The organism is Ruegeria aquimaris (assembly GCF_025751555.1).
Taxonomy (GTDB): Bacteria; Pseudomonadota; Alphaproteobacteria; order Rhodobacterales; family Rhodobacteraceae; genus Ruegeria_B; species Ruegeria_B aquimaris.
In genome coordinates, this window is sequence record NZ_JAOWLB010000008.1 from 55,945 (window position 1) to 110,144 (window position 54,200).

Annotated in this window: 58 protein-coding genes and 1 tRNA gene (2 of these 59 only partly in view); 30 read left to right on the forward strand and 29 right to left on the reverse strand. The window is 64.6% G+C overall.

All coding sequences use genetic code 11. The annotated features are described in order from the left end of the window. The 7 genes from OE747_RS12760 to OE747_RS12790 all read left to right on the forward strand — a co-directional run. Positions 1 to 632 carry the 3' portion of a deoxyguanosinetriphosphate triphosphohydrolase gene (locus OE747_RS12760; RefSeq protein ID WP_263828975.1) on the forward strand. The gene continues 526 nt to the left of window position 1, outside the view, so only the last 632 of its 1,158 coding nucleotides appear in the window; the start codon falls outside the window, past its left edge; it ends in the stop codon at positions 630 to 632. A gap of 72 nt (positions 633 to 704) precedes the next feature. Beyond that, on the forward strand, positions 705 to 2,456 hold the full coding sequence (gene argS, locus OE747_RS12765) for an arginine--tRNA ligase (RefSeq protein ID WP_263828976.1): 1,752 nt from the start codon (positions 705 to 707) through the stop codon (positions 2,454 to 2,456). A 94-nt stretch (positions 2,457 to 2,550) separates the two neighbouring features. Further along, positions 2,551 to 3,639 (forward strand): SPOR domain-containing protein, encoded by a 1,089-nt coding sequence (locus OE747_RS12770; protein ID WP_263828977.1) that lies wholly within the window; start codon positions 2,551 to 2,553, stop codon positions 3,637 to 3,639. Continuing rightward, the gene (nagZ, locus tag OE747_RS12775) at positions 3,636 to 4,652 is read left to right on the forward strand and encodes a beta-N-acetylhexosaminidase (RefSeq protein WP_263829066.1); all 1,017 of its coding nucleotides are present in this window, start codon (positions 3,636 to 3,638) and stop codon (positions 4,650 to 4,652) included. The genes OE747_RS12770 and nagZ overlap by 4 nt, the downstream gene beginning before the upstream one ends. Further along, on the forward strand, positions 4,633 to 5,424 hold the full coding sequence (locus OE747_RS12780) for a segregation and condensation protein A (protein ID WP_263828978.1): 792 nt from the start codon (positions 4,633 to 4,635) through the stop codon (positions 5,422 to 5,424). Before nagZ ends, OE747_RS12780 begins: the two co-directional genes overlap by 20 nt. Beyond that, positions 5,421 to 6,080, forward strand: a complete 660-nt coding sequence (gene scpB / locus OE747_RS12785; RefSeq protein ID WP_263828979.1) for an SMC-Scp complex subunit ScpB — start codon at positions 5,421 to 5,423, stop codon at positions 6,078 to 6,080. Before OE747_RS12780 ends, scpB begins: the two co-directional genes overlap by 4 nt. Before the next feature lie 70 nt (positions 6,081 to 6,150). Beyond that, on the forward strand, positions 6,151 to 6,366 hold the full coding sequence (locus OE747_RS12790) for a hypothetical protein (RefSeq protein WP_263828980.1): 216 nt from the start codon (positions 6,151 to 6,153) through the stop codon (positions 6,364 to 6,366). A gap of 9 nt (positions 6,367 to 6,375) precedes the next feature. On the opposite strand, the gene OE747_RS12795 is transcribed toward OE747_RS12790, so the two are convergent. The 8 genes from OE747_RS12795 to OE747_RS12830 form a co-directional block, all read right to left on the reverse strand. Beyond that, positions 6,376 to 7,455 (reverse strand): 2'-deoxycytidine 5'-triphosphate deaminase, encoded by a 1,080-nt coding sequence (locus OE747_RS12795; RefSeq protein ID WP_263828981.1) that lies wholly within the window; start codon positions 7,453 to 7,455, stop codon positions 6,376 to 6,378. 61 nt (positions 7,456 to 7,516) lie between these two features. Beyond that, positions 7,517 to 7,593: transfer RNA gene (locus OE747_RS12800), tRNA-Pro, on the reverse strand. A gap of 61 nt (positions 7,594 to 7,654) precedes the next feature. After that, positions 7,655 to 8,377: a MerR family transcriptional regulator gene (locus tag OE747_RS12805; protein WP_263828982.1), complete on the reverse strand. Its 723-nt coding sequence runs from the start codon at positions 8,375 to 8,377 to the stop codon at positions 7,655 to 7,657. A gap of 16 nt (positions 8,378 to 8,393) precedes the next feature. Next, positions 8,394 to 8,696, reverse strand: a complete 303-nt coding sequence (ihfA, locus tag OE747_RS12810; protein ID WP_164127686.1) for an integration host factor subunit alpha — start codon at positions 8,694 to 8,696, stop codon at positions 8,394 to 8,396. Between the two features lie 86 nt (positions 8,697 to 8,782). Then, the gene (locus OE747_RS12815) at positions 8,783 to 9,754 is read right to left on the reverse strand and encodes a beta-ketoacyl-ACP synthase III (protein ID WP_263828983.1); all 972 of its coding nucleotides are present in this window, start codon (positions 9,752 to 9,754) and stop codon (positions 8,783 to 8,785) included. Positions 9,755 to 9,758: 4 nt separating this feature from the next. After that, complete coding sequence (plsX, locus tag OE747_RS12820) at positions 9,759 to 10,877, reverse strand: phosphate acyltransferase PlsX (protein ID WP_263828984.1); 1,119 nt, start codon at positions 10,875 to 10,877, stop codon at positions 9,759 to 9,761. Positions 10,878 to 10,901: 24 nt separating this feature from the next. Further along, positions 10,902 to 11,108 (reverse strand): 50S ribosomal protein L32, encoded by a 207-nt coding sequence (gene rpmF / locus OE747_RS12825; protein WP_263828985.1) that lies wholly within the window; start codon positions 11,106 to 11,108, stop codon positions 10,902 to 10,904. A gap of 208 nt (positions 11,109 to 11,316) precedes the next feature. Next, positions 11,317 to 11,853, reverse strand: coding sequence for a YceD family protein (locus OE747_RS12830; protein ID WP_263828986.1), 537 nt, complete (start codon positions 11,851 to 11,853; stop codon positions 11,317 to 11,319). Between the two features lie 84 nt (positions 11,854 to 11,937). On the opposite strand from OE747_RS12830, the gene OE747_RS12835 reads away from it, so the two are divergent. The 3 genes from OE747_RS12835 to OE747_RS12845 all read left to right on the forward strand — a co-directional run bounded on the left by OE747_RS12835 (position 11,938) and on the right by OE747_RS12845 (position 15,112). Beyond that, on the forward strand, positions 11,938 to 12,405 hold the full coding sequence (locus OE747_RS12835) for an outer membrane protein assembly factor BamE (protein WP_263828987.1): 468 nt from the start codon (positions 11,938 to 11,940) through the stop codon (positions 12,403 to 12,405). 99 nt (positions 12,406 to 12,504) lie between these two features. Further along, positions 12,505 to 13,245: a GNAT family N-acetyltransferase gene (locus tag OE747_RS12840; RefSeq protein ID WP_263828988.1), complete on the forward strand. Its 741-nt coding sequence runs from the start codon at positions 12,505 to 12,507 to the stop codon at positions 13,243 to 13,245. 52 nt (positions 13,246 to 13,297) lie between these two features. Then, positions 13,298 to 15,112 (forward strand): ABC-F family ATP-binding cassette domain-containing protein, encoded by a 1,815-nt coding sequence (locus OE747_RS12845; protein ID WP_263828989.1) that lies wholly within the window; start codon positions 13,298 to 13,300, stop codon positions 15,110 to 15,112. A gap of 66 nt (positions 15,113 to 15,178) precedes the next feature. Here OE747_RS12845 and OE747_RS12850 read toward each other — a convergent pair whose 3' ends face one another. From OE747_RS12850 to tyrS, 3 genes are all read right to left on the reverse strand, one after another. Further along, a complete protein-coding gene (locus OE747_RS12850; RefSeq protein ID WP_263828990.1) occupies positions 15,179 to 15,934 on the reverse strand; it encodes an SDR family NAD(P)-dependent oxidoreductase in 756 nt (251 codons plus the stop codon). A 29-nt stretch (positions 15,935 to 15,963) separates the two neighbouring features. Next, positions 15,964 to 16,866: a GNAT family N-acetyltransferase gene (locus OE747_RS12855; RefSeq protein ID WP_263828991.1), complete on the reverse strand. Its 903-nt coding sequence runs from the start codon at positions 16,864 to 16,866 to the stop codon at positions 15,964 to 15,966. Between the two features lie 250 nt (positions 16,867 to 17,116). After that, positions 17,117 to 18,364 (reverse strand): tyrosine--tRNA ligase, encoded by a 1,248-nt coding sequence (tyrS, locus tag OE747_RS12860; protein WP_263828992.1) that lies wholly within the window; start codon positions 18,362 to 18,364, stop codon positions 17,117 to 17,119. A 62-nt stretch (positions 18,365 to 18,426) separates the two neighbouring features. Between tyrS and OE747_RS12865 the strand changes: the two genes are divergently transcribed. Then, the gene (locus OE747_RS12865; RefSeq protein WP_263828993.1) at positions 18,427 to 19,539 is read left to right on the forward strand and encodes an anhydro-N-acetylmuramic acid kinase; all 1,113 of its coding nucleotides are present in this window, start codon (positions 18,427 to 18,429) and stop codon (positions 19,537 to 19,539) included. 66 nt (positions 19,540 to 19,605) lie between these two features. Here the strand turns inward: OE747_RS12865 and OE747_RS12870 are convergent, their stop codons facing one another. Continuing rightward, on the reverse strand, positions 19,606 to 20,496 hold the full coding sequence (locus tag OE747_RS12870; protein WP_263828994.1) for a fatty acid desaturase: 891 nt from the start codon (positions 20,494 to 20,496) through the stop codon (positions 19,606 to 19,608). A 31-nt stretch (positions 20,497 to 20,527) separates the two neighbouring features. After that, on the reverse strand, positions 20,528 to 20,959 hold the full coding sequence (locus OE747_RS12875) for a cupin domain-containing protein (RefSeq protein WP_404818316.1): 432 nt from the start codon (positions 20,957 to 20,959) through the stop codon (positions 20,528 to 20,530). Positions 20,960 to 21,012: 53 nt separating this feature from the next. Here OE747_RS12875 and OE747_RS12880 point away from each other — a divergent pair, with 53 nt between their 5' ends. Beyond that, complete coding sequence (locus OE747_RS12880) at positions 21,013 to 22,431, forward strand: protein adenylyltransferase SelO (RefSeq protein ID WP_263828995.1); 1,419 nt, start codon at positions 21,013 to 21,015, stop codon at positions 22,429 to 22,431. Between the two features lie 94 nt (positions 22,432 to 22,525). On the opposite strand, the gene OE747_RS12885 is transcribed toward OE747_RS12880, so the two are convergent. Continuing rightward, positions 22,526 to 23,401 carry a DMT family transporter gene (locus tag OE747_RS12885; RefSeq protein ID WP_263828996.1) on the reverse strand — a complete coding sequence of 292 codons (876 nt, stop codon included), beginning with the start codon at positions 23,399 to 23,401 and terminating at the stop codon, positions 22,526 to 22,528. A gap of 105 nt (positions 23,402 to 23,506) precedes the next feature. Between OE747_RS12885 and OE747_RS12890 the strand changes: the two genes are divergently transcribed. After that, positions 23,507 to 24,211: an endonuclease/exonuclease/phosphatase family protein gene (locus OE747_RS12890; protein WP_263828997.1), complete on the forward strand. Its 705-nt coding sequence runs from the start codon at positions 23,507 to 23,509 to the stop codon at positions 24,209 to 24,211. Between the two features lie 88 nt (positions 24,212 to 24,299). Here OE747_RS12890 and OE747_RS12895 read toward each other — a convergent pair whose 3' ends face one another. Then, complete coding sequence (locus OE747_RS12895) at positions 24,300 to 25,559, reverse strand: DEAD/DEAH box helicase (RefSeq protein ID WP_263828998.1); 1,260 nt, start codon at positions 25,557 to 25,559, stop codon at positions 24,300 to 24,302. A 338-nt stretch (positions 25,560 to 25,897) separates the two neighbouring features. Between OE747_RS12895 and OE747_RS12900 the strand changes: the two genes are divergently transcribed. After that, the gene (locus OE747_RS12900) at positions 25,898 to 26,311 is read left to right on the forward strand and encodes a Fur family transcriptional regulator (protein WP_263828999.1); all 414 of its coding nucleotides are present in this window, start codon (positions 25,898 to 25,900) and stop codon (positions 26,309 to 26,311) included. A gap of 100 nt (positions 26,312 to 26,411) precedes the next feature. On the opposite strand, the gene OE747_RS12905 is transcribed toward OE747_RS12900, so the two are convergent. Continuing rightward, positions 26,412 to 26,738: a hypothetical protein gene (locus OE747_RS12905; protein ID WP_263829000.1), complete on the reverse strand. Its 327-nt coding sequence runs from the start codon at positions 26,736 to 26,738 to the stop codon at positions 26,412 to 26,414. Between the two features lie 158 nt (positions 26,739 to 26,896). Here OE747_RS12905 and OE747_RS12910 point away from each other — a divergent pair, with 158 nt between their 5' ends. From OE747_RS12910 to eno, 3 genes are all read left to right on the forward strand, one after another. Next, positions 26,897 to 27,301, forward strand: coding sequence for an ACT domain-containing protein (locus tag OE747_RS12910; protein WP_263829001.1), 405 nt, complete (start codon positions 26,897 to 26,899; stop codon positions 27,299 to 27,301). Between the two features lie 139 nt (positions 27,302 to 27,440). Continuing rightward, a complete protein-coding gene (locus tag OE747_RS12915; protein ID WP_263829002.1) occupies positions 27,441 to 28,352 on the forward strand; it encodes a DMT family transporter in 912 nt (303 codons plus the stop codon). 146 nt (positions 28,353 to 28,498) lie between these two features. Further along, entirely contained in the window at positions 28,499 to 29,776 is a 1,278-nt protein-coding gene (eno, locus tag OE747_RS12920) for a phosphopyruvate hydratase (protein WP_164127652.1), read from the forward strand. Between the two features lie 140 nt (positions 29,777 to 29,916). Here eno and OE747_RS12925 read toward each other — a convergent pair whose 3' ends face one another. Then, positions 29,917 to 30,204: a DUF1330 domain-containing protein gene (locus OE747_RS12925; protein ID WP_263829003.1), complete on the reverse strand. Its 288-nt coding sequence runs from the start codon at positions 30,202 to 30,204 to the stop codon at positions 29,917 to 29,919. Here OE747_RS12925 and OE747_RS12930 point away from each other — a divergent pair. Then, positions 30,204 to 30,947, forward strand: a complete 744-nt coding sequence (locus tag OE747_RS12930; RefSeq protein WP_263829004.1) for a haloacid dehalogenase type II — start codon at positions 30,204 to 30,206, stop codon at positions 30,945 to 30,947. The two genes, OE747_RS12925 and OE747_RS12930, sit on opposite strands and share 1 nt — an antisense overlap. 15 nt (positions 30,948 to 30,962) lie before the next feature. Here the strand turns inward: OE747_RS12930 and OE747_RS12935 are convergent, their stop codons facing one another. The 4 genes from OE747_RS12935 to mazG all read right to left on the reverse strand — a co-directional run bounded on the left by OE747_RS12935 (position 30,963) and on the right by mazG (position 33,807). Continuing rightward, positions 30,963 to 31,412: a GNAT family N-acetyltransferase gene (locus OE747_RS12935; RefSeq protein ID WP_263829005.1), complete on the reverse strand. Its 450-nt coding sequence runs from the start codon at positions 31,410 to 31,412 to the stop codon at positions 30,963 to 30,965. Continuing rightward, a complete protein-coding gene (locus tag OE747_RS12940) occupies positions 31,409 to 31,921 on the reverse strand; it encodes a GrpB family protein (protein ID WP_263829006.1) in 513 nt (170 codons plus the stop codon). The genes OE747_RS12935 and OE747_RS12940 overlap by 4 nt, the downstream gene beginning before the upstream one ends. Beyond that, positions 31,918 to 32,859, reverse strand: coding sequence for a nucleoside hydrolase (locus OE747_RS12945; protein WP_263829007.1), 942 nt, complete (start codon positions 32,857 to 32,859; stop codon positions 31,918 to 31,920). Before OE747_RS12945 ends, OE747_RS12940 begins: the two co-directional genes overlap by 4 nt. 126 nt (positions 32,860 to 32,985) lie before the next feature. Beyond that, the gene (gene mazG / locus OE747_RS12950; RefSeq protein ID WP_263829008.1) at positions 32,986 to 33,807 is read right to left on the reverse strand and encodes a nucleoside triphosphate pyrophosphohydrolase; all 822 of its coding nucleotides are present in this window, start codon (positions 33,805 to 33,807) and stop codon (positions 32,986 to 32,988) included. 66 nt (positions 33,808 to 33,873) lie between these two features. Here mazG and OE747_RS12955 point away from each other — a divergent pair, with 66 nt between their 5' ends. Together OE747_RS12955 and speB (OE747_RS12960) are read left to right on the forward strand one after the other, a co-directional pair. Then, on the forward strand, positions 33,874 to 35,037 hold the full coding sequence (locus OE747_RS12955; protein ID WP_263829009.1) for a M20 aminoacylase family protein: 1,164 nt from the start codon (positions 33,874 to 33,876) through the stop codon (positions 35,035 to 35,037). Positions 35,038 to 35,088: 51 nt separating this feature from the next. After that, a complete protein-coding gene (gene speB / locus OE747_RS12960; RefSeq protein WP_263829010.1) occupies positions 35,089 to 36,066 on the forward strand; it encodes an agmatinase in 978 nt (325 codons plus the stop codon). 40 nt (positions 36,067 to 36,106) lie between these two features. On the opposite strand, the gene OE747_RS12965 is transcribed toward speB (OE747_RS12960), so the two are convergent. Continuing rightward, on the reverse strand, positions 36,107 to 36,484 hold the full coding sequence (locus OE747_RS12965) for a VOC family protein (protein WP_263829011.1): 378 nt from the start codon (positions 36,482 to 36,484) through the stop codon (positions 36,107 to 36,109). A gap of 39 nt (positions 36,485 to 36,523) precedes the next feature. On the opposite strand from OE747_RS12965, the gene OE747_RS12970 reads away from it, so the two are divergent. From OE747_RS12970 to OE747_RS12980, 3 genes are all read left to right on the forward strand, one after another. Next, complete coding sequence (locus OE747_RS12970) at positions 36,524 to 37,060, forward strand: winged helix-turn-helix transcriptional regulator (RefSeq protein WP_263829012.1); 537 nt, start codon at positions 36,524 to 36,526, stop codon at positions 37,058 to 37,060. Positions 37,061 to 37,145: 85 nt separating this feature from the next. After that, positions 37,146 to 38,093, forward strand: a complete 948-nt coding sequence (gene speB / locus OE747_RS12975; RefSeq protein ID WP_263829013.1) for an agmatinase — start codon at positions 37,146 to 37,148, stop codon at positions 38,091 to 38,093. A 5-nt stretch (positions 38,094 to 38,098) separates the two neighbouring features. Further along, positions 38,099 to 38,494 (forward strand): DUF1499 domain-containing protein, encoded by a 396-nt coding sequence (locus tag OE747_RS12980; protein ID WP_263829014.1) that lies wholly within the window; start codon positions 38,099 to 38,101, stop codon positions 38,492 to 38,494. Here the strand turns inward: OE747_RS12980 and OE747_RS12985 are convergent. Then, the gene (locus OE747_RS12985) at positions 38,435 to 38,728 is read right to left on the reverse strand and encodes a hypothetical protein (protein ID WP_263829015.1); all 294 of its coding nucleotides are present in this window, start codon (positions 38,726 to 38,728) and stop codon (positions 38,435 to 38,437) included. The two genes, OE747_RS12980 and OE747_RS12985, sit on opposite strands and share 60 nt — an antisense overlap. 62 nt (positions 38,729 to 38,790) lie before the next feature. Here OE747_RS12985 and prfA point away from each other — a divergent pair, with 62 nt between their 5' ends. The 4 genes from prfA (at position 38,791) to OE747_RS13005 (ending at position 43,311) form a co-directional block, all read left to right on the forward strand. Next, complete coding sequence (gene prfA / locus OE747_RS12990) at positions 38,791 to 39,846, forward strand: peptide chain release factor 1 (RefSeq protein WP_263829016.1); 1,056 nt, start codon at positions 38,791 to 38,793, stop codon at positions 39,844 to 39,846. Continuing rightward, positions 39,843 to 40,685, forward strand: a complete 843-nt coding sequence (gene prmC, locus OE747_RS12995; protein ID WP_263829017.1) for a peptide chain release factor N(5)-glutamine methyltransferase — start codon at positions 39,843 to 39,845, stop codon at positions 40,683 to 40,685. The genes prfA and prmC overlap by 4 nt, the downstream gene beginning before the upstream one ends. A 234-nt stretch (positions 40,686 to 40,919) precedes the next feature. Next, on the forward strand, positions 40,920 to 41,564 hold the full coding sequence (locus OE747_RS13000; protein WP_263829018.1) for a DUF4167 domain-containing protein: 645 nt from the start codon (positions 40,920 to 40,922) through the stop codon (positions 41,562 to 41,564). Between the two features lie 172 nt (positions 41,565 to 41,736). Further along, complete coding sequence (locus OE747_RS13005; protein ID WP_263829019.1) at positions 41,737 to 43,311, forward strand: trimethylamine methyltransferase family protein; 1,575 nt, start codon at positions 41,737 to 41,739, stop codon at positions 43,309 to 43,311. Positions 43,312 to 43,397: 86 nt separating this feature from the next. Here the strand turns inward: OE747_RS13005 and rsmA are convergent, their stop codons facing one another. From rsmA to lptG, 5 genes are all read right to left on the reverse strand, one after another. Beyond that, complete coding sequence (gene rsmA, locus OE747_RS13010; RefSeq protein ID WP_263829020.1) at positions 43,398 to 44,237, reverse strand: 16S rRNA (adenine(1518)-N(6)/adenine(1519)-N(6))-dimethyltransferase RsmA; 840 nt, start codon at positions 44,235 to 44,237, stop codon at positions 43,398 to 43,400. A gap of 84 nt (positions 44,238 to 44,321) precedes the next feature. Further along, positions 44,322 to 45,281, reverse strand: a complete 960-nt coding sequence (gene pdxA, locus OE747_RS13015; RefSeq protein WP_263829021.1) for a 4-hydroxythreonine-4-phosphate dehydrogenase PdxA — start codon at positions 45,279 to 45,281, stop codon at positions 44,322 to 44,324. Between the two features lie 3 nt (positions 45,282 to 45,284). Continuing rightward, a complete protein-coding gene (locus OE747_RS13020) occupies positions 45,285 to 46,523 on the reverse strand; it encodes a peptidylprolyl isomerase (RefSeq protein ID WP_263829022.1) in 1,239 nt (412 codons plus the stop codon). After that, a complete protein-coding gene (locus tag OE747_RS13025) occupies positions 46,508 to 48,655 on the reverse strand; it encodes an LPS-assembly protein LptD (protein WP_263829023.1) in 2,148 nt (715 codons plus the stop codon). The genes OE747_RS13020 and OE747_RS13025 overlap by 16 nt, the downstream gene beginning before the upstream one ends. Beyond that, positions 48,655 to 49,752, reverse strand: a complete 1,098-nt coding sequence (gene lptG / locus OE747_RS13030) for an LPS export ABC transporter permease LptG (protein WP_263829024.1) — start codon at positions 49,750 to 49,752, stop codon at positions 48,655 to 48,657. Before lptG ends, OE747_RS13025 begins: the two co-directional genes overlap by 1 nt. Positions 49,753 to 50,003: 251 nt before the next feature. On the opposite strand from lptG, the gene OE747_RS13035 reads away from it, so the two are divergent. The 3 genes from OE747_RS13035 to OE747_RS13045 all read left to right on the forward strand — a co-directional run bounded on the left by OE747_RS13035 (position 50,004) and on the right by OE747_RS13045 (position 53,905). Beyond that, positions 50,004 to 51,479, forward strand: a complete 1,476-nt coding sequence (locus OE747_RS13035) for a leucyl aminopeptidase (protein WP_263829025.1) — start codon at positions 50,004 to 50,006, stop codon at positions 51,477 to 51,479. Between the two features lie 5 nt (positions 51,480 to 51,484). Further along, positions 51,485 to 51,949, forward strand: coding sequence for a DNA polymerase III subunit chi (locus tag OE747_RS13040; RefSeq protein WP_263829026.1), 465 nt, complete (start codon positions 51,485 to 51,487; stop codon positions 51,947 to 51,949). 399 nt (positions 51,950 to 52,348) lie between these two features. Next, the gene (locus tag OE747_RS13045; protein WP_263829027.1) at positions 52,349 to 53,905 is read left to right on the forward strand and encodes an AMP-binding protein; all 1,557 of its coding nucleotides are present in this window, start codon (positions 52,349 to 52,351) and stop codon (positions 53,903 to 53,905) included. A 9-nt stretch (positions 53,906 to 53,914) separates the two neighbouring features. Here the strand turns inward: OE747_RS13045 and OE747_RS13050 are convergent, their stop codons facing one another. Next, a protein-coding gene (locus OE747_RS13050) for a retropepsin-like aspartic protease family protein (protein WP_263829028.1) crosses the window boundary here: on the reverse strand, positions 53,915 to 54,200 show its 3' end. It continues 296 nt past the right edge of the window; the window shows 286 of its 582 coding nt (coding positions 297-582); its start codon lies off the right edge, out of view; it ends in the stop codon at positions 53,915 to 53,917.

Below are 54,200 nucleotides of genomic sequence, written 5' to 3' on the forward strand. Positions count from 1 at the left end.
ACCTGGAACTGCACACGCATGCCAGCGCCGAGGCGCAGGTTGCAGCACTGTCGGACGATATCGCTTACAACAATCATGACCTGCATGACGGATTGCGTGCCGGGCTGTTCTCCGACGCGCAGATCGCTGGCCTGCCGATCGTGGGAGAGTGTTACGCCGAGGTTGACCGGCTCTATCCTCGAACCGACGCGTTGCGACGCAGGCACGAAGCTTTGCGTCGGGTTTTTGGCGTGATGGTATCGGATGTGATCGAAACCTCGCGCGCCGCACTGGTCGCGTCGGGGGCGCAAACGGTCGAGGATGTCCGCGCCCTTGGCCACCCGGTGATCCGGTTTTCCGATAAGGTCTGGCGCGACCTCAAGGTGATCCGTGCGTTTCTTTTCACACGGATGTACCGGGCACCATCGGTGATGGTAAAACGGACACAAGTTGCAAAGGTGGTCGAGGACCTGTTTCCCATCTACCTAAATGATCCGCATCAGATGCCCGAACGCTGGCATCCCGAGATCGACGCCGCGCCCGATGAAACCGCGCTGGCCCGGATCGTCTCGGACTACATTGCCGGAATGACTGATAGGTTCGCCCTGTTGGATCATGCCCGCCTGACCGGTTCCGATCCGGCCCGGATTTGAGCGGAAACTCACGGTTCCATTGACCTTGCCGCTTTGCGTGGTAAACCGCCAACCAAGCAAAAGGACACAGAGATGAACCTCTTTACCGAGATCCGCGCCCTGGTCGTGACGGCGCTGGAACAGATGCAAGCTGAGGGCGCACTGCCCCAAGGGCTCGATTTCGCCAATGTCGCCGTCGAACCGCCGCGCGATGCGCTGCATGGCGACATGGCCACCAATGCTGCGATGGTTCTGGCCAAACCGGCTGGCCAGAAACCGCGCGGCATTGCCGAGGGCCTCGCTTCGAAACTGGCGGCCGATCCGCGCATTTCCAATGCCGAGGTGGCGGGCCCGGGTTTTCTCAACCTGACTCTCGCCCCCTCTGTCTGGCAGGGGGTGGTTGGTGTTGTGCTGCACCAGGGCACCGGTTTCGGCAAATCCGACATGGGCGCCGGCAAGACTGCCAATGTCGAATATGTCTCGGCCAACCCTACCGGCCCGCTGCACGTAGGTCATTGCCGGGGCGCGGTGTTCGGCGATGCCTTGGCCGGGTTGCTGGAATACGCGGGCTATGATGTGACCCGCGAATACTGGATCAATGACGGCGGCGCGCAGGTCGATGTGCTGGCCCGCTCGGCCTATGAACGTTACCGCGAGGCCAACGGTCTGGATTTCGAGGTCAAGGAAGGGCTCTATCCCGGCGATTATCTGGTGCCGGTCGGTGAGGCGCTGAAGGAAAAATTCGGCGACAGCCTGATCGACAAGCCGGAAAGCGAATGGCTCGACGCCATCCGCGAATTCACCATGACCGCGATGATGGAGCAGATCCGCGGCGATCTGGCGGCGCTGGGTGTCGAGATGGATGTCTGGTCTTCGGAACGGTCATATTATGAAAGCGGCAAGATCGAACGCACGCTGCAAGAGCTGACCGATATGGGGCTGATCTATCGCGGCACGCTGGAACCGCCAAAGGGCAAGGCCCCTCCCGAGGATTGGGAGCCGCGCGAGCAGATGCTGTTCAAGTCGACCGACTATGGCGATGACGTGGACCGCCCGGTGCAGAAATCCGATGGCGGCTGGACCTATTTTGCGCCTGATCTTGCCTATCACTATGACAAGGTGAAACGCGGGTTTGACGTGATCATCGACGTCTTTGGTGCCGACCATGGCGGCTATGTCAAACGGATGAAGGCGATTGTCGCGGCGCTCGACACCGAAAAGCGTGTGTCTTTCGACATCAAGCTGTGCCAGTTGGTCAAGCTGTTCAAGAACGGCGAACCGTTCAAGATGTCCAAGCGGGCAGGGACCTTTATCACCCTGCGCGACGTGATCGACCAGGTCGGCCCGGATGTGACCAGGTTTGTCATGTTGACCCGCCGCAACGACGCGCCGCTGGATTTCGATTTCGACAAGGTGCTGGAACAGAGCCGCGAAAACCCGGTGTTCTACGTGCAATACGCCCATGCCCGGGTCTCTTCGGTGCTGAGAAGGGCGGCCGAGGCTGGTATTGCCACCGATGATGCCACGCTGGCTGCGGCGGATCTCTCGTTGCTGGGCCACGAGGCTGAACTGGCCGTGATCCGCAAACTGGCCGAATGGCCGCGCCTGGTCGAGATTGCCGCGCGGACCAATGAACCACACCGGATTGCCTTCTATCTCTACGAGCTTGCGGGAGAGTTCCATTCGCTGTGGAACCGCGGCAACGAGGTGGTCGACCTCAGGTTCATCCAAGATGGCGATGTGGCCACAAGTCAGGCAAAAATCGCATTGGCCCGTTCGGTGGCGGTTGTGATTTCTGCCGGTCTTGCTATTCTCGGCGTCACTCCAGCGGAGGAGATGCGGTAATCTAAACAAAGCCGCCCGAACCGCTGACCGAGGCAGTGGCAAGAAAAACCTGAGCGCGACCAGAGAGTTGCGCGAACGGGCAGTGAGGCGGAGTATGGCGAGTTTTGATTACACGGGTCACGTGAACCCGAACCACGTGCATTATTCATACAAGGTGCCCGAGTTCGATGTGGTCGAGTTTCCTCTGGATGATGTCCAGCCTGAAGGCAGTGCACCCGAACAGGCGAACCCAAGACTGGGTCGGATTGTCAGCCTAATGGGGGCGGTCGGTTCGCTTGCATTGGTCGTCGGCATTGGAATCTGGGGCTACAAGCTGGTGATGCGGGATGTCAGCGGCGTGCCTGTTGTGCGCGCCCTCGAAGGGCCGATGCGCATTCAGCCCGACAATCCGGGTGGCTTACCTGCCGACCATCAGGGTCTTGCCGTGAACACGGTCGCGGCTCAAGGCACAGCCGCGCCGCCCGCTGATCGGCTTGTCCTTGCGCCGCGCCCGGTTTCGCTCAGCGATGAAGACGTTCCCATGGGCGAGATCAAGCCGATTCCGGTCTCGCTGTCCAACGCCGGTGATGTCCGGCCAGAAGCGGTAGAAGCTTTCCGCAACGGCCAGATTGATCAGCTGGTTCAGGAGCTTACGCAAGGTGCCGGTCAGCTCTCCGACAGCGAAAACGCCCTGTTGGAGGAAGAGAAGACTGAACTGGCCTCGATCGAGCAACCTGCACCGGTGACCGCAATCGATCCGGCCGATCTGGCCCAGGCGAGTTCCGGCAACCCGCTTGCCGGGGAGCCGGGCGTGCGACGCTCGCTGCGCCCATTGGCGCGACCGGGCCGCGCCGTTCCGGCGGATGGTACTGCCGAGGCCACGACCAATGCGGCGATCAACGCGGCGCTAGGCACGGCGACTGCCGTCGATCTCGACCCCGAGGCTCTGCCGACCGGCACGCGGCTGGCGCAGCTTGGCGCCTATGACACCCCGGATATCGCGCGCGCGGAATGGGATCGCCTCTATGGTCGTTTCGGCGAGTACATGGATGGCAAGCAACGCGTCATCCAAGAGGCGTCGAGTGGTGGGCGCACCTTTTACCGGCTGCGGGCCGCAGGGTTCGATGACCTGAGCGAGGCGCGCCATTTCTGCTCGGTCCTGGTTGCGGAACGCGCCGATTGCATTCCGGTGACCACGCGGTGAACTACGGCGCGACGATCCTCGATGCCGAGGGGCTGCGCCTGAATGCGGATGAAAAGGCGTTGTTTCGGGACGCCGATCCCTTCGGGTTCATCCTGTTCGGGCGCAACATCGACAGCGCCGAGCAGATACGCGCGCTTTGTTCCGACTTTCGCGAGGCGGTCGGGCGCGATTGCATGATCACGATTGACCAGGAGGGTGGCCGCGTCCAGCGGCTGCGCCCGCCGTTGGCCCGCAACTGGTTGCCGCCGCTCGATCACGTCGCGCGGGCGGGTGAAAATGCGGAACGGGCGATGTATCTGCGCTATCGCCTGATTGCCGCCGAGCTTCGCGACCTCGGGATCGACAGCAATTGCGCTCCGATGCTGGATCTCGCGGGGGACGATACTCATGCCTTTCTACATAACCGCTGCTATGGGGGTGCGGCCGAGACGGTGAGCCGTTTGGGGCGGGCCGTGGCCGATGGGCTGCTGGCGGGCGGAGTGCTGCCGGTTGTCAAGCATATGCCCGGCCACGGGCGCGCCACGCTCGACAGCCATCATGACCTGCCTCATGTCGCCGCGACCGCCGACATGCTGGACGTCACGGATTTCGCGCCATTCCGCGCGCTGAACGATCTACCGCTGGGAATGACCGCACATATCGTTCTTGACAAGATCGACCCACGCCCGGCGACGGTTTCGCCAGTCGTGATGCAACTGATCCGCGAGCGGATCGGCTTTCAGGGGCTGATCATGACCGACGATATCTCGATGAAGGCATTGGCCGGCACCATCGCGGAGAAAACCGCGCAAGCCATCGCGGCGGGCTGCGATATCGCGCTGGTCTGCAACCAGACCCTGAAGGACCGCGAGGCGGCGGTGCATGCCGCCGGTCGATTGACGGAACAGGCGCAGGCCCGTGCCGAGCGGGCCTTGGCCCAGCGTCAAAAGCCTGCGGAACTTGACATCCCTGCTGTCGAAGCGGAACTATCTCGCCTTATGGGCGGGCAGGTGTATGACGGACAACCTCTTTAGCGAAGAACAGGTCTCGGTCGCCGAGCGGCTTGCGGCCGAGGCACTGATCGTGGATGTGGACGGGTTCGAGGGGCCGCTCGACCTGCTGTTGACCCTGTCGCGCACGCAAAAGGTGGATCTGCGCAAGATCTCGGTGCTGGAACTGGCGCGGCAATACCTGGCCTTTGTCGAACGCGCCAAGGCGCTTCGGATCGAACTGGCGGCCGACTATCTGGTGATGGCGGCCTGGCTCGCCTTTCTGAAATCGCGCCTTCTGCTGCCGCCCGACCCGGAAGAGGACGGCCCTTCGGGCGAAGAACTCGCCGCGCATCTGGCATTCCAGCTGGAACGCCTTCAGGCCATGCGCGATGCCGCCGCCCGGCTGATGGGACGCGACCAGTTGGGGCGCGATTTCTTTCGCCGGGGGCAGGGCGAGGATATCGCGCGGATCAGGACCGTCACCTATTCCGCCTCGCTTTTGGATCTGATGCAGGCCTATGCCCGCATCCGCACGCGCGACGAGTTCCGGCCCTTTGTGATGGACCGCGACAAGGTCTATACGATGGAGCAGGCGCTGGAACGGATGCGCAGCCTGATTGGGTTCGCCGGCAGCTGGACCGACATGGCCAGCTATCTGCCCGAGGGCTGGGGGCTTGACCCTGTCCGCCGCCGCTCGGCCACGGCGGCGACTTTTGCCGCCTCGCTGCAACTGGTCAAGGAAGGTCATCTGGAAATCCGCCAAACCGAAAACTTCGCGCCCATCCATCTGCGCAGAAAGGACCCCGAGACGTGAGCGAGACGTCCGAAGACCGCACCGAGAGTTTGTTCGAGGCACCGCCGGTGGCGGAACAGGAGCGCATGGTCGAAGCCGTGCTGTTTGCCAGCCCCGAGCCGGTGAGCCTGTCCGACCTGGCGGCACGGATGCCGCATGGTAGCGATCCGGCGCAGGCCGTCGAGCTATTGCGCAAGCGCTACGAGGGGCGCGGCGTGCGCGTGGTTCAGGTCGGCGAAGCCTGGGCTATTCGCACCGCGCCCGATCTCGGCTTTCTGATGCAAAAGGAAACGGTTGAGACCCGCAAACTGTCGCGCGCCGCGATCGAAACGCTCGCGATCATTGCCTATCACCAGCCGGTGACACGGGCCGAAATCGAAGAGATCCGCGGTGTGTCCGTCTCGCGCGGAACCATCGACCAACTGCTTGAGATGGAGTGGATCAGGCTTGGGCGCCGCCGCATGACGCCGGGGCGGCCGGTTACCTTTGTCGTCACGCCGCATTTCCTCGATCACTTCGGATTGGAAAGCGCCCGCGACCTGCCTGGGCTGAAGGAACTGCGCGCGGCCGGACTGCTGGAAAACCGGCCGCCACCCGGGATGCTGCCAATCAGCGAACCCCGCGACGAGGAGGAGACAGAGTCCGGGCAGCCGGAATTATTTGCGGATGAGGGGTAGCGGCGCCCTGAAATCTCCCAATTTCGGCACTACATTCCCCGCGGGCAGCAAAAGGAACCTTGAAATGAACATGAACCAACTGATCGACATGATTGTGCGCACGGTCATTCGGCGGGCGGTCAACTCGGGTGTGAACGCAGGCTTCGACGCCGTGTCGAAGCTTGGGCAGAGAAGTGGTCCGGGACCGACGGACATGGACGAGGCCAAGTCGCAACCGGATCCCGAGCGCGAAAAGCTGCGCGCGATGCGTCAGGCACGCCGCGCCGCTCGGTCTTCGCAAGGGTAGAGCAGCCGTTCAGCCCGGGGTCTTGAAGTGTTTCGAGAGCTTCAGCCCCTGACCCTGATAGTTCGATGCGATGCCTGCGCCGTAAAGCTGCGTCGGGCGCTCTGCCATTTTCTCGTAGACCAGCCTGCCGACGATCTGACCGTGTTCCAGCACAAACGGTGCCTCATGGCAGCGCACCTCCAGAACACCGCGTGAGCCGGCGCCGCCGGCCTCTGTATGGCCGAATCCGGGGTCGAAAAAGCCCGCGTAATGCACCCGGAATTCGCCCACCATGGCAAGGTAAGGTGCCATTTCGGCAGCGTAGAGCGGCGGAATATGCACGGCCTCGCGGCTCACAAGAATGTAGAACGCACCAGGGTCGAGAATGATGCGTCCATCGCTGGTGCGCACTTCCTCCCAGTACTCCGAGGGCTCATAGGCGGCAATCCGGTCCAGATCTATGACGCCGGTATGGGGTTTGGCCCGATACCCCACCAGATCGCTGCCGGGCAGACGCAGATCGACGGAAAAGCCTAACCCGTCGTGAATGACGGCAGGGCCATCGACCAGGGGCGTCTGGGCGTGCAGGGCGCGCAGATCTTCGTCGCTCAGGCTGACCTGGCCGCTGCGAAAACGAATCTGGTTCAGTCGCATCCCCGGCCGCACCAGAACCGAAAAGGACCTGGGGCAGATTTCGGCATAGAGCGGGCCGCAATACCCGGCGGGAATCCGGTCGAACTCCGTCCCACCATCGGTAATGGTCCGTGTCAGCAGGTCGAGCCTTCCGGTCGAGCTTTTGGCATTGGCGACGGCGCTGACATCCTCGGGCAAGGCCAGTGCTTCCATGAGCGGAACCAGATAGACGCATCCTTTTTCGAGAACCGCGCCCTGGCTCAGGTCGATCCGATGCATCTCGAACTCGTTCAGGCGGCTGGAAACGCTGTTTCCGGCCCCGGCCAGAAACGAGGCACGCACGCGATACGCGACGTTTCCCAATCGAAGATCGAGGCTTGCGGGCTGAACTTGTGCCGGCAGTACCGGCTGCACCGCGCGGATTTGACCGGCGCCGATCATGGCTTCGATCTGCTGGTTCGGACAAACGCCTGTCATCCCATTTCCCCCGTCTTCCAGAGGCCCTGGTTTGCCATTTTTTCGTTACGTCGGTGTGATTTGGTCGGGCTAGCAGGACTCGAACCTGCGACCTTCCGTCCCCCAGACGGACGCGCTACCAGGCTGCGCCATAGCCCGACGTTGGAGTGTTCATACCGGTTTTCGCGGCAGGGGCAAGGGGAAAACATAACCTTTTTCGTTACCCTGCCTGCCGGGAGAGCCAGCCTTTCAACTGATCGACCAGGGGCTCGATTTCCGGTGTCGCATCCGGGGGCAGGTTTGTGACTTGCGCCAGCAATCCAAGCAGTCCGGGTTGAATTTCGGTCTCTTCTTCATGCGCAGTCTCGCGCTGACCGTCGGTCCGAGACTGGGGCTCGTCTTTCGGTCTTGGATCGTCCGCGCGCTGCTCCGACGCGGACAGGGTCACGATGTCGACACCCTCCGCCATGTCATCGCCATCGATATCCTCCGGCGCGTCCGAGTCATCCGTTTCCGAAGCTTCCGAGACGATATCGGGGAACAGGGAACCGAGGCTGTTTTCCTCGCCCAGATCCATGTCGATCTGCACAGCCCCGGACGGTACCTGTTTGGGGGCGTTGAATCGGACGACATTGCCGCTGTCTTCCAACTCGGCGCCCGCCGAATCGTCCAGGCCCTGTGATAAGGACGCGATATGAGCTACGCCTTGCTCGCGCAGAATTTTCTGGACACCCTTGATGGTCATGCCATCTTCGTGCAGCAGCTTCTTGATCCCGCCCAGCAACAGCATGTCCGCCGGACGATAATAGCGTCGTCCACCGGCGCGTTTCACCGGTTTGACCTGGCTGAACTTGCTTTCCCAGAACCGCAGAACATGCGCCTGAACACCGAGCCATTCCGCGACTTCGGAGATGGTACGAAATGCATCCGGCGATTTGCTCATGAGCTATGCCTTTGACCTACTTGCGGTTTCCGGCCGCGACTCGTTCCTTCATCAAATGCGAAGGGCGGAAGGTCAGAACCCGACGGGGCTGGATCGGCACCTCTTCGCCGGTTTTTGGATTGCGGCCAACACGGGCGGTTTTTTCCCGTACGCTGAACGTCCCGAATGACGAGATCTTCACCTGTTCGCCGCGCACCAGCGCGTCCGACATATGATTCAGCATGCTCTCGACCAGTTGCGCGCTTTCGTTGCGCGAAAGACCGACCTCGCGAAAAACCGCTTCGCTCAAATCCATTCGTGTCAGAGTTTTGTCACTCATGCGGGACCCCCGTGCTGTTGTGAGAGCATAGGGTGTGGGGAAAATCCCTGTCAATATCAATGAATTGCAAAGCGCAGGTTAGGCCGTTACCAGCGCAGCACCACGGCCCCCCAGGCAAGGCCGCCGCCAATCGCCTCGGTCACAACCAGATCGCCCTGTTTGATCTGGCCGCGCTGCTTACCCACAGACAGGGCAAGCGGGATCGAGGCGGCCGACGTGTTGCCGTGGTCCTGGACCGTGACAACCACCTTGTCCATCGGCAGGCCCATCTTTTTCGCGGTGCCTTGGATGATGCGGATATTGGCCTGATGTGGCACGATCCAGTCAACATCGGTACTGTGCAAACCGGCTTTTTCCAAAGCTGTTTCAGCGGTTTGCGCCAGTTTTTCAACAGCATGGCGGAACACCTGGTTGCCCTGCATGCGCAAATAACCGGTTGTTTGCGTCGACACGCCGCCATCGACATAAAGCAGGTCGCGATAGCGCCCGTCCGAATTCAGATCGACGGCAAGTATGCCTCGGTCCTGCGGGGTGCCCGACGATTCTTCGGCCTCCAGAACCAGCGCTCCGGCGCCATCTCCGAACAGGACACAGGTCGAACGGTCGGTCCAGTCCATGATCCGGCTGAACGTCTCGGCGCCGATCACCAGGACCCGTTTCGCCTGACCCGAAACGATCAATGCATTGGCGTTGCTCAGCGCATAGACAAAACCGGCGCAGACGGCCTGCACGTCAAAGGCATAGCCATTGGTCATGCCAAGGCGGGCCTGCACCATGGTCGCGGCAGAGGGAAAGGTCAGATCTGCGGTCGACGTCGCCAGCACGATTGCGTCGATCTGATCCGCGCGCAGCCCGGCATCCGCCAGAGCCGCCTGCGCGGCCTTGGTGGCAAGATCCGACGTGGTTTCGCCCTCGGCCGCGAAATGGCGCCTTTCGATGCCGGACCGGCTGCGGATCCAATCGTCCGTCGTATCCAGTGTCTTTTCGAACTCGGAGTTGGGAACGACTCGGGCGGGAAGATAGTGCCCGACCCCTTTTACGACTGCTCGGCCTGTCATCGGATCAGTTGCTTTCTTGTTCTTTGTTCGTGGCCGCCTCTGCGACCGTTGCGACATCCTGCGTCAGTTCGGCGACAGAGGCAACGCGGGCCGCGAGCCTTTCGGCAAAACCGGATCGCGCCAGCGTGAAGGCCAGTTTTATCGCGGCCGAAACACCGGTGGCATCGGCGCTGCCATGTGATTTGATCACGGTGCCGTTCAGCCCCAGAAACACCCCGCCATTCACCCGGCGAGGATCAATACGCTTGCTCAGGCGACGCAAAGAGGTGACGGCCAGCACCGAAGCCAGGCGGGAGAGCAGCGAATACTGGAACGCCTCGCGCAGTTGCGAGGCGATCATGCGCGCGGTGCCTTCGCCGGTCTTGATCGCGACATTGCCGGTGAAGCCGTCGGTCACGATCACATCGCAGCGGGTGCCCGGAATGTCGCTGCCTTCGACGAATCCCACGAATTCGAAATTCGCGGGTTCCGCATATTGCGCGATAAGCGCCTGCGCCTCTTTCAACTCGGCGCGGCCCTTGTGCTCTTCGGTGCCGACGTTCAGCAGGCCGACACGCGGGCGCGCCAGCTGCATGCCGTTGCGGGCATAAGAGGCTCCCATCAGCGCGTATTGCAGCAGGTCGGGCGCATCGGCGCGGATGTCGGCGCCGGCATCGAGCAGAACGTTGAACCCCTGAGGATTGCGCGAGGGAAACAGAATCGCAATCGCCGGGCGGGTTACCCCTGGCAACCGCCGCAGCCGCAGCATGCTGAGCGCCATCAGCGCACCGGTGTTGCCGCAGCTTACCGCACCCGCGGCCTCGCCCGAGCGCACCGATTCGAGCGTCGACCACATCGACGTGTTCTTGCCGTTGCGGACGACCTGGCTTGGCTTGTCCTCCATCGTGACGACGTCCGGACAATCACGAAAAACGACGCGCCCATCCAGGACACGTCGTTTCGCCACCAGGTCTCGCAGCGTTTCTTCGGGGCCGTGCAAGATGAACCCCAGTTCGGGGTTCTTCTCTGCTGAATTTGCAATCCCTGCCACCACGACCGAAGGACCCGCGTCCCCGCCCATAGCGTCAACCGAGATGATGATCTTTCCGGTCGCCGTGCCGGTCTGATCGGGCTGAGCTGTCATGCCGTGGCCTGCTCAGGGACGCGCTCAGGCCGCGTCTTCGTCCAGCTCGATCTCGTCGGCCTGAGCGACGACTTCGCGGTCGTCATAATGGCCGCAGGCGCCACACACGTGGTGGGGCCGCTTCAGCTCGCCGCAGTTCGGGCATTCATTCGGGTTGGCAGCAACCAGGGCGTCATGCGCACGGCGCATGTTGCGACGCGATTTGGATACTTTGTTCTGTTGGACAGCCATGGTCTCAACCTTTGTCTTAACTGAGGGCCCCGGACAAAGCCGTGGGCCGGTTTCATTCTTCGTTTCCTAGAAGGTGTGACGAGCGTTTAGGCTGCCGCCCGCGCGTTGTCCAACCCTAAATCCGATTGAGCGCGCGAAAATACTGCGATTCTCGCCACGTTCAAGGGGTTTTTCTGGCCGCCCCCTATCGCAGGTTTCCAGGCCCTTGTCATGGGTCTTTTTTCAGGCTGTCGCGCAACGCGGCCAAACCGGCAAAGGGACGGGTCTCCTCGTCGGTCATCGCCTTTTTGCCCGGCTCGGCGAACACTGCCTCGACCAGTTCGACACCGTCCTTGCGGGGATAGACAGGCAGTGCCAGCGCCAGCGCCTCGGTCATGACCGTCTCTAGATTGATGACGGGCCCGAGCGGCTCGGCTTCGTCGTTGTCGGGCATTTCGGCTTCTTCTTCGTCCGGGTCCGACCAGTCGGCAAGAAACAGCCGGCGCACCTCTGTGTCGATCCGGGTTGTCACCGGTTCCAGCGTCACGACACAGGGCTGCACCACCGTTGCGCCCAGCATTGCGGTCAGGCGCCAGTCGCGTTTGCCCTGGGCGCGGAGGTCCCCGACAAAAGAGAGCTTTCTCAGCCCATCGAGGCCAAGCGCGCGCGCAAGTTCGCCCAGGCCAGCCGAATCCGGCCTGAGTGAGAAGGTCGTGGCCCTGTTTTGCGGCAGATCCGAGACCCGCAGCACGGTTTCGTCAGTCATCAAGTGGCTTTCGTCTGTTGAACCGAAGCAAAGGTTTCTGTAATCGGGATAAAAGGCGCGCAAGGCCAAGGCAAGGGGGCAGGAATGTCAAAGACCGCAGGGCTGTTGAAACCGGTGTTCCGTATCCTCGCGATCGGTATCACCGTCGGCGTTGTGACCGCCTGCACCGCCATCTACCGAAATCACGGCTATGTTCCGACCGAAGAGGAACTGGCTGCGATCACCGTGGGCGTGGACACGCGCGACAGCGTGCTCGAAGCGGTGGGGTCCCCCAGCTCCTCAGGCCTGCTGAATGAAAGCGGCTATTTTTATGTTTCGACTCGCATGCGCCACTATGGCGCCCGCGCCCCTCAGGTGGTGTCGCGCCAGTTGGTTGCGATCAGCTTTGACCAGCGTGGCGTTGTGCGCAACATCGAGCGTTTCGGGCTGGAAGACGGCCGTGTGATCGCGCTGGATCGCCGGGTGACCAGTTCCAGCATCGAGGACAAGACCTTCCTGCGGCAGCTTTTGGGCAATATCGGCACCTTCAACCCCGCCAATGTGATCAACTGACCGGCGCCGTTTCCGGTCCGCCTGTCACCGGCCTGTCACGCTCTTGTGTGACGGGGCAGAGCGCAATAGCTTTGGTTTGATCTCGCAAAGGACCGGGTCATGAGTGACGCTGTGCTGTTGAGTAAGGGCCGCTATCGCGCACGGCTTGCGGCGTCGCCCGGGGATTTGCTGCTGGCGCAACAGTTGCGCACACTGGCTTTTGGCACGCGGGACCTGGATCAGGACCGGTTCGACACGATCTGTGAACATGTCCTGATAGAGGACATGAGTGAAAACGGGTCTCTGGTCTGTTGCTTCCGCATGTTGATCATGCAGCGCGGCAAAGAGATCGGCGACAGCTATTCGGCGCAGTTCTATGACCTCTCCGCGCTTCAGGATTTCAACGGGCCGATGGTGGAAATGGGTCGGTTCTGCCTGCATCCCGACCGCCATGATCCCGATATCCTGCGGCTGGCTTGGGGGGCGATGACAGCCTTTGTGGATCGCAACGGGATCGAGTTGCTGTTTGGCTGCTCCTCTTTTGCGGGGACAGAGACCGACATGTATCTCGACGCATTTGCCATGTTGAAACACCGGCATCTCGCGCCCAAGCGCTGGCTGCCGCGCGTCAAGGCGCCGGATGTCTTCCGGTTCGCGGCGCGGCTTCGGCGCAAACCGGATGCGAAAAAGGCGATGCTCAGGATGCCGCCATTGCTCAGAACCTATCTGATGATGGGGGGCTGGGTCAGCGATCATGCGGTGGTGGACCGGCAGATGAATACGCTGCACGTGTTCACCGGGGTCGAGATCGGTGCGATTCCAGCCGCGCGCAAACGGCTGTTGCGGGCGGTTGCGGGCTAGGCTGTCCACAAGGGGCGTTGACGTCCCGCAAGGCGCGGTTTAGCTGGCGCTCATGGCACGTATTCCTCTGTTGCAGATGACCGGTATCTCGCTGACCTTTGGCGGAGATCCGATTTTTTCCGGGCTCGACCTTGTGGTTCAGCCGGGTGACCGCGTCGCGCTTGTCGGGCGCAACGGATCGGGCAAGTCCACCCTGATGAAGGTGATGGCTGGCCTGGTCGAGCCTGATGCCGGAGAGATCGTGATACCACCTGGGAAATCAGTTGGTTACATGGAGCAGGACCCGACGATGACCGGGTTTGCGACGCTGGGCGACTACGCGTCCAGCGGGCTGGAGCCGGGTGAGCTTTACAGGGTTGAGCGCGCCGGAGAGGGTCTCAAGTTCGATCCGGCCCGCGCGGTCGGAACCGCTTCGGGTGGGGAGCGGCGGCGCGCGGCACTGGCCAAGCTGATGGCCGAGGCGCCCGAGTTGATGCTGCTGGACGAGCCGACCAACCATCTCGATATCGAGGCGATCGGCTGGCTGGAACGGGAGTTGTCGGCGACCCGCGCGGGTTATGTCCTGATCTCCCACGACCGCGCGTTCTTGCGTGCGCTGACACGCGCAACCCTTTGGATTGACAGAGGAATGGTGCGCCGGCAGGAGCGTGGATTCGAGGATTTCGAAGCCTGGCGCGACAAGGTCTGGGAGGACGAGGATGCCGCCCGCCACAAGCTGGACCGGCTGATCAAGTCCGAAGGTCGCTGGGCGGTCGAGGGAATCAGCGCGCGCCGCAAGCGCAACCAGGGCCGCGTGCGCGCCTTGCAGGCGCTGCGCGCGGAACGCACGGCGCAGATCAAGCGTCAGGGAACGGCGGCCATGTCATTGGAATCCGGGCCGAAATCCGGGCGCAAGGTGATCGAGGCCAAGGGGCTGAGCAAGGTCTTTGGCGGCAAGACCATCGTCAAGGGCTTCGACCTGACGGTTCTACGCGGCGACCGGGTCGCTTTTGTCGGGCCGAATGGTGTAGGCAAGACCACCGTCCTCAAGATGTTGTTGCAGCAGGTCGAACCGGACGCAGGTGTTGTGCAGTTGGGCACGAATCTGGAGGTTGCGGTCTTTGACCAGACGCGGGCCCAGCTTGACCCCGAGATGAGCCTGTGGGACAGCCTGACAGGGGATCCTGAAATGCGGGTCTCGGGCAAGGCGGATCAGGTGATGGTGCGGGGCGAACCTCGCCATGTGGTGGCCTATCTCAAGGACTTTCTGTTCGACGAGCGGCAGGCAAGAGCGGCTGTTAAGTCCTTGTCCGGTGGGGAAAAAGCGCGGCTTTTGTTGGCGCGGTTGATGGCGCGGCCTTCGAACCTGCTGGTGCTGGACGAACCGACCAACGATCTCGACGTGGAAACGCTGGACTTGCTTCAGGAGCTGCTGGATGACTATGACGGCACCGTGCTGCTGGTGAGCCACGACCGTGATTTCCTGGACCGCGTCGCCACCACCACGGTGGCGATGGAGGGCGATGGCAAGGCCGTGGTCTATGCCGGTGGTTGGTCGGATTACCGCGCGCAGCGACCCGAGCGAACTTTGGAAAATATAGAAAAACCAAAGATATCCACGCAAAAGGTGAAGTTGGATGCAAAGCCGAAACAGGGGCTGAGCTTCTCGGAGAAACACCGGCTGGAGGCGCTGCCGGGCGAGATCGCGCGGCTGGAGGCGGAGATCGGCAAGCTGAACGAGCTGATGTCGGATCCCGAGCTGTACAGTCGTGAACCGGTCAAGTTCCAGAAGGCGACCGAGGCGCTGGTGCAGCGGCAGGAAAAGCTGTCGGCGGCCGAGGAGGAATGGCTGGCTCTGGCCGAGAAGGCCGAGGCCGAACAGGCGTGAATTGACCGTTTTGTACCGGCCCGGGGGCCGGTATTGACCGTTTTGTACAAGACCGTAGAGGCCGGTTCAGCGCATCCGCAGCGCGCCGTCGAGGCGGATGACCTCGCCGTTCAGATAGCCCATCTGCACGATGAAGGCAGCCATGCGGCCGAACTCTTCGGGGCGGCCAAGGCGGGCCGGGCAGGTGACTTCGGCGGCAAGCGAATCCTGCGCCTCTTGCGGCAGACCGAGCAGCATGGGCGTCAGGAAGATGCCGGGCGCAATCGCCATGACACGGATGTTGTCGCGCGCCAGATCGCGGGCCATCGGCAGGGTCATGCCGACGATGCCGCCCTTGGAAGACGAGTAGGAGACCTGACCCTTTTGTCCGTCGAAGGCGGCGATGGAGGCGGTGTTGATGATCACGCCGCGTTCGCCATCGGCGTCGGGCTCGTTCCGGGCCATCTCGGCGGCGGCCAGGCGGGCGACGTTGAAGCTGCCCAGCAGATTGACGTCGAGCGTCATCTTGAAGGTCTTGAGCGGCAGCGGGCCGTCCTTGCCCAGGGTCTTGCCGACCGTACCGATACCGGCGCAGTTCACCGCGACGGTGATCTTGCCCATCTTGGCCTTGGCATGGGCGATGGCGGCGGCGACCGAGTCTTCGCTGGTCACGTCGGTCTGGGCAAAGTGGCCGCCGATCTCGGCGGCGATCCTTTCGCCCCGCTCGGCATCGCGGTCAAAAATGGTGACTTGCGCGCCATTGGCGGCGAAATAACGGGCGGTCGCCTCGCCCAGGCCGGAAGCGCCGCCGGTGATTACGGCTGCGGTGGTGTCGAGTTGCATGGGCCTCTCTCCCTGATATGAACATGTGTTCAATAATCCGGAGCGGGGGCCTCTGTCCAGCTTTGATACATGCGCGCGCGGTCGAGCCGGGCCAGCGGACGCAACGTTTTACCCAAGGGCGGCCACCAGGCCCAGGTACCGCCGAGGGGGCGGGCGCGGGCGCCGGTGCCCAGCTTGAACCGGGTCAGTCCGGGGGTCTGCTCGGTCTCCACCGGGCCGAGGTCGAGCCGGGTCGCGCCTTGGGTGGTGAGCCAGGTCATCGCCTGCCACATCAGCAGGGTCTGGGCGCTGGCGGCGCGGCCTGCCGGGGTGCTGTGGCCGATGTGATAGCTGGCCGCCATGCCGTGACGCAGGATCAGCAGGCCCGCGACGGGGATACCGCTTTGGTGGGCTGTGAACAGCTGCGCCGCGCCGGGATTGGCGCGGGCATAGGCCAGCGTCAGGGCGGTGGGCCAGTTGCGGTAGCCGCGCGCGCGCTGTTGCGCGGACTCGGCGGTGAGCAGCCAATGGGCGGGGGCCAGCGGCAGGGGGGCTTGGGTCATGTGCAGGCCCTGGCTGCGCGCGTGACGCAGGCGGTTGCGCCATTTCTGGTGCAACCCCGCCATCAGGTTGCCGGTGAGATCCAGTTCGGCGACATGGGCCGGGGTGATCAATGGTACCGCGCCCAGCCGTTCTAGACCCGGGCAGGGTGTTTCAGGGTTCATCAGAATCAGGTGTCGGCGCAGCCCGGCGCGGGCGATCAGACCGGGCAGGAGCGGTGGATCGAGGCGGGCGCGGCTGAGCAGGGCGATGGGTATCCCGCAGATGCGCCGTGTCAGCGCCAGTGTACCATCGTCCAGTTGCGCCGCTTGCTGGCCGCAAAACGCCAGTGCGGCGGCGAACTCGGCGCTTTGTTGCAAGGGGGGCGAAGCTAGGGCGATGGTGTCGAACATGGCGCCATTAACCGGTTCGAAACCTAAGACCGGGTTAATGCGTGTATGAGACGGGTATTTGGCCAGGAGATCGCCGCGCCGAGACCGACACGGGCGGCCGCGGCCCTGCTGGCGGCGATCCTGTCTGGCGTGCTGCTGTTGGGGGTTATGGCCCTGTTCTGAGCCCTTTGGGGGCAAGGGGGCGCTGCCCCCTCGGCCCTGGCGGGCCTCACCCCCGGAGTATTTGGGGCGAAATGAAGGGGCGGTTGATCTATGCCAGTTGTACCAGCGCGTGACGTTTCTTGCCCGCGCTGAGCTTGATCGGTTGGGCAAGGTCACCCGCCTCGATCATCATCCCGGCGTCGGTCAGGGGCGCGTCATTCAGGCGCGCGCCATCCTCGGCGATGAGGCGCTTGGCCTCCTTGCCGGATTTGGCGAGACCGGTCTTGACGATCAGCTGCACGATGGAGGCGGGCAGGTCGGCGGCGCCCAGCGTCAGCGTGGGCAGGTCGTCGCCGATGCCGCCCTTTTCGAACACTTCACGGGCGGTGGCCTCGGCTGCCGCCGCCGCCTCGGCCCCGTGGCAAAGCGCGGTGACCTCGTTGGCGAGGATCACCTTGGCGGCGTTGATCTCGGAGCCCGCCAGCGCGCCCAGACGGTCGCATTCGCCCACCGGAAGCTCGGTGTAGAGTTTCAGGAAGCGGCCCACATCGGCATCGGTGGTGTTGCGCCAGAACTGCCAGAATTCATAGGGCGACCGCATGTCGGGGTTCAGCCAGACGGCGCCGTCCTGGCTCTTGCCCATCTTCTTGCCGTCCGAGGTGGTCAGGAGCGGCGAGGTGAGGCCATAGACCTCGTGGTCGATCACCCGGCGGGTCAGGTCGATGCCGTTGACGATATTGCCCCACTGGTCCGAGCCACCCATTTGCAGGATGCAGCCATAGCGGCGGTTCAACTCCATGAAATCATAGGCTTGCAGGATCATGTAGTTGAATTCGAGGAAGCTGAGCGACTGTTCGCGGTCGAGGCGGGATTTCACGGACTCGAACGACAGCATCCGGTTGACGCTGAAATGCCGCCCGATGTCACGCAGGAAATCGAGATAGTTCAGATCGGCCAGCCATTCGTCGTTGTTGAGCATCAGCGCCGCGTTTTCGGCGCCGCTGTCGTAGTCGATATAGGCGGCGAATACCTTGCGGATCCCGGCGATGTTCTCGTCGATCTGCGCGGGCGTCAGCAGCGGGCGTTCATCGGCGCGGAAGGACGGATCACCCACCTTGGTGGTGCCGCCGCCCATCAGGGTGATCGGCTTGTGCCCGGTCTTTTGCAGCCAGCGCAGCATCATGATCTGGATGAGGCTGCCCACATGCAGCGACTTGGCAGTGGCGTCAAAGCCGATATAGCCGGGCTGGCATCCCTTGATCAGTGCCTCGTCGAGGCCCTGGTAATCGGTGCAGTCGGCGAGAAAGCCGCGCTCCATCATCACTGCGATGAAATCCGATTTGGGATGGTAGGTCATGTCTTGCCTCGGGGTTGGATTGCGGGGCACTTATAGGCGGCAGTTGAACAAAGGAAAAGGCCATGAAGAGGGCCATCGGGCGAGAGGGGCCGGTGACGGCGCTGGGGGCGATGTCGGGCACGTCGCTGGACGGGGTCGATGCGGCGGTGGTCGAGACCGACGGTCTGGCGATATTCGGATTCGGGCCGGTGGGGTACCGCGCCTATTCGGCGGAGGAACGCAGCGTGTTGCGCGCCGGGCTGGGGCGTTGGGCCGGGCCAGAGGTCGAGGCGGCGGGCGATCTGGTGACGCGGGCCCATGCGCAGGCGCTGGCCGGGTTCGAGGGTGTCGATCTGGTGGGGTTTCACGGCCAGACCCTGGCGCATGAGCCGCGCGGGCGGGGTACGCTTCAGGTGGGCGATGGCGCGGCTTTGGCGGCGGCCCTAGGGCGGCCGGTGGTCTGGGATTTCCGCAGCGACGATGTGCAATTGGGTGGCGAGGGCGCGCCCTTGGCGCCGTTCTTTCATTTTGCTTGCGCCAAGTGGATCGGCGCGACCGAGCCCTTGTGTTTCCTGAACCTCGGCGGGGTGGGCAACCTGACCTATGTGGATCCGGCTTTTGACCGACCCGAGGTGCCCGGCGCTCTGTTGGCCTTTGACACCGGTCCAGCCAATGCGCCGGTCAACGATCTGATGCAAGCGCGGCTGGGGTTGCCGATGGATGAGGGCGGCGCGGTGGCGCGGGGCGGGACGGTGGAGACCGGTGCGCTGGAGTTGTTTCTGGCCGAGCCCTATTTCGCAAGAATGCCGCCCAAGTCGCTGGATCGGAACGATTTTGCCGAGATGATCGAGTTGGTGTCCGAACTTTCCGACAGCGACGCGGTGGCAACGCTGACGGGTATGTGCGCGGCAGCGGTGGCGCAGGGGATGGAACATTGCCCGCGCCCGCCCGCACGGGTGCTGGTCACGGGCGGCGGGCGGCACAACCCGGTGCTGATGGAGATGCTGCAAGTCTCGCTGGATTGTGCCGTTGAACCGGTCGAAAGCGTTGGTCTGGACGGTGATATGCTGGAGGCGCAGGCCTTTGCCTATCTGGCGGTGCGGGTGGCGCGCGGGCTGCCGACCTCGTGCCCCGGCACGACCGGTGTTGGTGCGCTGGTGGGCGGCGGCATCGTCAGCCTGCCGGACGAGGCATGAAGGGGGCGCTGCCCCCTCGGCCTGGGGCCTCACCCCCGGGATATTTGGGGCAAGAGGAAGGGGCGATCAGTCGGGGAGACTGTCGAGGTAGTGCGCGGTGAAATCGGCATAGCCATTCGAGGTCGATTTCAGATGCGCCCGGGTCCAGCGGTGGAAGGCCGGAAGCCGGTGAAAGGGCACCGATGGAAAGGCGTGGTGTTCGGCGTGATAAGGCATGTTCCAGGTCAGGAAGCGCACCAGCCGGGTGGTGAAGGTGGTCCGCGAGTTTTCCAGCATATCGGCCACCGGCGGGCAGAGCCCGTGTTCGGCCAGCAGGTAGAGGCGGAGGAAGGGCTGTCCGATGACCAGCGGCAGCAGCCAGAGCCACAGGGCTAGCGGCGAGACGGCAAGGCTGGCCAGCACCAGGGCGTAGAGGGCGAGCAGCGCCCGCGCCTCGCGCCGCATGGCGGGGTGTTGGCGTTCCGGCAGGTAGGGGGCATCGAACCGGCCGCGGGCGTTGTCGATCAGGACCCGCGCCATGCTGGTCCAGTAGTACCATCCGGTCAGGTAGATCATGAGCGCGCGGCGGTTGCCCGGGCGCGGCCGGCCTGCCAGTTCGGGATCGCGGGCGGGGTCGTTTGTCCATTTGTGATGCGCCAGGTGGAAATAGCGAAACCAGGTGAAGGGCAGGGCGATCAGGGCGCCCGAGGCATGTCCCGCCGCCGTGTTCACCCAGGGTGTGCGGAACGGCGTCTGGTGGGTGCATTCGTGGCAGAGGGTGAAGAGGAAGACCAGCAGGATACCCTGTGGCAGCATCAGCAGCGGCCAGAGGGGGACTTGCATCAGAATGCCGAGGCTGCACAGGCCCAGCAGCGCCGCGTATATGGCCAGATGTCTCAGCCCGGCCAAGTCCGAGCGCGCAGTCAGGTGGTCGCGGGTTTCGGGCGGCAGGCTGGCGACAAGTGTCTTGTGGTCCATGCGGTCGAGCCTAGCCGGGCGGCGGGGCAGGTCAAGCGCGGGGGATGTCGAAACCGGGGCGCGCCAGTTCGAACCCTTCGAACCGGAAGCCGGGTGAGACGGTGCAACTGACCAACGTGTATTCGCCGCTGCTGCGCGCCGCCTGCCACCAGCCGGGCGGCACGATCTGTTGCGGGGCACCTGCGCTCAGGTCCGGCGTCAGCAGGTGATCGGTGGCAGGGCCGGTATCGGTCGCGCTCATCGACAGGACCAGCGGCGCGCCCGCGTGCCAGAGCCAGATCTCGGTCGCGTCTACCCGGTGCCAATGGCTGCGCTCTCCCGATTTTAGCAGGAAATAGATGCAGGTACCGCTGGCGCGGCCCGGAGTGTCGGCAATCCATGTCTGCCGGTACCAGCCGCCCTCGGGGTGGGGTTCCAGCTCCAGGTGGCGGATGATCTCTTCGGCTGTCATGGGATCGGGCATCGGCTCTCTCGCTTGGGGCTGGTCTTTCGCTCGGGCGAGCATATCTTGGGCGCATGACAATCGCGATCCCCTTCGACAACAGTTACGCCCGGCTGCCGGGCGGGTTTCACTCGGTACAGGCACCGACCCCGGTGCAGGCGCCGCGCCTGGTCGCATTCAACACCGAGTTGGCGACGCTTCTGGGCATCACCCCGGGCGAGATCGGGGAAATGGCGCAGGTCTTTGCCGGGAATGCGCTGCCGGAGGGGGCCGAGCCGCTGGCGCAGCTTTATTCCGGGCACCAGTTCGGCAATTACAACCCGCAACTGGGCGATGGGCGCGCGATTCTTTTGGGTGAGGTGGTGGGCAGCGATGGTATCCGCCGGGATATCCAGCTCAAAGGCGCGGGGCGCACGCCTTATTCGCGTGGCGGTGACGGGCGGGCCTGGCTGGGCCCGGTGCTGAGGGAATATGTGGTGAGCGAGGCGATGGCCGCGCTTGGCATTCCCAGCACCCGCGCGCTGGCGGCGGTCGAGACCGGCGAGGCGGTGCGGCGCGAGAGCACCTTGCCGGGCGCGGTCCTGACCCGGGTGGCGCAAAGCCACCTGCGGGTGGGCACGTTCCAGGTGTTTGCCGCGCGGGGCGAGATCGGGCATCTGAAACGGCTGACCGATTATGCCATCGCCCGTCATTACCCGGATGCCGAGGGGCCTATGGGTCTGCTGACGGCGGTGCGCGATGCCCAGGCGCGGCTGATCGCGCGCTGGATGGGGGTGGGGTTCATTCATGGGGTGATGAATACCGACAACAGTTCGATTTCGGGCGAGACCATCGATTATGGTCCCTGCGCCTTCATGGATACTTATCATCCCGACACGGTATATTCCTCGATCGACCGCTATGGGCGCTATGCCTATTCCAACCAGCCCGATATCGCGGTCTGGAACCTGGCACAGCTGGCCACCGCGCTGATCCAGCAGATGGAGGACAAGCAGGCGGCGGTTGAGGAGGCGACCGGAATCGTGCATGCCATGCCCGATCTGCTGGAGCGCGAATGGCTGCGCGTCTTTGCCGCCAAGATCGGGATTGCCGCGCCTGTCGAGCAGGACAAGGAACTGGTCACTGACCTGCTGGTGCAAATGGCACGGGGACAGGCCGATTTCACCAACACCTTTCGCGCGCTGGGTTCGCCAAAGGCCCGCGATCAGTTCACTGATCCTGGCGCCTTTGACAGTTGGGCCGAGGGCTGGCGGCAGCGTTTGGCGCGCGAGGCCGCGCCCGGGGCGCTGATGCGGGCCAGCAATCCTGCCTTTATCCCGCGCAACCACCGGGTCGAGCAGATGATCGACGCGGCGGTGAATGGCGACTATGTGCCGTTCCATCGGCTCAATTCCGTGCTTGCCCGACCCTACGAGGATCAGCCGGACCATGCCGAGTTCGCGCGCCCGCCCGCGGTGGATGAGGTTGTGCAGGCCACGTTCTGCGGCACCTGACCCTTCATTTCGCGCAAAATACTCCGGGGGAAGGGGGCAAAATTCTGAGAATTTTGGTCCGGGGGGCAGCGCCCCCCCTGCCGCCTTTGCGGCCTCAGCGCCGGTTGATCAGATAGATCCCGGCCGCCACCAGCGCCAGCGCCAGCCACACCTGGCCGCCGACATGCTCGCCCAGGACCAGCCAGCCAAAGATCACCGCCAGCACCGGCGACAGGAAGCTGAACGAGGCGACCCCGTTTGCCCGGTAGGTGGCCAGCAGCCGGAACCAGATCATGAAACCCAGGCCGACCACGCCGATGGCCTGGAACATCAGCCCGGCCCAGTGCAGCGGCTGCGGGTCACGAAACAGGTCGCCAAAGACGGGCGACAGCACCAGCAGGATCGGGGCCGAAACCACCAGCTGGCACATCAGCTGTAGTTCTGCCGAAACCCGCGACAGAGGTGTGACCCGTACCACCAGCGCCAGTCCGGCCCAGCACATGGCGGCAAAGACCGCCAGCGCGTCGCCTTTCAGGCTGACATGGGCCGCGTCGCGCTCCAGCAGCGCCAGCACCACGCCGCCCATCGCCAGCCCCAGCCCCGCGATCCGCAGGCCCGACAACCTCTCGCCTGGCAGCAGGACATGCGCGCCGAGCGCCAGCCAGATCGGCATGGAATAGAACAGGATCGAGGAGCGGGATACCGCCGTCAGGTCGAGCGCGGTAAAGATCGCCATGAACTCGATGGTAAAGAGCAGCCCGGTCACCAGCCCGCCCAGGATCGCGGCGCGGGGAAAGGCCAGCGGTTTACCCAGCACCCGCATCCAGCCCAGCAGAAAGATCAGCGCGATGGCCGAGCGCAGCCCGGCCTGGAACACCGGGCCGAACCCGCCACCGGTCATCTTGATCACAACCTGGTTGAAGGCCAGAAGCGCGGCGATGCCGATCAGGGCGGCGGCTCCGGCCGCGTCGACGGGGCGTTTTTCTTCCATGCGCCCAAAGGAGGCGCAGTTCCTGCACATGTCAAGCATATCCCGCCCCTTGCGTTGCGATGTCGTCTCCCGCATGACAGGGTAAAGAGATCACCGGCCGATCCGATGCACCGATCCCAGAGCCTGCGGCTTGCCAGCTACAATATCCAGAAATGCGTGGGTCTCGACCTGCGCCGCCAGCCGCGCCGCATCTTGCAGGTGCTGGGCGCGCTGGGGGCGGATGTTGTCGTGTTGCAGGAGGCCGACAAGCGGCTGCCGCCGCGCCCCGCCGCGCTGCCGCATTTCGTGCTGGACGAGGCGGGGTGGCAGATTGCCGATCTTGGCGGCGCAGGGTCGCTGGGCTGGCATGGCAACGCGGTGATCTGGCGGGGGGAGCACATTGCCCTGCGTGCCACCGCCCATCATGATCTGCCGGGACTGGAGCCGCGCGGCGCGGTGCGGGTCGAGTTCGATACGCCCATCGGCCCCTTGCGGGTGATCGGCATGCACCTGGGGCTGTTGGGCGCGTCACGGCGCGACCAGGTGGTACACCTGGCGCGCGACATGGAGCGGCTGGAGGACATGCCCACGGTCTGGGCCGGGGATTTCAACGAATGGTCGCGCCAGCCGGTGCTTGATCACCTGGCGCCGATGATGCAGTTCCTGCCGCCGCGCGCCAGCTTTCCGTCACCGCAACCCCTGGGCGCGCTCGACCGGATCGCGCATAGCGCCGGACTGGCGGTCACGGCGCATGGCGTGCATGCCGAGCGCCCGGCGCATATCGCCTCGGACCACCTGCCGGTCTGGGCCGATCTGGTCAGATCGACCTGATCCCATCCTCTTGCCGAAAATATCCCGGGGGGGGTCCGGGGGGGCTGCGCCCCCCCGGCCTGTCGCCGCCGTCAGGCGGCGAAATAAATCAGGCCGCCTTGCGCGGCCCGCCCCGGCCACGACCGCCCCTGCGGCTGCGGCGCGCGTCGCCGGGCTTGCCGCCGCCACCGCGCTGCGGGCCTTTCTTGGTGGCCGGTTTTGCGGGGTCTTCCATCGGTTGCCAGGGGCGTCCCGAGGCGACGGGGATCGCGGCCTTCATCACTTTCTGGATGGCGGCCAGTTCTTCCATCTCGTCCGGTGCGCAGAAGGCGATGGCGGCACCGTCCTTGCCCGCCCGCGCGGTGCGACCGATCCGGTGCACATAGGCATCGGGCACATTGGGCAGCTCATAGTTGTAGACATGCTTCACGTCGGGGATATCCAGCCCGCGCGCGGCCACGTCGGTGGCCACGAGAACCTTGACCTCGGCCTCCTTGAAGGCCGCGATGGCGCGGTCGCGCTGGCCCTGGCTCTTGTTGCCATGCACGGCGGCGGTGGCGAAACCGGCTTTCTCCAGCGTCTTGGACAGTTTCTCGCAGCCCCATTTGGTGCGGCCGAACACGATGGCGCGCTCGTCGCGATGGGTGTCCAGAAGCTCGATCAACAGATCGGTCTTGGCCGCCTTGGCGATGAAATGCACCACTTGCGTCACCTTGTCGGCGGCCTTGCCCGGGGGCGAGACCTCGATCCGGCGCGGGCTTTTCAGATAGCTCTGGGCGATCTCGTTCATCAGCTTGGGCATGGTGGCCGAGAACAGCATGGTCTGGCGTTCCTTCGGCAGCACCGCCGCGATCTTGCGGAGCGCATGGATGAAGCCCAGATCCAGCATCTGGTCGGCCTCGTCCAGCACCAGGAAGGCGCAGCTGCCCAGATCGACCGCGTCACGGTCCATCAGGTCCATCAGTCGGCCCGGGGTGGCGACCAGAATGTCGACGCCGCGTTCCAGCCGCTTGATCTGAGGGTTGATGGACACGCCACCCACCACGATCGCCACCTTGAGCGGGGTATCCTCGGTCAGCGCCTTCAGTGTCTCGGCGATCTGTTGCGCCAGTTCGCGGGTGGGGGCCAGAACCAGTCCGCGCACGGTGCCGCGCGCCGGTTTGCGGCCGACCTGACCCAAGAGGGTGATCAGCGGCACGCCAAAGGCGGCGGTCTTGCCGGTGCCGGTCTGCGCCAAGCCCATCACGTCATGGCCGTTCAGCGCCTCGGGGATGGCGCGGGCCTGAATCGGGGTCGGTTCGGTGATGCCCATCTTTTCCAGGCGGTTCACCAGGGCCTTGTCGAGACCCATCATGTCAAAATCGCTCACAATAATCCTTTCGCACCGCACCCCTAATGGCACGGCGTCACGAGCGGGTCCGCGGAGCCTCGGATCCGGCAGCCTCATGCCCCGGACCGGTCCAGCGGTTTGCCCCATGCGTGAATGTGGGAACGGTTGCGCCTGTCCTGTCGAGGCCCTTGCTTGCTCGGGCCGGCGGGTTGCCCCCGCACGTCTTTTTCATCTGCTCACGCGGCAGAGGACATTGGCGTTGGCGCTCATGTGGCGGCTTGGAGGGGAAAAGTCAACTGCCCGGTGGCAATCGCGGCTGGCCCTGTGGCGCAACAGCATGTAAACCCGATTCCCGAATACCGTGACAGGATACGCCCATGTCCAAACCGATCATCTCCCGTTGCGAGGCCAAGGGCCTGCGCATGACCGGCCAGCGCCGGACCATCGCGCAGGTGCTGGAGGAGAGCGAGGACCATCCGGATGTGGAGGAACTCTATGCCCGCGCCTCCAGGATGGATGCGGGCATCTCGATCGCGACGGTCTATCGCACGGTCAAACTGTTCGAGGAGGCGGGCATTCTCGACCGGCTGGAATTCGGCGACGGGCGGGCGCGCTACGAGGATGCCGAGCGCGACCATCACGACCACCTGATCGACCTGAACTCGGGCGAGGTGATCGAGTTCTGCGATCCCGAGATCGAGGCCCTGCAGGAACGCATCGCGGCCAAGCTGGGATACCGGCTCAAGGGGCACAAGCTGGAGCTCTACGGCGTGCCGCTGCGCAAGGGATAAGGGGCAGGGGGCGCTGCCCCCGTCGCCCGTGCCGGGCGACTCCCCCGGAGTATTTCGAACCAGAAAGAAGCAGCGGCCGGTCCCGGCGGGGGCGTCTGGCTCAGTTCTCGCGTTTTGCCTTGACCTGCCGCATGGCGCCGCCGGTGCCGGTGACCCGCAGGCTGTCGCCATTGTCCAGCAATTCCACATCGGCCTTGCTGAGCTTGCCTTTCCAGCCATGCTTGCTGCGTTCCAGCGCGGTGGTTTCCGGCGCGTTGCTGAGCCGGTCCCAGACCAGTTCGGTGCAATCGCCGTTGACGGCGAAGTCGCCATAGATGCCATGTTCGCTGAAGCTGTACTGGCCATCCGCCCAGGCGCAGGCGTCGGCGGCAAGTACGGGTGTGGAAAGACCAAGGCAGAGGGCGGAAAGCGTAAACAGACGTGTCATGGGGATACACCGTTGGTTGAGAATGAAGCGGTCCATTTTACAGTGTAGTGCAGGGGCGCTTGATCTCAAACCATTCCTGCACAGGTACCTTGCGGCTCGACAACTTTCGATCCTGGCGATCCCGGCCTAGTATTGCTGGTGCCAAGGGAGAACATGAAATGAGCGGAGAAACCGACCTCGACATCCTGTTGCAGAGCCTGTCGGCCCGGCTGGCGGAGGGGGTCTATGTTTTTGTCACGCTGGAGGACGGTGCGGTGCCTGCCGGGCTGCACCCCCGGATGATGTTTCGCGAGACCGAGGGCACAACGCTGATCCTTCTCAAGTCCGAGGCCGAGGCGCAGGGGCTGGCGTTTGAATTTCCCTGCCGGATGATCACGCTGGAGGTGCATTCCTCGCTGGCGGCGGTGGGGTTCATCGCGCGGATCGCCAGTGCGCTTGCACGTCATGGCATGGGGGTGAACCCGGTGTCGGGGTTCTATCACGATCACCTGTTCGTGCCCGAGGAACGCGCGGCGGACGCGATGCGCATCCTCTCGGACATCGCGCGCGGCGCGGGGGATTAGCGGCACGGCATCACGGGACGCGATGGGGCGGTTCACGTCTTTTCATCGACGCTGAGGGATTTGCCCTTGCGGCAGCGGCGCGCTTGCGCTTTGGCTGCCGGACAACCCGGCCCTCGGGGCCCTGTCGAGGCGTGCGCCCATGAACAATGTCAACGGTATCCTTCTGGTCGTCGCAGCGATGGCGGCGTTTTCGATCGAGGACATGTTCATCAAGCAACTGTCCGCCACGGTGCCCATCGGTCAGATCCTGCTGGTGCTGGGCGTGTTCTGCGGCGCCACCTTCCTGATCATGGCGGTGGCGACGCGGAAAAGGGTGTTCAGCCGGGCGGCCTGGTCGCCGCTGTTGCTGATCCGCGCCGCGACCGAGGCGGTGAGCGCGCTGACCTTTGCCACCGCGCTGTCGCTTGTCGATCTTTCCACCGTGGCGGCGGTGTTCCAGGCGATGCCGCTGGTGGTGACGATGGGGGCGGCGCTGTTCCTGGGCGAGCAGGTGGGCTGGCGCCGGTGGAGCGCCATCACCGTTGGTTTCATTGGCGTTCTGATGATCATCCGCCCCGGCATGGCCGGGTTCCAGCCCGCGCAGCTGCTTGTATTGGCCTCGGTCGTCAGCGTGGCGGCGCGCGACCTGATCACCCGGCGGATCGACGCGCATGTGGCCTCGGCCGTGGTGTCGTTCCAGGCCTATCTGGCGCTGATCCTTGGGGGCGCGGGAATACTGGTGCTGTCGGGGACCGCGCCGGTGCCGGTGGCGCCCGGGCACTGGCTTCCCTATGCCGGTGCGATCCTGTTCGGGGTTCTGGGCTATTATGGCATCGTCACCGCGATGCGGGTCGGCGAGGCCTCGGTGGTGACGCCGTTCCGGTATTCGCGGTTGCTGTTCTCGATCCTTGCCGGGATGCTGGTGTTCGGCGAGCGGCCCGACCTGCTGACACTTGCGGGGTCCGCGCTGATCATCGGGTCGGGGCTCTATACGTTCCTGCGCGAGCGGCGTCTGGCGCGCGAGATGGCCCGGGCCCGCATTCCGGCGCGGCACGGTGCCGCTGTGGCGTGAACCAGCGCGGCCTGTTGGCGCAAACAGTGAAATGTTAGCCCTAACCAGCGGTTTTTCTGCGTGTTAGCGGTAACGAACGTGGTTTACTTTCACAATGCGGCTGCTAAGAGGGCGGCAATCCAATTGCAGAGTCGGGGACCGATTTCATGAGCACCATCATCGACATTCACGCGCGCGAGATCCTGGACAGCCGGGGCAACCCGACCGTCGAGGTGGACGTGATCCTGGAAGACGGCACCATGGGACGCGCGGCCGTGCCCTCGGGCGCGTCGACCGGCGCCTATGAGGCGGTGGAGCGCCGCGATGGCGACAAGAGCCGCTACATGGGCAAGGGCGTGCTGGAGGCGGTGGCCGCCGTCAATGGCGAAATCGCCGAGGAGCTGGTGGGCTTTGACGCGACCGAGCAGGTCGCCATCGACGCCGCGATGATCGAACTGGACGGGACCGAGAACAAGAGCCGTCTGGGCGCCAATGCGATCCTGGGCGTGTCGCTGGCAGTTGCCAAGGCGGCCGCCGATTTCACCACCCAGCCGCTGTTCCGCTATGTCGGTGGCACCTCGGCCCGGGTTCTGCCGGTGCCGATGATGAACATCATCAATGGCGGCGAACACGCCGACAACCCGATCGACATCCAGGAATTCATGATCATGCCGGTGGCGGCGGAGAATATCCGTGACGCGGTGCGCATGGGTGCCGAGGTGTTCCACACGCTGAAGAAGGAACTGTCGGCGGCGGGTCTGGCGACCGGTGTGGGCGACGAGGGCGGGTTTGCCCCGAACCTGTCGAGCACCCGCGACGCGCTGGATTTCATCCTGAAGGCCATCGAAAAGGCGGGCTACAAGCCCGGCGACGAGATCCACCTGGCGCTGGATTGCGCGGCCACCGAGTATTTCAAGGGCGGCAAGTATGTGCTGGCCGGAGAAGGGAAGACCCTGTCGAGCGAAGAGAACGTGGATTATCTGGCGGCATTGGTGGCCGACTATCCGATCATCTCGATCGAGGATGGCATGGCCGAGGATGACTGGGCCGGCTGGAAGGCGCTGACCGACCGTCTGGGCGGCAAGGTGCAGCTGGTGGGCGACGACCTGTTCGTGACCAACCCGGCGCGCCTGGCCGAGGGGATTGCCAAGGGCTGCGCCAACTCGATGCTGGTGAAGGTGAACCAGATCGGCTCGCTCACCGAGACGCTGAAGGCGGTCGATATGGCGCATCGCGCGCGCTACACCAACGTGATGAGCCACCGCTCGGGCGAGACCGAGGACGCCACCATCGCCGATCTGGCTGTGGCGACCAATTGCGGTCAGATCAAGACCGGCTCGCTGGCGCGCTCGGACCGGCTGGCCAAGTACAACCAGCTGATCCGCATCGAGGAAGCGCTGGGAGAAGTGGCGGAATACGCGGGACGCTCGATCCTGCGCGGCTGATCGGGCGCGGGCAGAAAATCCGAGATTTTCTGGGGACATTTTTTCACGAAAAAATGCGGGGGCGCTGCCCCCGCCGCCCTTTGGGCGGCTCCCCCGGAGTATTTCTGACCAGAAAGAAGACTGTGTTCTGGGCGGGCGGGTTACACGCCTTCGACGATGATCAGGTCGGTCTCTGCCGCAGCCTCGCGCACCCGGCGCGCGGTGGTGTAGGCATCCGAGTCGTAGAAGGCGCGGGCCTGGTCAAGGCTGTCGAACTCGACCATGACACAGGTTCCGGTCGCGGCGCCTTCGCGGTGGTCGATATTCGGGTTGCGCACCAGAACGCGGCCGCCGAATTCCTTGATCGCGGGTCCCGACATGGATTTGAACTGTTCGAATTTCGCGGTGTCGTGCACCCGGATATGGGCAATCAGATAAGCTTTCGGCATTGAAATCCTCCCCTGTCTATGGCCCGATGATAGCAGGAAACGGGGGGCGTGGCATGGTCGAGGCGCTGATTTTCGATGTGTTCGGGACATGTGTGGACTGGCGGTCCTCGGTGGCGCGCGAGGTGGCGACGGTCTTGCCTGAGGTCGATGCCGAGGCCTTTGCCAGAGCCTGGCGGGCCGAATACGACCCGGCGATGGCGCGTATCCGCGAGGGTGCGCGGGGCTACGTGCCGCTGGAAGATCTTCACTTGGAGAACCTGGACAGCGTGGCGCGGGTGTTTGGTGTCCGGGTGCCGGACCGGGACGCGCTGAATGCCGCCTGGGAACGGCTGGATCCCTGGCCGGATGTGATCCGGGGTTTGAAGGCATTGAAGCGGCTTGCGATCATCGCGCCCTGTTCCAACGGATCGATCGCGCTGATGACCCGGCTGGCGCGCTATGGCGGCTTGCCGTGGGATTGCATCCTGGGCGCCGATATCGCGCGGGACTACAAGCCGCGGCCAGAGGTCTATCTGGCCAGTTGCGCGGCGCTCAGGCTGGCGCCGGATCGGGTGATGATGGTGGCCGCCCATAACGACGACCTGTTCGCGGCTCGGGCGGTCGGGCTGAAGACGGCGTTTGTGCCGCGCCCGACGGAACATGGGCCGGGCCAAAGCCGCGACCTGTGCGCCGAGAGCGACTGGGACATTGTCGCGGCGGATTTCAAGGACCTGTCGCGGCGGGTCGCGGCGCTGCAAGGTTAGGGGGATCCTGACGGATCAAAGCAGCCGGGTCATCTGCACATGGGTTTCGCGCGGCTCGAACCGGGCGCGGCCATAGAGCCGCAGGGCGGTTTCGTTACCGCGCTCGACCTGCACGCGCAGCGCCTTGAGCCCGGCCCCGGCCAATGCCTTGGGCAGGGCGTCGAGCACATCCGAGGCGATGCCGCGGCGGCGGATGGCGGGGCGGAGCCAGATCTCGTCCACCGATCCGACCATGCCGCCGCATTCGACCGACCAGCCGAAGGTGATGATGACATAGCCCAGCGGCGCGCGCGCAGGGCCGATCAGGTAGGCGCAGCCATGCTGGATGCCCTCGAGCAGAGGCAGGATCGCGGCCCGGCGGGCCGCCTCGGTTGTCTCGATCCCGGTTTCGGCATGGAACCCGGCCACCATGGCGGCGATCCGGTCCAGATCTTCGGGACGGGCAAGGTGCAATGCGGTGGTCATGTGCGTTTCTCCAGCGCCCGGGTTTCGGTCTTGTCGATCCAATGCGCCTTGCAGCGGTCATAGCTGTCGCCACCGTCGGGATGCCGGGCGGCGCAGCGGGCGCGCACGGCCGTATAGGCAGCGCGCAGCGGGGCGTTGCGGGTCAGCGCATCGCGAAAGGCAAGCGCGCGGGCGATGGCCGGGGCAGCCTGGGGCAGGCAGCGGGCCATGATGAGCATCGCGCCGGTCTCGGGATCATCCAGGCGCAGGCGGCGGCCCTCGGACGGGCCGCGATCCCGCAACCGTTCATAACCGAGGTCGTGCAGCGTCGGGCCGGCGGCGTCGCAGGTTTCGGGATCGGCGAAGACCGCCAGCAGGTCCAGCACCGGTCGGGCTGGCAGGCCCGGCACGGCGGTGGAGCCGATATGGTGGATGGTGACAAGACCGCTCAGGCCCGCGCCGCGCCAGCGGGCCGCCTCGGCCTGGGCCTGGGCGGGCCAGTGGGGATCGGGCGCGGCGAGCAGGCTCACAGCCGGGCCAGACGCTCTGTCAGCAGGTCGAAGAAGCCCTGGGCATCGATGACGCCGATGAAGAGCGCATTGGGCGCGCGGTCGGTGACCCGCCACCAGTCGGCGACGGTCATGCCGAGGGTCAGGTCCGAGGTGGTTTCGACCGTGACATTGATATGGCGGCCCGAGAAGAGATCGGGGCGCAGAATATAGGCGGTGACGCAGGGGTCGTGCAGGGGGGCGCCTTCGGAGCCGTATTTCTCCTTGTCGAAGCGTTCGAAGAAATCGGTCATCTGGGCGACCGCGATGCCGACGGGGGTGTCGAGCGCACGAAAGGCATCGTTGCGCGCCTTGGTGACCAGCGCCTTGTGGGTGACATCAAGCGGCATCACCACTATGGGTGCACCGGATTTGAGCACGATATCAGCGGCTTCTGGGTCGACATAGATGTTGAATTCGGCCGCGGGGGTGATGTTGCCCACCTCGAAATAGGCGCCGCCCATCAGCACGATTTCCTGCACGCGGGTGACGATGTCTGGGGCACGGGTGAAGGCGGTGGCGATATTGGTGAGCGGGCCCAGCGGGCAGAGCGTCACTGTGCCCGGCGCATGGGCGCGCAGGGTGTCGATGATGAAGTCGACGGCATGGGTGTCCTGGAGCGGCATCACCGGGTCGGGCAGGTCGGGGCCGTCGAGCCCGGTCTTGCCATGCACATGTTCGGCGGTGACCAGCTTGCGCGCGATGGGTGCGTCGCAACCGGCGTAGACCGGCACGTCGGGCCGCCCGGCCAGTTCGCAGATGATGCGGGCATTTTTTGCGGTCAGCGGCAGCGGCACGTTGCCCGCCACGGCGGTGATGCCCAGTACCTCGATCTCGTCGGGGCTGGCCAGTGCCAGCAGGATGGCGACCGCGTCGTCCTGGCCGGGATCGGTGTCAATGATGATGTTGCGGGGGGGCATGGGCGTCTCCGGTCATGTCGGGGTCAGTGGTGACAGGTGCGCAGGCGTCTGTCCAGAGGCAGGCAGGGGGGCGCTGCCCCCGCGCCTGGCGGCGCTCCCCCGGAGTATTTGCGGCGGAATGAAGGGTCAGGGGCGCGTTTTCTCCTGTGCCTTGACCTGGTTCCAGAGCGCGTCCATCTCTTCCAGCGTGCTGTCTTCGGGGGTCTTGCCCTTTGCGGCCAGATGCGCCTCGATCTGCGCGAAGCGGCGGGTGAACTTGGCATTGGTGCGGCGCAGGGCGGCTTCGGGCTCGACGCCGAGGTGGCGGCCGAGATTGACGAGGACAAAGAGCAGGTCGCCGAACTCGTCCTCGATCGCATCCGCATCGAGACTGTCGCGCGCCTCGACCAGTTCGCGGGTTTCTTCGGCGATCTTGTCGAGCACCGGGCCCACATCGCCCCAGTCGAAGCCCACGCGGGCGGCGCGTTTTTGCAGCTTGAAGGCGCGCAGGAGGGCGGGCAGGCCGAGGGCGACCCCGTCAAGCGCGCCTTGCTGCGCCTTTTCCGCCCGCTCGGCGGCCTTGATCGCCTCCCAATCGCGGGTCTGCTGCTCGGCGGACTTGTCGCGGGTCTCGTCTCCGAACACATGCGGGTGGCGGTCGACCATCTTGTCGGACATGGTGCGCACTACGTCCTGAAAGGTGAAATGACCCGCCTCGGTCGCCATCTGGGCGTGAAACACCGACTGAAACAGCAGATCGCCCAATTCGCCCTTGAGTTCGTCCCAAGCGCCGCGCTCGATCGCGTCGGCGACTTCATAGGCCTCTTCGATCGTGTAGGGGGCGATGGTGGCGAAGTCCTGTTCAATGTCCCAGGGGCAGCCGGTTTCCGGATCGCGCAGGCGGCGCATGATCTCCAGCAGGCGCTCGATTCCGGCTGTCTGGTCGTGGATCAGCGTGTCATCGGGCATTGCGGCGGTCCTCGTTCCTGTGTCACATGCATCCATCCCGCAGCAAGGCGCCGGAGTCCAGACCTCATGCCCGTCATCAACCGCATCGCCGATTTCGCAGCCGATATGGCCACGTGGCGCCAGCATCTTCACACCATCCCGGAGCTGGAGTTCGAATGCCATCAGACGGCGGCCTTTGTCGCCGAGCGGCTGCGCGAATTCGGGGTGGACGAGCTGCACGAGGGAATTGCCAAGACCGGCATCGTGGCGATCATCAACGGGCAGGGCGATGGGCCGACCATCGGGCTGCGCGCGGATATGGACGCGCTGCCGATCCCCGAGGAGACGGGGGTACCCTATGCCTCCACCAACCCGGGCAAGATGCATGCCTGCGGCCATGACGGGCATACCACCATGTTGTTGGGAGCGGCGCGCTATCTGGCCGAGACGCGGAAATTCAGCGGCCGGGTGGCGCTGATCTTTCAACCGGCCGAGGAAGAGGGTGGCGGCGCCAATGTGATGGTGCGAGAAGGCATCCTCGAGCGGTTCGATATCGGCGAGGTCTATGCGCTGCACAATGCGCCGGGCCATGCCGAAGGGTCGTTCTATACCACGCCTGGGCCGCTGATGGCGGCGGTGGATTCGTTCGAGATCCACATTCAGGGGCGCGGCGGCCATGGCGCCATGCCGCATGAAACGATCGACCCGGTGATGGCGGCCTGTGGTATCGCGCAGGCGATCCAGACCATCGTCAGCCGCAACCATTACGCGCTGGACGATCTGGTTGTGTCGGTCACCCAGATCCATACTGGCACGGTGAACAACGTCATTCCCGACACCGCCTATCTGAACGGTACGGTGCGGACCTTTGATCCGGCGGTGCAGCAGATGGTGATGCGCCGCATGAAGGAGATCGTGGCGGGGCAGGCGGCCTCTTATGGGGTGATGGCGGAGCTGGATTACCAGGTGGGTTATCCCGCCACCATCAACGATGCCGCCAAGACCGCGTTTGCCGCCGAGGTGGCGCGCGAGGTGTCGGGTGCGGCCAATGTGGTGGCAGATGGCGGGCGCGAGATGGGGGCCGAGGATTTCAGCTATATGCTCGAAAAACGGCCCGGATCCTATCTGTTCATCGGCCAGGGCGAGGGTGCCGGGCTGCACCATCCGAAATACAATTTCAACGACGAGATCGCGCCGGTGGGGGCGTCCTTTTTTGCGAGGATCGTGGAGAAGGCACAGCCGGTGGCTTGACGTTGACGCGCGTCGCCAACCCGCCGGGAACCCAAGGAGGAGCAAGAAAAAGTGGCTCTAGAAGATGCGAAGAATGCGGTCGACGAGGCGTTCACCGTACCGGAACTCAAGGGGCTGGCCTTTGAGAACACGTTTGGCGGGGCGGTGTCCTTCCTGCGACGGCTTTATACGAAGAACCTGCAAGGCGTCGATGTAGCGGTGACGGGCGTGCCGTTCGATCAGGCGGTGACCAACCGGACCGGCACCCGGATGGGACCGCGCGCCATCCGCGAGGCGAGCACGCTGCAATCCACGGACGAGCCCTATGGCTGGCCCTTCGGGGCGCTGAGCGAGCTGGCCATTGTCGACTATGGCGATCTGGCCTTTGATTATGCCGATGTGGCGGCCTTTCCGGACCGTCTGACCGACCATATCCGCACCATTCTTGCTGCGGATGTGCCGACAGTGGCGCTGGGGGGTGATCACTATATCAGCTTCCCGATCCTCAAGGCCTATGCCGAGAAATACGGGCCGATGTCGCTGGTGCATTTCGATGCCCATTCCGACACCTGGGCCGATGACAACATGGAGCGGATCGACCACGGCACCATGTTCTACAAGGCGGTGAAGCTTGGGCTGGTGGATCCGGCGCGCTCGGTGCAGATTGGGATCCGCACCACCAACCCGGACACGATGGGGTTCAACATCATCGACGCGCGCGCGGTCGAGGAGCGTGGCCCGGCAGCGGTCGCCAGACAGGTGCGCGAGATCGTGGGTGATCATCCGGTCTATCTGACCTTTGACATCGACGCGCTGGACCCGGCCTATGCCCCCGGCACCGGCACGCCGGTCTGGGGCGGGCTCAGTTCCAGACAGGCCGCGATCATGCTGCGTGACCTGGGTGGGATCAACATCAAGGGCGGTGACGTGGTCGAGGTCTCGCCACCCTATGACACCACCGGCGCCACAGCCATCGCGGGGGCGCATGTGGCGACCCAGATCATCTGCCTGTTGGGCTGGCACAAATGCTGCGGCGACGCGGTGGGCTGAGACGCGGTATTGCCGCCGCCGCTGCTTGAGCGGAGGCGGCTCAGCCGGGCTGGCTCAGATCCTGAGCCAGCATCAGCGCATTGCCGTCCGGGTCATAGAAGGTGGCGGTGCTCACCATGCCCTCGATCGTCTCGGTCGAGCCGTCAAAGCGGATGCCCGCCGCCTCCATCGCGGCGCGAGCGACGGCGATATCGGCCACGCCGAACACCGGCACGCTGTTGCCCAGCGCCGGTTCCGCCTGCTCGCCCAGACCCAGGGTCACGCCCGGTGTCAGGGTATGCATCTCGCTCCAGCCCGCGTCGTCGATGTGATGGATCAGTTCGAATCCCAATGTCTCGCGGTACCATTCGGCGCTGGCGTGGCGGTCCCGGACCGACAGCGCCAGTGTGATCGTGTTGTCCAATGTGACGAGGGGCATGGGGTTTATCCTTTGTGTGAAATATAGTAACTATACTTTATGGACATAAACCTGCTTGTCAAGCTGACCGCGCGGGCATGGTCCCTGCCAATCCTTGCCAACCTGCATCAGGGCGTGCCGGGGCGGCAGGCGCCGCTGCTGGCCGCGACCGGTGCGGGGCGCACCGCCTTTGCCGCAAGCCTGGTGCATCTCGCGCAGCTTGGTCTGCTGGAGCGTAACCCCGGCCATGGGCACCCGCTGCGGCCCGAATTCCGGCTGACCGCATCCGGGCGGGAGGCCGCCGCGATGGCGGCCCGGCTGCTTGGCACCGTGCCTTGCGCCGACGGTGCCTTGCTGCGGCGCAGCTGGACGGTGCCGATCCTGGCGTTGACCGGACAGCCCAGGCGGTTTTCGGCGATCCGGTCGGAGCTGTCTCCGATCACCGACCGGGCGCTGTCGGTGTCGCTGAAACAGCTAGAGGATCATGACTGGCTGCGGCGTGATCTGGACCTGTCGCAGCGGGTGCCGTTCCCGGTCTATCGCGCGGCGAATCTCGGGTTGGACCTGCATCGCGCCATTGGTCTTGGCCGCGGATAGGCGCGCGCGGCCCGCACCGGTTTCAGCAATTGTCAGTTGTGCGGAAATCTGGGAAAGCTTGTACCCGAACAGCAGGAGGGCGCGCATGAGCGAATTCAACCAGCCCATCGGTGGCAACGATCTGGCCCGGTTCTCGGGGCCGAACACCTTTATGCGGCTGCCGCAGGCGCAGGCGCTGGATGGGCTGGACGTGGCGGTTTTGGGGGTGCCGATGGATATCGGCACCTCGTGGCGTTCTGGCACGCGGTTCGGCCCGAAACAGATCCGGGCGGAAAGCGCCATGATCCGGCCCTATAACATGGCAACCGGGGCGGCGCCCTTTGACAGTTTGCAGATCGCCGATATCGGCGATCTGGCGATCAACACGTTTTCGCTGGCCGAGAGCCTGCGCATCATCAAGGAGAGCTATGATGCGATCCTGACCCATGACGTGATCCCGGTGGCGATGGGGGGCGATCATTCGATCACCTTGCCGATCCTGCGGGCGATTGCGGCCAAGCATGGCCCGGTGGCGCTGGTGCATGTGGATGCCCATGCCGATGTGAACGACCAGATGTTCGGCGAGCGCGAAACGCACGGCACCGTGTTCCGCCGCGCCTATGAGGAAGGGCTGATCCAGCCCGACAAGACCTATCAGATCGGCATTCGCGGCTCGGGCTATGCCGCCACCGATTTTACCGAGGCGCAGGGTTGGGGATTTCAGCATTTCCCGGCCTGGGAGCTGTGGCACCGCAGCCTGAAGCCCTTGGGCGACGAGATCCGCCGCGATATCGGCGACCGGCCGGTCTATGTCACCTATGACATCGACAGTCTGGACCCGGCCTATGCGCCCGGCACCGGCACGCCGGAGATCGGCGGGCTGACGACGCCACAGGCGCTGGAACTGATCCACGCGCTGAAGGGGCTGAACATCGTCGGCTGCGATCTGGTCGAGGTATCGCCGCCCTATGACACTTCGGGCAATACGGCGCTGACGGCGGCGAACCTTCTCTATGAGCTGATCTGTGTGTTGCCGGGGGTGACGGCCCGGTGAAGGTTATGGCGTGGCTTCTGGCTGTGCTGGTCGTGCTTGGGCTCGGCTGGATCCGGTTGGCTCCATCGGACCCGGCGCGCTGGCACCAGCGCCCCGAGGTGGCGGCGGACCGCGACATGAAGGGCGGTGTTCTGCGCGCGGTGACGACCGGGCCCGAGGGGCTGGCGCGGCTGGACACGGTGGTCCGCGCCGCACCGCGCACGCGGGTGCTGGCCGGGTCGGTCGGGCAGGGTATGGTAACCTATGTCACTCGCAGCCGGGTATTCGGATTTCCCGATTACACCACCGCCTGGCAGGATGGCGCTACGCTGCGGATCTGGGCGCGGCTCAGGTTCGGGCGCTCAGATCTTGGGGTAAACCGCGACCGTGTCGATCAGTGGCTGGCGGCGCTGGGGTACTAGGCCTGACGACAGGCAGCCCTTTGACACCTCGCGCCACATCGGCACGTTCAGCGACATCTGGCATTGCGCCATGAACATGCGCCCGTCGACTTGCAGGCAGATGGTTTCCCCCAGTTCCACCCGGCTGCCGGATGTGTCGGTGCAATAGCAGTCGATGGTCTTGCCGCCCGGACCGACAACATCGGCCAGCGCCGGGGACGCGATGAGCAGCATGAGGGCGAGAATCCGTATCATGCCCATAAGCTAGCACAGCCCAGCCCCTTGACCAACGCCCCCGGATATCGGACACCGCCGCAATGATCCCAGAAGAACGCCTCGACCAGATCACCCAGCGCTTCCAGTATCTGGAGGCGGCCATGGCCGATGGCGCCTCGGGCGGCGATATCGCGCGGCTGGCCAAGGAATATTCCGACCTGCGTCCGGTGGTCGAGCAAATTGCCGCCTGGCGGCAATTGCGCGCCGACATGGCCGACGCAAAAGAGATGCTGTCGGACCCGGACATGAAGGCACTAGCCGAGGAGGAACTGCCGGTCTTGAAGGCGCGCCTGCCCGAGGCCGAACGCGCGCTGCAACTGGCGCTGTTGCCCAAGGACGAGGCCGACGCGCGGCCTGCGATGTTGGAAATCCGGCCCGGAACCGGGGGCGACGAGGCGGCCTTGTTCGCGGGTGACTTGCTGCGCATGTATCAGCGTCATGCCGAGGCGCGCGGCTGGAAGCTGGAACTGATCGAACTGCAAGAGACCGAGCTGGGCGGCATCAAGGAAGTGGTGGCCCGGATCAGCGGCGAGAATGTCTTTGCCCGGTTGAAATACGAGAGCGGCGTGCACCGGGTACAGCGGGTGCCCGAGACCGAGAGCGGCGGGCGCATCCATACCTCGGCGGCCACCGTGGCCGTGTTGCCCGAGGCGCAGGATGTGGATATCCAGATCGACCCGGGCGATATCCGCATCGACACGATGCGGTCGTCTGGTGCGGGCGGGCAGCACGTGAACACCACCGATTCGGCGGTACGGATCACCCACTTGCCCAGCGGCATCGTGGTGACCAGTTCCGAGAAATCGCAGCACCGAAACCGAGAGATCGCCATGCAGGTGCTGAAAACCCGGCTCTACGATCTGGAACGCCAGCGGCTGGACAGCGAACGTTCGGCCAGCCGCTCGGCGCAAGTGGGGACGGGGGACCGGTCGGAACGCATTCGCACCTACAACTTTCCACAAGGTCGCATGACCGATCACCGGATCAACCTGACGCTCTACAAGCTCGATGCGGTAATGCAGGGCGATCTGGACGAGGTGATCGACGCGCTGATCGCCGACGGGCAGGCGCGGATGCTGGCCGAGATGGGGCAATGAGCGGGCAGACCGCCGCCCAGGCCATGGTTGCCGCCACCGCCCGGCTGCGCGCCGCAGGTGTGCCCGATCCGGCCCGCGACGCGCGGCTGCTCTTGGCCCATGCGGCCCGGATCGAGGCCAGCCGCGTGACCCTGATCGCGCCCGAGGATCTGGCCCTGGATATCGCCGAGCGCTACGACCAGCTGATTGCGCTGCGCGCGGTCCGGGTGCCGGTGTCGCATCTCTTGGGCGAGCGCGAGTTCTATGGCCGCCGGTTCAAGGTTTCGGGCGAGGTGCTGGACCCGCGCCCGGAGACCGAGATTCTGATCGAGGCGGCGCTGAGTGCGCCTTTTGAACGGGTTCTGGACCTCGGCACCGGATCCGGCTGCATCCTGGTGACGCTTCTGGCCGAACGGCCAGAGGCCACTGGTGTTGGTGTCGATCTGAGCGAAGCGGCCTGTTTGCAGGCCAGCGCCAACGCGGTGCTGCACCGGGTGGCCGACCGTGCGGATATATGTGCCTCGGACTGGTTCGCACAGGTGGCCGGGCGGTTCGACCTGATCGTCTCGAACCCGCCCTATATCGCGCTGGCCGAGATGCCGGATCTGGCGCCCGAGGTGATCGAGCACGAACCGCAGATGGCGCTGACCGATGGCGGCGACGGGTTGGGCGCCTATCGGCGGATCGCCGCGGGCGCGCCCGATCACCTGCGGCCTGGCGGTCGGCTGATGGTCGAGATCGGCCCGACACAGGCGCTGGCGGTGTCACAACTCTTCGAAGCGGCGGGTCTGTCGGGCGTCCGGGTGATTCCGGATCTGGACGGGCGCGACCGTGTCGTCGCGGCAATCTTGCCGGAGTAACCCGTTCGGGTGAGGCGCAAATGTGCCAATCCTGATCAAAATGCTGATATTTTTCTGCCAAACCTCTTGTCTGTGGCGGCTGGACGTGTTTACTCAGGGGTGTCGCGGCCCTTGATGCGCAGGTTACGGTGCATCCCCGACAACACGCCCAAAAAGTCGATGTCCCGGCAACACGTTCCGCAAGCGGCATCGAGGGGTTCATCGGCAGAGACCAACAAGGCTGACGTTAACACTATGAGATCGTCCAAATCCCGTTCGCGGTCGAAGAACAACCGCAACCGGCCCACTGGCGGCAATGTCGTCAACCGCGTGTTCGACAGCTCCGGCCCCGAGGGCAAGGTGCGCGGCACGCCGCAGCAGATCATCGAGAAATACAACCAGCTTGCCCGCGATGCGCAGCTGGCCAATGACCGGGTCGCGGCTGAGAACTTTCAGCAACATGCCGAACATTACACCAGGCTGCTGAGCGAGGCGCAGCGCGAGATTGACGCGCGCCGCGAAGAGCAGGAGCGTCACAACCGCGAACGTCAGGCCGAGCGCGACCGCGAACGGGCCGAACGGCAGGAGCGGGAAAGCAACACACCCGCGGATCTGGCCGATGCGCCGCAGCCGAGCGTGCTGGACATCGAATCGAACGACCAGGCCGAGGATGACTCGGGACTGGTGGAAACGCCCGAAAGCCGTGGCGGTGGCCGTCTGAAACGCAAGGAACCGGCGCCGCAGGGCGCCGTATCCGAGCCCGAGGCGGCAGCCGAGCCCGAGGGTGCGGCCGAGCCCAAACCCAAAAAGCCGCGCCGCCCGCGGACACGCAAACCCGTGGCGGCGGACGAGCCGACTGATCCGCAGCCCGGTGGGGACCCCGCCGAAGCGGCAGAATAAACGGGTCCGATCCTGAACAGACGCGCGCACCGCCCAATCGGGCGGTGCTTTTTTGTTGTTACGGGGGAATTGACCGAATCTGTGGCTTGCGGCACCGTTTGGCTGCTCAAGTCGGCAGGCAGTGAGTTTAATCGGTGTGTGCCATAACGCTCCTTTGACTTGGGAAACTGCCATGGAAACCAATATCGCCGCACCCCGCCGCACCCGTCGCCGCACAGCGCCAGCCCCGGAAATCACAACACCCGATGCATTCCGCGCATCGCCCGTATCGCTGGCGCAAACCCGGTTCGGGTTCCTGTCGGGCGACCAGATCTCCGATCTGCGCCGCCGCAGTCTTGATCTGCTGGCCGATTACGGCGTCGTGATCATCCATCCCCGCGCCCGCGCCGCGCTGCTGGCGGCGGGCGCCACGCCCGGGCGCGATGCCGACCGGCTGCGCTTTCCACGTGAACTGGTCGAGGAGGCGATTGCCGAGGCGCCGCGCGACTTTGCGCTTGCGGGCAAGCGGCGCGCGCTTGACCTGACCATTCCCCGGGCGGACGGCGGTTTCATCATGCGCACTGGCACCGGCGCGCATGGCTATGTCGACCCGCGCGATACCAGGTATCGCAATCTGGACCTGAAAGCGGTGCGCGAGATGGCCGCCGTGGCCAGCGGGTTGAACCAGATCGGCTTCATCGCGCATCCGTTTGTGCATGGCGTGCCCGAGGTGACCGCCGACGTGCATTCCTTTGCCGAGATGGTGTCGCACACCGACAAGCATTGCTGGATGCAGCCCTATGGCAAGGAGAACATCGAGTTCCTTCTGAAGATCGCGGCTGTGGCGGCGGGGGGCGAGGCGGCGTTGAAGGCGCATCCGATCACCTCGGTGATCACCTGTTCGTTCTCGCCTCTGGAATTCAAGTACATGGACACCGAGGTGATCCTGCAAGCGGGGGCACTGGGACTGCCGCTGCATGCCTGCTCGCTGCCCTCGGCGGGCGGAACAGCGCCGCTCAGCACTGCCGGGCTGGTTCTGATGGCGGCAGCCGAGATCCTGTCGATGCTGACGGTGGCCCATGTGCTGGCGCCGGGGACACCGGTGATCGCGGTGCCGCTGATGTTCACGCTCGACATGCGGACCGGCTCGGCGCTGCAATCCTGTCCGGAATCGATCCAGGCGGCCTCGATGGCGGTGCAGTTGATGAAACAGGGGTTCGGCCTGCCGACCCATACCTATGGTTCGGGTTCTGATACGCCGGATGCCGACCACCAGTCGATGGCCGAACGGGCCCTGATCACGCAGACCGTGGCGCTTTCGGGCGCCGATATCCTGGGCGGGATCGGGCAACTGGAATGCGCCACCGTGTTCAGCCCGGTGCAGGCGGTCCTGGATGACGAGGTGGGCGCGATGGTGCGGCGCTTCATGCAACCGGCCGAGATCAGCGCCGAGGCGCTGAACTGGGAGGAAATGTTGAAGGTGCGCGCGGGCGGCCATTTCCTCGACAGTAGCCATACCCTGGCGCTCTGCCGGGATCAGCACCAGCCGGGCGTGTTCCTGCGGCAGGGACGCGACGATTACGAGAAGTCGGGCCGACGCACCGCATTTGACGCGGCGCGCGACAAGGCGCTGTCGCTGATCGCCGCCGCGCCGGAGCAGGGGGTCCTGAACGAGGACCAGCGGTGCGAGATTGCCGATATCGTGGCGGCGGCCGACCGCTTCATCGTGGATGCCGTGCATCATGGCGCGGGGACGCAGGTGATCTGAGCCCGCCGTTTCCCGGCCCGGGAAACGGCCAGAAAATGGAACATTTTCTGTGACAGAATTTCGTGGAAATTCTGCCTTCGCCCGGTTCAGCGGTCCAGCTCTCTGGCGAGGGCGCAGAAGGCTTCGAGCGAGACTTGCTCGGCCCTTTCTGTGGGGGCAATTCCGGCGGCCGTCAAACGGTCCTCGATGTCGGGTGTCATGCCCTTGAGCGCGGCGCGCAGCATCTTGCGCCGCTGGTTGAACGCCGCCGCCACAACGCGGCTGAGAATGGCCGCGTTTGCCGGATACCGGGGTTCGGGCAGGGCGCTCAGATGGACAACGGCGCTCGACACTTTCGGCGGCGGCGTGAAGGCCTCGGGCGGCAGCGACAGCACGATCCGCGTCTCGGCCCGCCATTGCGCCAGGATCGCCAGCCTTCCATAGGCCTTGGACCCTGGCCGGGCGACGATGCGCTCGGCCACTTCGCGCTGGAACATCAGGGTCAGGCTCTGCCAGAAGGGCGGCCAGTCGGACGGGGTCAGCCAGCGCACCAGCAGCTCGGTGCCGACGTTATAGGGCAGGTTGGCGGCGATCCGGATCGGCGGCGTCAGATAGGCCAACGGGTCTATCTCGAGCGCGTCACCGTTTATCACCTTGAGCCGACCCGGGTAGGCCTCGGCAATCTCGGCCAGCGCTGGCAGGCAGCGCGGGTCTTTCTCGATCGCCAGGATCCGGCGTGCGCCTTCGGCCAGAAGCCCGCGGGTGAGGCCGCCGGGACCGGGACCGATTTCGAGCACGTCGCAATTGCTCAGATCACCCGCCTGGCGCGCGATCTTGGCGGTCAGGTTGAGGTCGAGCAGGAAGTTCTGGCCCAGCGACTTGCGGGCCGAGAGCTGGTGGGTGGCGATGACCTCGCGCAGCGGAGGCAGGGAGTCGATGGCGCTCATGGGTTCAGGATGTATGCGGTTCCGCGGGGGGAGTGCCAGAAGATTTCGCCTCCGGCGGGAGTATTTCCAGCGAAATGAAGGGGGTCAGATGGCCTGTGCCATATGTTTGGCCATTTTCAGGGCTTCGATCAGGCTGGAAGGATTGGCGATTCCTTGGCCTGCGATGTCGAAGGCGGTACCGTGATCGGGCGAGGTGCGGATGAACGGCAGTCCGAGGGTCACGTTGACGCCGCGGTCGAAGTCGAGCGTCTTGATCGGGATGAGCGCCTGGTCGTGATACATGCAGATTGCCGCGTCATAGCGGGCGCGGGCGGCGGCATGGAACATGGTGTCGGCCGGATGCGGGCCGGTGACGGTGAATTCGCCTTTGATTTGTTGCAGAAGCGGCGCGATCCAGTCGAGCTCCTCGCGCCCCATGGCGCCGCCTTCGCCCGCATGCGGGTTCAGTCCGGCCACCGCGATGCGGGGACGGGCGATGCCGAACTGGGTACGCAGGCCGGTGGCGGTGATCTCGATGGTGTCCCGCAGAAGCGCGGGCGTCAGCGCGCGCGGGACATCGGACAGGGCGATGTGGATGGTCGCGGGTACCACCCGCAACTGCTCGCTGGCCAGCATCATCACCACACGGTCGCGACCCGCGAGCGCGGCCAGGAACTCGGTATGACCGGGATAGGCGAAGCCCGCACCGACGATCAGCGCCTTCTTGTGTATGGGGGCGGTGCAAAGGGCCGAACAGTCTCCCGACTGAACCAGCGCCACGCCGCGTTCGATTGCGGCGATTACGCCCGGGGCGTTACGTGGATCGGTTTGGCCCGGAGTGTTTGGCGCGGCGAAGCTGAGCGGCAGGACGGGCAGGGCCTCTGCCGAGGCGCGGACCGCGTCGGCGGGGCGCTCGAGCAGTGCCACCGGTGTACCGGTCGGCAGGTGGCCGGGATCGCCGATCCACAGGAACGGACAATCGGCGCGCAGGGCGCGCCAGGCGGCCACGGCGATTTCAGGGCCGATACCGGCAGGCTCGCCGCAGCTCAGCGCGATGGGGCGCACGCGCTATTCCTCGGTGATGATGGCATCGGCGCGCAGCTGCTCGAGCAGGCTGTTGGCCAGGGTCTCGAGCCGCTGCTGGGTCAGGGCGTTGGCCACGTCCTCGCGCGAGGCGTCGCCACCCAGATCCCGGGTCCGGTTGCAGAGCATCAGGAACATCAATGTCTGGCCATTGTTCCGGGTGACCGCGATCGAGCTTTCGCCCGGGTCAAGCTTTGCCAGTTCCAGTGCGATGTCCTGCGGGATTTCTCCAGGTTTGGCGGTAACCCGGTCGAGCACTTCGGCGGGCTGCCCCTTGGCCACGCCATAAAGGTCATCGCAGGTGTCCACGCGCTGTTGCAGCTCGGCGGCGGCCTTGAGCGTTTCCGGGCTGCGCCCGCCCGCCATGGCATAGGCGGCGTATTCAATGGAAGCATAGCGCGGAGTTCCGACCGGGGCCTCGCGCAGGCCGCGCATCTGGAACAGCGCCACTGCATTGGGCAAGGTGATCGGTGCGGAAACCTCGCCCGGGTCAAGTTCAAGGATCACCGGTTGCAGCGCGGGGGGCAGTTGCGCCAGTGGCAACCACGGCATCTGACCGCCCTGCGCGCGGGTATCTGCGGCGGAAAATTGCGTCGCGGCAGTGGCGAAGGTGTCATAGCTTTTCAGCTCGGCGATCTGTGCGGCCAGGTCATCGACCTGGTCCACCGTCTGCGGCGTGATGGGGATGATGATTTCCGACAGCAGAACCTGCAAACCGCCGCCGCCGGAAAGGCCAAGCGCGCGGTTGATCTCGTCTTCGGTCGGGCGGGCTCGGGCCAGATAACGCGCGCTGATATAGTCTCGCCAGGCGATCTGGTTGCGCACAAAGTCGCGTACGGTTTCAGCCGAAACGCCTTCGTTCTCCAACGCGGCCAGGAACTCCTCGGTCGAGAGGCGGGTGCGGGCGGCGAAATCGTCGATGCCAAGTTGCACGTCCTCGGGCGGGACTTCGATCCCGGCCTCGGCGACCGCCTGCATCTTGAGCTTTTCCTCGATCAGGCTGCGGCGGGCATCCTTTGTCGGGTCACCGGGAATGCGCAGCACTTCCATCAGGCGAACGCGCTGTTCCAGCTCGAAATGGGTGATGATACCCTGGTTCACACGCACCGCAGGGCTGAACAGGCTTTGCGCGGCAATCGTGGTGGCCGACAGGCCAAGCGCCAAGACGGCACCGCCCATAAGCCGCGCCAGGGATCGGGACAGGTGGGTCAGGTTTTGCTGCATGTTCGCCTGTATTCTTTGTTTCCGCTCTCCACGGCAAAGCCGCTGAGGGCGATGGTAAATCCGAAATCGGTCGATGGCTCAACACTCGTCGACGATGTGTAGCGGCGATTGACCGAAATGTTAACCGAAACGCATTCGTTCTGGTAGATAAAGCCCACGCCGGCCCGTGTGGCCCGCGAGTCCTCGATATCGTAGCGGATATTGGCGGAGGCGGTCCAGTTCGGGTTGACCTTGTAGGCGCCATCGAACCAGAACTCGGAGACCGCCAATGTGCGGTTCTCGGCCAGGTCGCGCCCCAGCCACAGATAGGTGCCGCTGACATTGGTGCGGTCGTCGGTCCAGCTGCCGCGCAGCTCGACCTTGGAGAAGTTCAGAGATCCGTCCAACAGACCGCGCGCGGTCAGGCCCAGACCCTGGGGAAACAGCACCTGTCCGGCGAGCAGCAGATCCGACGCGGTGCCGCCCAGTCCCGAGGTTTTCGAAAACCGCGGGTCGGCGGTGCTGCGGAACACCTGGCCCACGGTCGCATAGGCCTGCCATCCCTTGTTCGAGTAATGCGCCCAGTTCAGGCCAAAGACGGCGCGCGTGCCTTCCTCGCGCTGGTCGGGGGCCGGGAAGCGGGACAGCGCCAACAGGTTGCCCTGGTCGTATTCGACGAAATTGCTTTCGTCATTGGGCAGGGCGGCGCCGGACACGTCGGACCAGCCGATCTGGGCGATGGGTTCCAGATAGTGAGTGCCGCCAGCGCCCCTGTACACGGTCGGATAGCGCAAGGTCAGCGCCGCACGCGGCGCGGTCCTGAGAGTGTCGCTGTTGTAGTTGCTGTCGTTCCAGACCCGGTAGTCATCGACCGCGACACCCATCTTCCAGTCGGCGCGCAGGCCGCTGGCAAAGGTCCAGCTGCGCAGCCATTCGGCGTCTATCGTGGCGCGGGCGATGTCGCGGCCGATCACGTCGGTGGTCGAGGAGCGCTGATGGCCGTGGCCGTCAAAGGCCAGCCGCACCTCTCCGCCGATGGCGGTGGGGAAATAGCGTTTCTCATAGTTCAGGTCGAACACGTCCGAGGGGATCTCGTCCTCGTTTTCGCTGTCACGCAGGGTCTCGTAATGGATGAAGCCGATGCGAAAGGCGGTGTCGCGCTTGACCCGGGTCAGCGCGATCTCGGTCCGCAGCCGGTCGTATTCGGGCAGACCGTAATCGGCGAGATAGCCGTTGTCGGAAACGGTCTGGACGTCAAAGCTGAACTTGTAGTCGTTGCGCAGGTCGAAGCGGCCCGAGGCGAAGACATAGCCGCGATCCTCTCCCGGCACCAGATCGTCACGGGTATAGGCGCCCTCGATCTCGATCCGGCCGCGGCGGAACGCCTGCCGGTAGCGCAGGTCGAGCGTTTTGGTCTTGGCCGAGATATAGGGCGAGAGGGTCAGGTCCTTGTTGTCGCCGAGACGGAAGAAATAGGGCACCTTGACCCCGGTTCCCAGTTGCGAGGTGGTGCGGATCGACGGGATCAGAAAGCCGGTGGCGCGTTTCAGGTTGGGGTCGGGCAGGCGGATCGCCGGGAAATAGAACACCGGCACATCGAGCACGCGGAACTGCGCGCCCTCGAAATAGAGCTGCTGTTCGAGCTGGTCATGGATGACCTTCTGCGCCCGGATCTGCCAGAGCGGCGGCTTGCCATCGTCGCAGACATGGCAGGAGGTGACCGAGGTCTTGTACAGCTGGGTATAGCGGCCGCCGACCCGCGTCATCTGTAACGCGGCCAGTTGAAGCTGCTGGTCGAACACCATCCGCGCCCCGCGCAAGAGACCGTTTTGCAGCCCCTTGTCCATCTCGGCGGCATCGGCCAGAATCGTTGCCCGGCCGCCCTGGTCGATCCGGATCGGGCCTTCGATCTCCAGCTTGCCGGTCTGCCGGTCAAAGGTGATCTTTTGCGCGCGCAGGCGCATGTCCCCCTGGAACGCCTCGACATTGCCTTCGGCGATCAGCTGGCGTTCGGGCGTGATGAACACGCGGTCGGCCACCAGCATGGCGGGGTGGGCCGTTTCCTGAGGATCCTCGGCCGTTTGCGCGAGCGCGGGGTTTGCCAGGTACAGGCAGGCGACACTGGCCAACAGGATGCGGAACAGGGGGCGCATCAACCGTCCTCCGCATGCAGCAGCAGGCCAAAGGTCAACATGATCGCCGCGACCGGCGGCGCCCATGCGGCCAGCGCCACCGGGATCTGGCCGTTCTCACCCAGAATTTGCGCGAAGTTGCGCATGAAGTAGAGCGAGAAACCCAGCAGCACCGCTGTCAGCACCGCAACCCCGGTGCCGCCGAACCGGGTGTGGCGCATGGTAAAGGCGGCACCCACCAGCACCATCGAGATCAGAAACAGCGGGCGAGCCAGCTCGACTTGCAGCCAGACCTGGTGGCGCCTGGTCGAGAAACCCGCCTGCTGCAATTCACCGATGGTCTGGGGCAGGTCGTAGATCGATATCGTGTCGCGGCGGCCCAGGGTGTCCTGTATCCGGTCCTGGGTCAGCGAGGTGGGCAGCTCGAACGTGTCGTGCCGGGTGGCACTCACCTCGGGATTCCCGCCGGTTTCCAGCGGCCAGACCTTGGCGTTGCTCAGCATCCATTGGCCGGGTTCCAGAACCGCGCTGTCGGCCAGAATCCGGCGCATCGGTCGGCCTTCGGGCGTGTAGCTGAGGATCGTCACCCGGAGCAGGGTCACACCGTCGCCGCCAAACCCTTCGGCGTGGATCACCGACTGACCCTGCGCATCGCCCTGACGCAACCACAGGCCTTCGCTGCTGAGCGACAGCGCCGAGGGGCCGCCATTGCGATAGGTGTCGGCCAGTGTCTGATACCGGACCGACGTCGCGGCAACGATCGGGTTGAGCATGGCAACCGCCAGCCCACCGATGACCACCGCGACCAGCACGGGACCGACAAGCACGCGTATGCCCGAGCGGCCGATGGCCCGGGTCACGACCAGTTCCGAACTGCGGGCAAGCCCGACGAACAGGACGATCGTGGACAGGATCATCAACAGCGGCAGAATCTCGCTGATCCCGGCCGGGACGTTCAGAAGCGTCAGGCCAAGCATCTGGCCGAAACTGACATTATGGCTTTCGAATCGGCGCAGTTGCTCGATCAGGTCGATAAGCATGACCAGCGCCACAAAGACCGCGCCGATAATCAGAAAGCTTTGCGTGAAACGCCGCGCGAAATACCGATCCAGAATCATGCGCCGCCTTTCCTGCAAAGGCGATGCTTTGGATCATCGGGAGCCGCAAAGCAGGTCTTGCCCACACAACCGTGGGGCGCCGTTGCGGACGGCGAGACATGCCTTGTAGTGTCTGACACCGCGATCCCCCAGGAGCCTGTCATGCGATTTTTTTGAAACCTTAGAGCAATTGCTTGGCGGGGAAAACTGCTATCTGGTCAAGATGCGGTGGGCAGGCTACCTGTTGTCGGACAGATGTTGAGGAGACCCAGATGACCAGCCTGATCCAGATCCGTTTCGAAGAGCCGCAGCTCGATGCCCTGGCGACCGCGACCGGTCGGGTCGCGGTGATCCTGCCGCCCGAAGGCACGCTCAGCCCGGCGGCGCGGCGGCTCAACCGGCTGACCCGGGGTGCGCTCTTGCGTCTGGTGGAAAGCGGGCGGTTTTCCAAGCTCAAGCCGGGTCAGACCGTGACGCTGGCTTGGCCTGCCGGGATGGCGGCCGAGTCGCTGGATATTCTGGTGCTGCCGCGCCGGGCCGATGCGCTGACCGCGCGCAAGGGCGGCGCGGCGCTGGCCAAGCTGGCGGGTGACAAGCCGATGCTGGTGATGGCGGGCGGGCAGGCGCGGACCGAACACCTGGCGCTGGGGCTGGCGCTGCGCGCCTATGACTTTACCGCCCACAAGACCCCCGGCGACGATGCCGAGGGCGACAAGGGCGCGGTCACCATCGCCCATAACAAGGCCGACGTCGTGGCCGAGGCCTTTGCGCCGCTGCTGGCGGTGGCCGAGGGCGTGCACATGACCCGCGATCTGGTCAATGAACCGGCCAATGTGCTGACGACCACGGAATTCGCCAACCGCCTCAAGGAGATGGAGGCGCTTGGGCTGGAGGTCGAGGTGCTGGAAGAGGACAAGCTGGCCGAGCTGGGCATGCGCACGCTGCTGAGTGTCGGGCAAGGGTCAGAGAGCCCATCGAAAGTGGTGGTGATGCACTGGAAAGGCGGCGAGAAGGATGCCGCCCCGCTGGCGTTGGTGGGCAAGGGTGTGGTGTTCGACACCGGTGGCATCTCCCTGAAACCCGCCGCCGGGATGGAAGACATGACCATGGACATGGGCGGCGCGGGCGTGGTCGCGGGCACCATGCGGGCGCTGGCCCTGCGCAAGGCCAAGGCCAATGTGGTGGGTCTGGTCGGCCTGGTCGAGAACATGCCCTCGGGCCGGGCCACCCGCCCGGGCGATGTGGTGAAGTCCATGAAAGGCGACACGGTCGAGATCATCAACACCGATGCCGAGGGGCGGCTCGTTCTGTGCGACGTGATGTGGTACGCGCAGGAGCGGTTCAAACCGTCGGGTATGATCGACCTCGCCACCCTGACCGGCGCGATCATCATCGGGCTGGGACATGAGAATGCCGGGGTGTTCTCCAATGACGACAGCTTGTGCAACGCCTTCCTCAAGGCCGCCGCCGCCGAGGGTGAGGGCGCCTGGCGGATGCCCCTGGGCAAGGCCTATGACGACATGCTGAAATCGCGCATTGCCGACATGAAGAATGTGGGTGGACGACCCGCCGGGTCGATCACCGCGGCGCAGTTCCTGGCGCGCTTTGTGCAGGATGGTACGCCCTGGATCCATCTGGATATCGCTGGTGTCGCCTCGGTCACCGCCGAGACCGACATGGCGCCCAAGGGCGCGACCGGCTGGGGCGTGATGGCGCTGAACCGGCTGGTGGACGATCTGGCGGGCTGAAACCGATGGGCGCCGCCTATTTCTATCACCTGACCCGCAACCCGCTGGAGGCGACGCTGCCGGTGCTGCTGACCAAGGCACTGGGCGCGGGCTGGCGGGTGGCGGTGCGGGGCGGCGATCCCGGGCGGCTCGAATGGCTGGACGAAAAACTGTGGTTGGGCGCGGATGACGGGTTCCTGCCGCATGGGATGGCGGGCGGGCCGCATGACGCTGAACAGCCCGTGCTGCTGACCGCCGGGCCCGAGCTTGCTAACGGCGCGACCTGTGTCATGTGCATCGACGGTGCCGCTGTCAGCCCCGAGGAAGTAACCGCGCTCGACCGGGTCTGTATCCTGTTCGATGGCAATGACCCCTCCGCGGTGGACGCGGCGCGCGGTCAATGGCGCGCGCTGACCGGCGCGGGCTGTACTGCACAATACTGGTCCGAGGAGTCGGGCCGCTGGGAGAAGAAGGCCGAGGCCGGCGGTTGAAACAGGCAAGCCTGTGATGTCGGGCCTTTTTGCATTTAAACATTGGTCTTAACATCGGAAACGGCGGAAGGCTTTGTGTGTTTCGATCGCCACGACCTGTTCGAACCCTGAATGACGACAAAGCGACAGGGTCACAGGATTGATGGTTTCCAGACAGGCGGGCGGTCCGTCGGCATCGCATTCTTCCGGTGATGCCCCGAACGCTGCCGACCCAAGGCCGTCACATGGCAAAGACCAGAACTGGGCAAAAGTACTTTTGCCTGGCTACCGCAGGCTCCGGGATAAAACCCCGCAAGCGAGCGCTCGGGATCGGGCCTTTGTTTCGGCTTTGAGACTCGAACTTAAAACATTTGGAATGTGGCCGGGTCGGCGTAATCTCTCCCGAAAGGGGAGGTTGAAATGAATATTTACAAGAGCACTTTTCCGGACGTAGCCCTTTCGGACCTGACGGTCACCCAACGGGTGTTCGCGGGGCTGGATCCTGCGGCGACGGTTCTGGTGGATGGGCCGTCGGGCCGCAGCCTGACCGGCGCGCAATTCATCGGCGGGGTCAAGGCGCTGGCCGGAGGGCTGACCACGCGCGGTTGGGGCGCGGGCAAGGTTGTGGCGCTGATGGCGCCCAATCTCCCCGAGTACTGCGTGGTCTTCCACGCTTCGGTCTGGGCTGGCGGAACGGTCACCACGATCAATCCGACCTATACCGCGCATGAGGTGAAACATCAGTTGAACGACGCGGGCGCCGATGTGCTGGTGACCATCGCGATGTTTGCCGACACCGCGCGCGCGGCGATCCAGGGCACCGGCGTCCGCGAGATCGTGATCATCGGCGACGCGCCCGAAGGGATGGTGCCGCTCTCGACACTGATGGGGCCACCTCTGGCCGAACAGGCGTCGGTCGATCTGGATGAGCACATTGCGGTGCTGCCCTATTCTTCGGGCACGACAGGGTTGCCCAAGGGCGTGATGCTGACGCATCGCAACCTTGTGGTGAATATCGACCAGACGCTGGCTGCCGCCGATCTGACCGCGCATGAAAAGACAGTCGCTTTTCTGCCGTTCTTTCACATCTACGGGCTTCAGGTGCTGATGAATATCTACATGGCGGCGGGGGGCGGTCTGGTGACCATGCCGCGTTTCGATCTGGAGATGTTCCTGAAGCTCATCACTCAATACCAGACACCGCGTCTGTGGATCGTGCCGCCGGTGGCGCTGGCACTTGCGAAACATCCGATGGTTGAAGGTTATGATCTGTCCTGCGTGCAGCACATCAATTGTGCGGCTGCGCCGCTGAGCGCCGATCTCAGCGACGCGATGGGGCAGCGGCTGGGCACCAATGCCGCCCAAGGCTATGGAATGACTGAACTGTCTCCGGTCAGCCATGTGTCTCCCTACGGCAAGGGCAAGCCTGGGGCTTCGGGGATCGCCATACCAAACACCGAATCCCGGATCGTGAACCCCGAAACGCTCGCCGACATGCCGCCGGGTGAGGACGGAGAGCTGTGGGTGCGGGGGCCGCAGGTGATGAAGGGATACCTGAACAACCCGGGCGCCACGGCCTCGACCATTGTCGAGGGGGGCTGGCTGCGCACGGGCGACATCGCCCATTTCGATGCGGACGGTTATCTCTACATTACCGACCGGCTGAAGGAACTGATCAAGTACAAGGGGTTCCAGGTGGCCCCGGCCGAGGTGGAGGCCGAGTTGCTGACGCATCCCGCCATCGCCGATGCCGCCGTGATCGGCAGGCCCGACAGCGATGCCGGGGAACTGCCGATGGCCTTTGTCGTCGCGGCGCCGGGGCAGACCGCGCCGACACTGGACGAACTGCAGGCCTATCTTGAAACCCGTCTGGCGCATTACAAGCAGGTGCGCGTTCTGGAAGTGGTCGAGGCGATCCCGAAATCGGCCTCGGGCAAGATCCTGCGTCGGCTCTTGCGCGATCAGATCGCGGGGTAAGCGGAGAGCCTAGCGGCTCAACACCAGTTTGCCTCCCGCGATCTCGATACTGCTGAACCTTTGCAGGTAGTCCATGCCAAGCAGAGATTCACTCATCTCACCCTCGTTCACCCAGGCGGTGACGCCCTGATCGGTGAACCCGCCCAGCTGCACCTGGCCCAGTTTCACCGGCGCGGTGCGCACCTCGCCATTGGCGGTATAGGCGCGGCCGAAATAGTTGAGCGCGCCGGTGTCGATGCCCAGCCGCTCGGCATCCGCGTGGCTCAGCACCACCTGGCTGGCGCCGGTATCGACC

Excerpts from the sequence above, each read along its gene's own strand:
- ihfA (WP_164127686.1), bottom strand. The coding sequence starts at position 8,696 with ATGAGTGACAAAACTCTGACACGAATGGATTTGAGCGAAGCGGTTTTT.
- tyrS (WP_263828992.1), bottom strand. The coding sequence starts at position 18,364 with ATGACCTACCATCCCAAATCGGATTTCATCGCAGTGATGATGGAGCGC.
- OE747_RS12980 (WP_263829014.1), top strand. The coding sequence starts at position 38,099 with ATGGCGTGGCTTCTGGCTGTGCTGGTCGTGCTTGGGCTCGGCTGGATC.
- prmC (WP_263829017.1), top strand. The coding sequence starts at position 39,843 with ATGAGCGGGCAGACCGCCGCCCAGGCCATGGTTGCCGCCACCGCCCGG.
- OE747_RS12955 (WP_263829009.1), top strand. The coding sequence starts at position 33,874 with ATGCCCGTCATCAACCGCATCGCCGATTTCGCAGCCGATATGGCCACG.
- OE747_RS13040 (WP_263829026.1), top strand. The coding sequence starts at position 51,485 with ATGGGCGCCGCCTATTTCTATCACCTGACCCGCAACCCGCTGGAGGCG.
- mazG (WP_263829008.1), bottom strand. The coding sequence starts at position 33,807 with ATGCCCGATGACACGCTGATCCACGACCAGACAGCCGGAATCGAGCGC.
- eno (WP_164127652.1), top strand. The coding sequence starts at position 28,499 with ATGAGCACCATCATCGACATTCACGCGCGCGAGATCCTGGACAGCCGG.
- OE747_RS12885 (WP_263828996.1), bottom strand. The coding sequence starts at position 23,401 with ATGGAAGAAAAACGCCCCGTCGACGCGGCCGGAGCCGCCGCCCTGATC.
- OE747_RS12770 (WP_263828977.1), top strand. The coding sequence starts at position 2,551 with ATGGCGAGTTTTGATTACACGGGTCACGTGAACCCGAACCACGTGCAT.
- OE747_RS12880 (WP_263828995.1), top strand. The coding sequence starts at position 21,013 with ATGACAATCGCGATCCCCTTCGACAACAGTTACGCCCGGCTGCCGGGC.
- OE747_RS13005 (WP_263829019.1), top strand. The coding sequence starts at position 41,737 with ATGGAAACCAATATCGCCGCACCCCGCCGCACCCGTCGCCGCACAGCG.
- OE747_RS12965 (WP_263829011.1), bottom strand. The coding sequence starts at position 36,484 with ATGCCCCTCGTCACATTGGACAACACGATCACACTGGCGCTGTCGGTC.
- OE747_RS12855 (WP_263828991.1), bottom strand. The coding sequence starts at position 16,866 with ATGTTCGACACCATCGCCCTAGCTTCGCCCCCCTTGCAACAAAGCGCC.
- OE747_RS12910 (WP_263829001.1), top strand. The coding sequence starts at position 26,897 with ATGAGCGGAGAAACCGACCTCGACATCCTGTTGCAGAGCCTGTCGGCC.
- OE747_RS12835 (WP_263828987.1), top strand. The coding sequence starts at position 11,938 with ATGTCAAAGACCGCAGGGCTGTTGAAACCGGTGTTCCGTATCCTCGCG.
- argS (WP_263828976.1), top strand. The coding sequence starts at position 705 with ATGAACCTCTTTACCGAGATCCGCGCCCTGGTCGTGACGGCGCTGGAA.
- OE747_RS12805 (WP_263828982.1), bottom strand. The coding sequence starts at position 8,377 with ATGAGCAAATCGCCGGATGCATTTCGTACCATCTCCGAAGTCGCGGAA.
- OE747_RS12945 (WP_263829007.1), bottom strand. The coding sequence starts at position 32,859 with ATGCCCCCCCGCAACATCATCATTGACACCGATCCCGGCCAGGACGAC.
- OE747_RS12875 (WP_404818316.1), bottom strand. The coding sequence starts at position 20,959 with ATGCCCGATCCCATGACAGCCGAAGAGATCATCCGCCACCTGGAGCTG.
- OE747_RS12845 (WP_263828989.1), top strand. The coding sequence starts at position 13,298 with ATGGCACGTATTCCTCTGTTGCAGATGACCGGTATCTCGCTGACCTTT.
- OE747_RS12780 (WP_263828978.1), top strand. The coding sequence starts at position 4,633 with ATGACGGACAACCTCTTTAGCGAAGAACAGGTCTCGGTCGCCGAGCGG.
- OE747_RS13045 (WP_263829027.1), top strand. The coding sequence starts at position 52,349 with ATGAATATTTACAAGAGCACTTTTCCGGACGTAGCCCTTTCGGACCTG.
- OE747_RS12830 (WP_263828986.1), bottom strand. The coding sequence starts at position 11,853 with ATGACTGACGAAACCGTGCTGCGGGTCTCGGATCTGCCGCAAAACAGG.
- OE747_RS13020 (WP_263829022.1), bottom strand. The coding sequence starts at position 46,523 with ATGCAGCAAAACCTGACCCACCTGTCCCGATCCCTGGCGCGGCTTATG.
- rpmF (WP_263828985.1), bottom strand. The coding sequence starts at position 11,108 with ATGGCTGTCCAACAGAACAAAGTATCCAAATCGCGTCGCAACATGCGC.
- rsmA (WP_263829020.1), bottom strand. The coding sequence starts at position 44,237 with ATGAGCGCCATCGACTCCCTGCCTCCGCTGCGCGAGGTCATCGCCACC.
- OE747_RS12970 (WP_263829012.1), top strand. The coding sequence starts at position 36,524 with ATGGACATAAACCTGCTTGTCAAGCTGACCGCGCGGGCATGGTCCCTG.
- OE747_RS12865 (WP_263828993.1), top strand. The coding sequence starts at position 18,427 with ATGAAGAGGGCCATCGGGCGAGAGGGGCCGGTGACGGCGCTGGGGGCG.
- OE747_RS12850 (WP_263828990.1), bottom strand. The coding sequence starts at position 15,934 with ATGCAACTCGACACCACCGCAGCCGTAATCACCGGCGGCGCTTCCGGC.
- lptG (WP_263829024.1), bottom strand. The coding sequence starts at position 49,752 with ATGATTCTGGATCGGTATTTCGCGCGGCGTTTCACGCAAAGCTTTCTG.
- OE747_RS12925 (WP_263829003.1), bottom strand. The coding sequence starts at position 30,204 with ATGCCGAAAGCTTATCTGATTGCCCATATCCGGGTGCACGACACCGCG.
- OE747_RS13035 (WP_263829025.1), top strand. The coding sequence starts at position 50,004 with ATGACCAGCCTGATCCAGATCCGTTTCGAAGAGCCGCAGCTCGATGCC.
- OE747_RS12935 (WP_263829005.1), bottom strand. The coding sequence starts at position 31,412 with ATGACCACCGCATTGCACCTTGCCCGTCCCGAAGATCTGGACCGGATC.
- speB (WP_263829013.1), top strand. The coding sequence starts at position 37,146 with ATGAGCGAATTCAACCAGCCCATCGGTGGCAACGATCTGGCCCGGTTC.
- OE747_RS12985 (WP_263829015.1), bottom strand. The coding sequence starts at position 38,728 with ATGATACGGATTCTCGCCCTCATGCTGCTCATCGCGTCCCCGGCGCTG.
- OE747_RS13025 (WP_263829023.1), bottom strand. The coding sequence starts at position 48,655 with ATGCGCCCCCTGTTCCGCATCCTGTTGGCCAGTGTCGCCTGCCTGTAC.
- OE747_RS12890 (WP_263828997.1), top strand. The coding sequence starts at position 23,507 with ATGCACCGATCCCAGAGCCTGCGGCTTGCCAGCTACAATATCCAGAAA.
- OE747_RS12840 (WP_263828988.1), top strand. The coding sequence starts at position 12,505 with ATGAGTGACGCTGTGCTGTTGAGTAAGGGCCGCTATCGCGCACGGCTT.
- OE747_RS12900 (WP_263828999.1), top strand. The coding sequence starts at position 25,898 with ATGTCCAAACCGATCATCTCCCGTTGCGAGGCCAAGGGCCTGCGCATG.
- OE747_RS12870 (WP_263828994.1), bottom strand. The coding sequence starts at position 20,496 with ATGGACCACAAGACACTTGTCGCCAGCCTGCCGCCCGAAACCCGCGAC.
- OE747_RS12915 (WP_263829002.1), top strand. The coding sequence starts at position 27,441 with ATGAACAATGTCAACGGTATCCTTCTGGTCGTCGCAGCGATGGCGGCG.
- OE747_RS12815 (WP_263828983.1), bottom strand. The coding sequence starts at position 9,754 with ATGACAGGCCGAGCAGTCGTAAAAGGGGTCGGGCACTATCTTCCCGCC.
- plsX (WP_263828984.1), bottom strand. The coding sequence starts at position 10,877 with ATGACAGCTCAGCCCGATCAGACCGGCACGGCGACCGGAAAGATCATC.
- OE747_RS13000 (WP_263829018.1), top strand. The coding sequence starts at position 40,920 with ATGAGATCGTCCAAATCCCGTTCGCGGTCGAAGAACAACCGCAACCGG.
- OE747_RS12795 (WP_263828981.1), bottom strand. The coding sequence starts at position 7,455 with ATGACAGGCGTTTGTCCGAACCAGCAGATCGAAGCCATGATCGGCGCC.
- prfA (WP_263829016.1), top strand. The coding sequence starts at position 38,791 with ATGATCCCAGAAGAACGCCTCGACCAGATCACCCAGCGCTTCCAGTAT.
- OE747_RS12790 (WP_263828980.1), top strand. The coding sequence starts at position 6,151 with ATGAACCAACTGATCGACATGATTGTGCGCACGGTCATTCGGCGGGCG.
- OE747_RS12905 (WP_263829000.1), bottom strand. The coding sequence starts at position 26,738 with ATGACACGTCTGTTTACGCTTTCCGCCCTCTGCCTTGGTCTTTCCACA.